General features: G+C 71.6%; 52 protein-coding genes and 1 pseudogene (2 of these 53 only partly in view). 28 read left to right on the forward strand and 25 right to left on the reverse strand.

Annotated elements, in window-relative coordinates; translation table 11 throughout:
- The 3 genes from CC117_RS17800 to CC117_RS17810 form a co-directional block, all read right to left on the reverse strand.
- Nucleotides 1-921, reverse strand: partial view of a glycosyltransferase gene (locus CC117_RS17800; protein WP_071085587.1) — the 5' portion only. Its footprint begins 3 nt before the window's first position; 921 of the gene's 924 nt are visible here — the first part of the coding sequence; its start codon is at nucleotides 919-921; its stop codon lies off the left edge, out of view.
- Nucleotides 921-2075 carry a DegT/DnrJ/EryC1/StrS family aminotransferase gene (locus CC117_RS17805; RefSeq protein WP_084132311.1) on the reverse strand — a complete coding sequence of 385 codons (1155 nt, stop codon included), beginning with the start codon at nucleotides 2073-2075 and terminating at the stop codon, nucleotides 921-923. The genes CC117_RS17800 and CC117_RS17805 overlap by 1 nt, the downstream gene beginning before the upstream one ends.
- A gap of 488 nt (nucleotides 2076-2563) precedes the next feature.
- A complete protein-coding gene (locus CC117_RS17810) occupies nucleotides 2564-3703 on the reverse strand; it encodes a glycoside hydrolase family 6 protein (RefSeq protein WP_071085591.1) in 1140 nt (379 codons plus the stop codon).
- Between the two features lie 586 nt (nucleotides 3704-4289).
- On the opposite strand from CC117_RS17810, the gene CC117_RS37060 reads away from it, so the two are divergent.
- The 6 genes from CC117_RS37060 to CC117_RS39175 all read left to right on the forward strand — a co-directional run bounded on the left by CC117_RS37060 (nucleotide 4290) and on the right by CC117_RS39175 (nucleotide 11616).
- Nucleotides 4290-4622, forward strand: coding sequence for a hypothetical protein (locus CC117_RS37060; protein ID WP_131803088.1), 333 nt, complete (start codon nucleotides 4290-4292; stop codon nucleotides 4620-4622).
- 1 nt (nucleotide 4623) lies between these two features.
- On the forward strand, nucleotides 4624-6906 hold the full coding sequence (locus CC117_RS17820; protein WP_071085595.1) for a glycosyltransferase family 2 protein: 2283 nt from the start codon (nucleotides 4624-4626) through the stop codon (nucleotides 6904-6906).
- Nucleotides 6906-8498, forward strand: a complete 1593-nt coding sequence (locus tag CC117_RS17825; RefSeq protein ID WP_198541895.1) for a galactose oxidase-like domain-containing protein — start codon at nucleotides 6906-6908, stop codon at nucleotides 8496-8498. The genes CC117_RS17820 and CC117_RS17825 overlap by 1 nt, the downstream gene beginning before the upstream one ends.
- A 41-nt stretch (nucleotides 8499-8539) precedes the next feature.
- Nucleotides 8540-9658 (forward strand): glycoside hydrolase family 6 protein, encoded by a 1119-nt coding sequence (locus CC117_RS17830; RefSeq protein WP_071085597.1) that lies wholly within the window; start codon nucleotides 8540-8542, stop codon nucleotides 9656-9658.
- A 1-nt stretch (nucleotide 9659) separates the two neighbouring features.
- Nucleotides 9660-10964 (forward strand): glycoside hydrolase family 6 protein, encoded by a 1305-nt coding sequence (locus CC117_RS39170; protein ID WP_198541896.1) that lies wholly within the window; start codon nucleotides 9660-9662, stop codon nucleotides 10962-10964.
- Nucleotides 10965-11121: 157 nt separating this feature from the next.
- The gene (locus CC117_RS39175) at nucleotides 11122-11616 is read left to right on the forward strand and encodes an SCO family protein (protein ID WP_241830211.1); all 495 of its coding nucleotides are present in this window, start codon (nucleotides 11122-11124) and stop codon (nucleotides 11614-11616) included.
- Nucleotides 11617-11652: 36 nt separating this feature from the next.
- On the opposite strand, the gene CC117_RS17845 is transcribed toward CC117_RS39175, so the two are convergent.
- Nucleotides 11653-13281: a helix-turn-helix domain-containing protein gene (locus tag CC117_RS17845; RefSeq protein ID WP_071085599.1), complete on the reverse strand. Its 1629-nt coding sequence runs from the start codon at nucleotides 13279-13281 to the stop codon at nucleotides 11653-11655.
- Nucleotides 13282-13668: 387 nt separating this feature from the next.
- Between CC117_RS17845 and CC117_RS17850 the strand changes: the two genes are divergently transcribed.
- Nucleotides 13669-14205 carry a hypothetical protein gene (locus CC117_RS17850; RefSeq protein WP_131803089.1) on the forward strand — a complete coding sequence of 179 codons (537 nt, stop codon included), beginning with the start codon at nucleotides 13669-13671 and terminating at the stop codon, nucleotides 14203-14205.
- Between the two features lie 247 nt (nucleotides 14206-14452).
- On the opposite strand, the gene CC117_RS17855 is transcribed toward CC117_RS17850, so the two are convergent.
- Nucleotides 14453-14890, reverse strand: coding sequence for a BlaI/MecI/CopY family transcriptional regulator (locus CC117_RS17855; RefSeq protein ID WP_084132315.1), 438 nt, complete (start codon nucleotides 14888-14890; stop codon nucleotides 14453-14455).
- 276 nt (nucleotides 14891-15166) lie between these two features.
- The gene (locus CC117_RS17860) at nucleotides 15167-15880 is read right to left on the reverse strand and encodes a hypothetical protein (RefSeq protein ID WP_071085603.1); all 714 of its coding nucleotides are present in this window, start codon (nucleotides 15878-15880) and stop codon (nucleotides 15167-15169) included.
- Nucleotides 15881-16425: 545 nt separating this feature from the next.
- On the opposite strand from CC117_RS17860, the gene CC117_RS17865 reads away from it, so the two are divergent.
- Entirely contained in the window at nucleotides 16426-17586 is a 1161-nt protein-coding gene (locus CC117_RS17865) for a cytochrome P450 (RefSeq protein WP_071085605.1), read from the forward strand.
- A gap of 174 nt (nucleotides 17587-17760) precedes the next feature.
- The gene (locus CC117_RS17870) at nucleotides 17761-19431 is read left to right on the forward strand and encodes a serine/threonine-protein kinase (RefSeq protein WP_071085607.1); all 1671 of its coding nucleotides are present in this window, start codon (nucleotides 17761-17763) and stop codon (nucleotides 19429-19431) included.
- Nucleotides 19432-19473: 42 nt separating this feature from the next.
- Here the strand turns inward: CC117_RS17870 and galK are convergent, their stop codons facing one another.
- Nucleotides 19474-20604: a galactokinase gene (gene galK, locus CC117_RS17875; RefSeq protein WP_071085690.1), complete on the reverse strand. Its 1131-nt coding sequence runs from the start codon at nucleotides 20602-20604 to the stop codon at nucleotides 19474-19476.
- A 113-nt stretch (nucleotides 20605-20717) separates the two neighbouring features.
- Between galK and CC117_RS17880 the strand changes: the two genes are divergently transcribed.
- Nucleotides 20718-21275 carry a type 1 glutamine amidotransferase domain-containing protein gene (locus CC117_RS17880; protein WP_071085692.1) on the forward strand — a complete coding sequence of 186 codons (558 nt, stop codon included), beginning with the start codon at nucleotides 20718-20720 and terminating at the stop codon, nucleotides 21273-21275.
- Nucleotides 21276-21347: 72 nt separating this feature from the next.
- Here the strand turns inward: CC117_RS17880 and CC117_RS17885 are convergent, their stop codons facing one another.
- Nucleotides 21348-21848, reverse strand: a complete 501-nt coding sequence (locus tag CC117_RS17885) for an anthrone oxygenase family protein (RefSeq protein WP_071085609.1) — start codon at nucleotides 21846-21848, stop codon at nucleotides 21348-21350.
- Nucleotides 21849-21979: 131 nt separating this feature from the next.
- On the opposite strand from CC117_RS17885, the gene CC117_RS17890 reads away from it, so the two are divergent.
- Both CC117_RS17890 and CC117_RS17895 read left to right on the forward strand, forming a co-directional pair.
- Nucleotides 21980-22921 carry an AraC family transcriptional regulator gene (locus CC117_RS17890; protein WP_071085611.1) on the forward strand — a complete coding sequence of 314 codons (942 nt, stop codon included), beginning with the start codon at nucleotides 21980-21982 and terminating at the stop codon, nucleotides 22919-22921.
- Between the two features lie 189 nt (nucleotides 22922-23110).
- Complete coding sequence (locus CC117_RS17895) at nucleotides 23111-23674, forward strand: dihydrofolate reductase family protein (RefSeq protein ID WP_071085613.1); 564 nt, start codon at nucleotides 23111-23113, stop codon at nucleotides 23672-23674.
- 5 nt (nucleotides 23675-23679) lie between these two features.
- On the opposite strand, the gene CC117_RS17900 is transcribed toward CC117_RS17895, so the two are convergent.
- Nucleotides 23680-24420: a hypothetical protein gene (locus tag CC117_RS17900; RefSeq protein WP_071085615.1), complete on the reverse strand. Its 741-nt coding sequence runs from the start codon at nucleotides 24418-24420 to the stop codon at nucleotides 23680-23682.
- A 77-nt stretch (nucleotides 24421-24497) separates the two neighbouring features.
- Nucleotides 24498-25361, reverse strand: coding sequence for an alpha/beta fold hydrolase (locus CC117_RS17905; RefSeq protein WP_071085617.1), 864 nt, complete (start codon nucleotides 25359-25361; stop codon nucleotides 24498-24500).
- 188 nt (nucleotides 25362-25549) lie between these two features.
- Here CC117_RS17905 and CC117_RS17910 point away from each other — a divergent pair, with 188 nt between their 5' ends.
- The 3 genes from CC117_RS17910 (at nucleotide 25550) to CC117_RS17920 (ending at nucleotide 27406) form a co-directional block, all read left to right on the forward strand.
- Nucleotides 25550-26125, forward strand: coding sequence for a TetR/AcrR family transcriptional regulator (locus CC117_RS17910; RefSeq protein ID WP_241830213.1), 576 nt, complete (start codon nucleotides 25550-25552; stop codon nucleotides 26123-26125).
- Between the two features lie 148 nt (nucleotides 26126-26273).
- A complete protein-coding gene (locus tag CC117_RS17915) occupies nucleotides 26274-26543 on the forward strand; it encodes a hypothetical protein (RefSeq protein WP_071085620.1) in 270 nt (89 codons plus the stop codon).
- Between the two features lie 20 nt (nucleotides 26544-26563).
- Entirely contained in the window at nucleotides 26564-27406 is an 843-nt protein-coding gene (locus tag CC117_RS17920; RefSeq protein ID WP_071085694.1) for a class I SAM-dependent methyltransferase, read from the forward strand.
- A gap of 30 nt (nucleotides 27407-27436) precedes the next feature.
- Here CC117_RS17920 and CC117_RS17925 read toward each other — a convergent pair whose 3' ends face one another.
- Nucleotides 27437-28342: an acyl-CoA thioesterase gene (locus CC117_RS17925; protein WP_071085622.1), complete on the reverse strand. Its 906-nt coding sequence runs from the start codon at nucleotides 28340-28342 to the stop codon at nucleotides 27437-27439.
- A gap of 237 nt (nucleotides 28343-28579) precedes the next feature.
- Nucleotides 28580-29092 carry a PH domain-containing protein gene (locus CC117_RS17930; protein ID WP_071085624.1) on the reverse strand — a complete coding sequence of 171 codons (513 nt, stop codon included), beginning with the start codon at nucleotides 29090-29092 and terminating at the stop codon, nucleotides 28580-28582.
- 1012 nt (nucleotides 29093-30104) lie between these two features.
- Between CC117_RS17930 and CC117_RS17935 the strand changes: the two genes are divergently transcribed.
- Nucleotides 30105-30308, forward strand: coding sequence for a cold-shock protein (locus CC117_RS17935; RefSeq protein WP_018636128.1), 204 nt, complete (start codon nucleotides 30105-30107; stop codon nucleotides 30306-30308).
- 114 nt (nucleotides 30309-30422) lie between these two features.
- On the opposite strand, the gene CC117_RS17940 is transcribed toward CC117_RS17935, so the two are convergent.
- Complete coding sequence (locus tag CC117_RS17940) at nucleotides 30423-31355, reverse strand: TIGR03564 family F420-dependent LLM class oxidoreductase (protein ID WP_071085626.1); 933 nt, start codon at nucleotides 31353-31355, stop codon at nucleotides 30423-30425.
- Between the two features lie 320 nt (nucleotides 31356-31675).
- On the opposite strand from CC117_RS17940, the gene CC117_RS17945 reads away from it, so the two are divergent.
- Complete coding sequence (locus CC117_RS17945; protein WP_071085628.1) at nucleotides 31676-33631, forward strand: M13 family metallopeptidase; 1956 nt, start codon at nucleotides 31676-31678, stop codon at nucleotides 33629-33631.
- 46 nt (nucleotides 33632-33677) lie between these two features.
- Here CC117_RS17945 and CC117_RS17950 read toward each other — a convergent pair whose 3' ends face one another.
- The gene (locus CC117_RS17950; protein ID WP_071085629.1) at nucleotides 33678-34421 is read right to left on the reverse strand and encodes an SDR family oxidoreductase; all 744 of its coding nucleotides are present in this window, start codon (nucleotides 34419-34421) and stop codon (nucleotides 33678-33680) included.
- Nucleotides 34422-34684: 263 nt separating this feature from the next.
- On the opposite strand from CC117_RS17950, the gene CC117_RS17955 reads away from it, so the two are divergent.
- On the forward strand, nucleotides 34685-35290 hold the full coding sequence (locus tag CC117_RS17955; protein WP_071085631.1) for a hypothetical protein: 606 nt from the start codon (nucleotides 34685-34687) through the stop codon (nucleotides 35288-35290).
- A 106-nt stretch (nucleotides 35291-35396) separates the two neighbouring features.
- On the opposite strand, the gene CC117_RS17960 is transcribed toward CC117_RS17955, so the two are convergent.
- Nucleotides 35397-35777, reverse strand: a complete 381-nt coding sequence (locus CC117_RS17960; protein WP_071085634.1) for a GatB/YqeY domain-containing protein — start codon at nucleotides 35775-35777, stop codon at nucleotides 35397-35399.
- A gap of 21 nt (nucleotides 35778-35798) precedes the next feature.
- A complete protein-coding gene (locus CC117_RS17965) occupies nucleotides 35799-36077 on the reverse strand; it encodes an SDR family oxidoreductase (protein ID WP_456320349.1) in 279 nt (92 codons plus the stop codon).
- A gap of 40 nt (nucleotides 36078-36117) precedes the next feature.
- On the opposite strand from CC117_RS17965, the pseudogene CC117_RS40900 reads away from it, so the two are divergent.
- From CC117_RS40900 to ypfJ, 4 genes and pseudogenes are all read left to right on the forward strand, one after another.
- Nucleotides 36118-36213, forward strand: a pseudogene (locus tag CC117_RS40900) (IS200/IS605 family transposase); the annotation flags it as partial.
- Nucleotides 36214-36605: 392 nt separating this feature from the next.
- Nucleotides 36606-37268, forward strand: coding sequence for an RNA polymerase sigma factor (locus CC117_RS17970; RefSeq protein WP_241830215.1), 663 nt, complete (start codon nucleotides 36606-36608; stop codon nucleotides 37266-37268).
- The gene (locus tag CC117_RS17975; protein ID WP_241830216.1) at nucleotides 37265-38494 is read left to right on the forward strand and encodes a maleylpyruvate isomerase family mycothiol-dependent enzyme; all 1230 of its coding nucleotides are present in this window, start codon (nucleotides 37265-37267) and stop codon (nucleotides 38492-38494) included. Before CC117_RS17970 ends, CC117_RS17975 begins: the two co-directional genes overlap by 4 nt.
- A gap of 386 nt (nucleotides 38495-38880) precedes the next feature.
- Complete coding sequence (ypfJ, locus tag CC117_RS17980) at nucleotides 38881-39789, forward strand: KPN_02809 family neutral zinc metallopeptidase (protein WP_071085639.1); 909 nt, start codon at nucleotides 38881-38883, stop codon at nucleotides 39787-39789.
- 54 nt (nucleotides 39790-39843) lie between these two features.
- Here the strand turns inward: ypfJ and CC117_RS17985 are convergent, their stop codons facing one another.
- The 4 genes from CC117_RS17985 to CC117_RS18000 form a co-directional block, all read right to left on the reverse strand.
- Entirely contained in the window at nucleotides 39844-40614 is a 771-nt protein-coding gene (locus tag CC117_RS17985) for an SDR family NAD(P)-dependent oxidoreductase (protein WP_071085700.1), read from the reverse strand.
- A gap of 127 nt (nucleotides 40615-40741) precedes the next feature.
- Nucleotides 40742-41584 carry an NAD(P)-dependent oxidoreductase gene (locus tag CC117_RS17990; protein ID WP_084132319.1) on the reverse strand — a complete coding sequence of 281 codons (843 nt, stop codon included), beginning with the start codon at nucleotides 41582-41584 and terminating at the stop codon, nucleotides 40742-40744.
- Between the two features lie 44 nt (nucleotides 41585-41628).
- Nucleotides 41629-42153, reverse strand: a complete 525-nt coding sequence (locus tag CC117_RS17995) for a nuclear transport factor 2 family protein (protein WP_071085644.1) — start codon at nucleotides 42151-42153, stop codon at nucleotides 41629-41631.
- A 14-nt stretch (nucleotides 42154-42167) separates the two neighbouring features.
- Nucleotides 42168-43223, reverse strand: a complete 1056-nt coding sequence (locus tag CC117_RS18000; RefSeq protein ID WP_071085646.1) for a zinc-binding dehydrogenase — start codon at nucleotides 43221-43223, stop codon at nucleotides 42168-42170.
- Nucleotides 43224-43385: 162 nt separating this feature from the next.
- Between CC117_RS18000 and CC117_RS18005 the strand changes: the two genes are divergently transcribed.
- The 3 genes from CC117_RS18005 to efeB all read left to right on the forward strand — a co-directional run bounded on the left by CC117_RS18005 (nucleotide 43386) and on the right by efeB (nucleotide 48733).
- Nucleotides 43386-44021, forward strand: a complete 636-nt coding sequence (locus CC117_RS18005; protein ID WP_071085647.1) for a TetR/AcrR family transcriptional regulator — start codon at nucleotides 43386-43388, stop codon at nucleotides 44019-44021.
- A gap of 1215 nt (nucleotides 44022-45236) precedes the next feature.
- The gene (efeO, locus tag CC117_RS36435; RefSeq protein ID WP_241830217.1) at nucleotides 45237-47363 is read left to right on the forward strand and encodes an iron uptake system protein EfeO; all 2127 of its coding nucleotides are present in this window, start codon (nucleotides 45237-45239) and stop codon (nucleotides 47361-47363) included.
- 71 nt (nucleotides 47364-47434) lie between these two features.
- A complete protein-coding gene (gene efeB / locus CC117_RS18015; RefSeq protein ID WP_071085649.1) occupies nucleotides 47435-48733 on the forward strand; it encodes an iron uptake transporter deferrochelatase/peroxidase subunit in 1299 nt (432 codons plus the stop codon).
- 23 nt (nucleotides 48734-48756) lie between these two features.
- On the opposite strand, the gene CC117_RS18020 is transcribed toward efeB, so the two are convergent.
- Nucleotides 48757-50241, reverse strand: a complete 1485-nt coding sequence (locus tag CC117_RS18020) for an MDR family MFS transporter (protein WP_071085651.1) — start codon at nucleotides 50239-50241, stop codon at nucleotides 48757-48759.
- Nucleotides 50242-50345: 104 nt separating this feature from the next.
- On the opposite strand from CC117_RS18020, the gene CC117_RS18025 reads away from it, so the two are divergent.
- Nucleotides 50346-50921: a TetR/AcrR family transcriptional regulator gene (locus CC117_RS18025; RefSeq protein WP_071085653.1), complete on the forward strand. Its 576-nt coding sequence runs from the start codon at nucleotides 50346-50348 to the stop codon at nucleotides 50919-50921.
- Nucleotides 50922-51205: 284 nt separating this feature from the next.
- Nucleotides 51206-51814: a hypothetical protein gene (locus CC117_RS18030; protein WP_241830218.1), complete on the forward strand. Its 609-nt coding sequence runs from the start codon at nucleotides 51206-51208 to the stop codon at nucleotides 51812-51814.
- Nucleotides 51815-51864: 50 nt separating this feature from the next.
- On the opposite strand, the gene CC117_RS18035 is transcribed toward CC117_RS18030, so the two are convergent.
- From CC117_RS18035 to CC117_RS18050, 4 genes are all read right to left on the reverse strand, one after another.
- Complete coding sequence (locus CC117_RS18035; protein WP_071085657.1) at nucleotides 51865-52293, reverse strand: nuclear transport factor 2 family protein; 429 nt, start codon at nucleotides 52291-52293, stop codon at nucleotides 51865-51867.
- A gap of 157 nt (nucleotides 52294-52450) precedes the next feature.
- Nucleotides 52451-53239: a helix-turn-helix domain-containing protein gene (locus CC117_RS18040; RefSeq protein ID WP_071085659.1), complete on the reverse strand. Its 789-nt coding sequence runs from the start codon at nucleotides 53237-53239 to the stop codon at nucleotides 52451-52453.
- Nucleotides 53236-54795, reverse strand: coding sequence for an MFS transporter (locus CC117_RS18045; protein WP_241830219.1), 1560 nt, complete (start codon nucleotides 54793-54795; stop codon nucleotides 53236-53238). Before CC117_RS18045 ends, CC117_RS18040 begins: the two co-directional genes overlap by 4 nt.
- Nucleotides 54796-54951: 156 nt before the next feature.
- A complete protein-coding gene (locus CC117_RS18050; RefSeq protein WP_071085660.1) occupies nucleotides 54952-56601 on the reverse strand; it encodes a GMC oxidoreductase in 1650 nt (549 codons plus the stop codon).
- Nucleotides 56602-56952: 351 nt separating this feature from the next.
- Between CC117_RS18050 and CC117_RS18055 the strand changes: the two genes are divergently transcribed.
- On the forward strand, nucleotides 56953-57406 hold the start of the coding sequence (locus CC117_RS18055) for a hypothetical protein (RefSeq protein ID WP_198541897.1). It continues 698 nt past the right edge of the window; the window shows 454 of its 1152 coding nt (coding positions 1-454); its start codon is at nucleotides 56953-56955; its stop codon lies beyond the right edge, outside the window.

Here is a 57406-nt window from a genome sequence, read left to right on the forward strand (position 1 = left end):
GAGGTAGAGCTGCCGGTAGCTGATGCTGCCCTCGATCCGGCCCAGGAGCATGCCCGCCATCGTGGCGACCCGGGCCCGGCCCTGCGCCGTCCGGATGCCGGGCAGGGCCAGGGCCAGCCGGGCCAGGAAGGCCACGAACTGCGGGAGGGAGCGCCCGGGCATCCCGTCCGCCCGGAACTTGCGGTAGAGCGCGACCTCACCGAAGCCGTAGCCGCGCTCCTGCCTGAAGATGTCACGCGCGGTGACACGGTAGCGGTAGTGCAACACTGCGTCAGGCACGAACACGGTCGGATAGCCCTTCGCCGCCATCCGCCAGGAGACGTCCAGGTCGTGCTGGGTGGGCAGCTCCGGATCCATCCCGCCGACAGCGTCGATCGCGTCGCGACGGCCGCCCATCGCGGCGCCGATCGCAGCCGGCAGGAACCCGCAGTAGGTGTCGATTCCGGCGCCCTGCAGCATGCGGCGCCGGGCGCGGACCGCGGGCGGGTTGAGCCGGTCGACGTCCACCCGGGCGCCGACGAAGCCGTGCTTCGTCATGGCACGCGCCATGTGGATCAGGTAGTCGGGCCCGACGATGTCGTCGCTGTCCAGGAAGACGATCACCGCACCGGAGCTGTGCGCGATGCCGTGGTTGACACCATGAGCCTGGTGGCCCGGATCCGGCGGCCGCACCACCTGCAGGTTGGGCAGGCGCCCGGTGAATCCGCGGGCGACGTCCGCGGTGCGGTCGGTCGAGCCGTTGTCGACGACGACCACCTCCCACCAGCCCAGATAGGCCTGCGCCGCGATCGACTCGAGGGTCTGGGCCAGCGTGGTGGCGCTGTTGCGACAGCTGATGATGACGCTCAGACGTGGCAGCGCCGCGGCATCGTCGGTCACGGTGTCGGCAGCGGTCACGGTGTCGGCAGCGGTCGTGGTCATCACGCCTCCCAGAACGCGTGCACGGCCCGGATCACCCGGTCGACCACGCCGTCATCCATGTAGGGGTGCAGCGGGAGCGTGAGCACCTGCTGCGTCACGGCCTCGGTCACCGGCAGCGGCCCACGGCGCGAGCCGGCGTAGAAGCTGAACTCGTGCGCGCCGAGGAAGTGGATGCCCGTGGCGATGCCCTGGTCGGCGAGATGCCGGATGAGGGCGGGGCGCTGGGATCCGTCCCGCAGCCGCAGCACGTAGATGTACGGCGCGACGTCCTTCCAGTCGGTGTCGAAGAACGTCAGGTGCTCACCGAGGTCGCGCAGGCCGTCGTCGTAGCGACGGCAGTAGTCCTGCCGGTTGCGGATGAACTCGTCGACGAGGTCCAGCTGGGCGATACCGATCGCGGCCGGGACGGAGCCCAGGTGGCAGCGGTATCCCTGGCGCACGACGTCGAACTCCCAGTTGCGCTGGCTGCGGTAGCGCGCGTCGGTGTCCGCGTTGATGCCGAGGTGGCGCAGCTCGTGCAGGGCCTGGACGTCCGCCGGATCGGGGGTGATGATCGCACCGCCCTCCAGCGTGGTGATCATCTTGACGGGGCCGAAGCTGAAGCAGGTGATGTCGCCGAAGGAGCCGATCGGCCGGCCATCGCTGCGGGAGCCGAACGCGTGCGCCGCGTCCTCGATGACGCGCAGGTCGTGGCGGCGGGCGAGCTCGACGAGCTCGTCGAGCCGGCAGGGCAGGCCCAGGTAGTCCACCGCGAGGATGGCCCGGGTGCGTTCCGTGACGAGCTCGGCGACCCGGGCCGGATCGATGCCGAGCCCGGTGTCGTCGACGTCGCAGAGCACGACGTCGGCGCCGGTGCGGCTGATGGCCTGGTGACCGGCGACATAGGTGAAGGCCGGGCAGATCACCTCGTCGCCGGGGCCGAGCCCGATCAGCTGCCCGGCGAGGTGCAGCGCCTCGGTACAGGAGTTCGTCGACACCGCCCGGCGCCCCGACAGCCCGAGAAAGCTCTCGATGCCCTCCTCGAACTGCCGAGTGAGCGGGCCCATGCCCAGCCATCCGGCCGCGAGCGCCCGATGGGCGGCCTGCTGGACCTCCGCCCCGAGGTACGGGCGGTACACCGGCACGCGCTCGTGCGGTGCTATCGAACTCAGCACAACGGCCCACCCTGCCCTGTCGTATCCACGAAAGCCTTATGGCGCGGAAAGCTACCACCGGCCGCGGCGAATGAATGCCAAAGGGCCGCCAGAGTCGAACCCTTACGAAAGGGATACATCGCGATGTGCACACGACCGGCGGCTCTGCAGATCCGGCGACGTCGCCCACCGAGCGCCCGCGGACGCAACTTCCACCCCACCATCGAATTACGGCGACCACATCCGAGCGAGGGCTACAACCCGGCCGTTTCGTAAGGGCGGGAAACCCACCCTTCCGTAAGAGCCGCCAACTCACCCTTCCGTGAGAGATGGGCAATCCACCCTGTTCACTGGAGTGGAAAACCTGCCCTTCAGTAAGGGTCGGCGCCAACCCTCACGTACGGGCCGTGTTTCCGCGCCTCCCGACCGAAACGACAGCGATCACCCCGGCAGTCTTAGGTCGGCAGCATGCTTCTCGGCGGGATCGGCGGAATCGGCGAGCTGAAACGTCACCAGCCCGCCCGGCGGGCCAGCCCGACCGCATAGTCGACCCAGAAGGTTCCGGCCTGCGGCCCGCCGTTACACGTGCCGTCAGACTCTCCGGGCATCTTGATCCACAACAGTGCGTCCGCGGCCGCCCGGCCCGTGTTGGTGGTCGGCAGCGGCCCGAGCGCACGCCCGGCCGGGTTGCACACGTCGCCCCCGGCAGCCCCGCCGAGACCGTTGCGGCTGGTGTCGACGACGAAGCCGGTGTTGGTCCCGAGCTGGCGGACCACCGCCTCGCCGTAGTCGAGCATCGTCTCGGTGGGGGCGAAGCGGGAGGTGTTCAGCGCGAAGCCGCGGACGTCGGCCACACCGGCGAGGCGCAGCCGCCGTGCCGCCTCCACCGTGGAGAGCGTGGCCCCGCTGCCGATGTCGAGGTACACGGCCGTCCCGGCCCGGGTCAGTACCCCGGCCGCCTCCCTGATCAGCTGGTAGGACATCTCCACGTCCGGCTGGCGCAGACAGTTCAGGTTGGCGAGCACACCGGGCTCGAGGATGACGGCGGCGGGCCCGGGCGCCAAACCCGCAGCGACCTGCGCTATCCACGCTCGATAGGCGTCCGGCGAGCCCTCGCCGGTGGTCGGGTACGTCGTGCAGTCGTGGGCCGGGAGCCGGTAGACGGCCAGGACCGGAGTCGCGCCGGCGAACCGGCCGCCAGCGACGATGCCCCGGACGTTGGCGCTCACCTCGGCGGTGGCGTTCCAGGTCCCCAGCCAGATCGCGGTCGGCGTCCTGGAGATCCGGTCCAGCAGCGCGGCGTCGGCCGGCCGTTCGGCACGGATGCCGTCCGCCGAGACCTGGGCCTGCACGCCCGGCACGGCGTGGAGGGCACGGCCGGCCAGCGGGCTTCCCCCGTTGGTGGTGGCACTTCCGGGCACCGGCGCCGCGGCCGGCGGGGCAGCCGACACCGTCGCCGTCGGCGGAGCGGGGACGCTCGGGCTGGCGGACCCACCGGAGCATCCCGGCAGCAGTGCGAGCAGTGAGCCGGTACACACCACTGCCAGACGCCGCCGCCGACGCCCGCGCCGCGTCGCCGTCGCCGTGGGCGTGGGCGTGGGCGTGGCTGTGGGCGCCGCGCCCGCGACGGCATGGGCCAGCTGCTTCATCAGACACATTCTCCCGTCGGGCCGCACCGAATCCACAACGCCCGGAGGACGCCAGAAAGCAACACCAGAACCCTCACGTGAATGCCGAGATGACCTGTTCCTGGCAGGCCACAGGTACGGCCGGGAYAGCGACGACCGCGCTCGACACTAGACCATGACCTGAACAGAGAGATTCTTCCCGTCTGCCGGTCCACCGTCGTTCTTTCAGATAGAAAAACCATCGTGGGGCCTGCCTCGAGCCAGCTGCCGCCCCTGTGGCATCGTGTCACGGCAACACCCGACCTGCGGAAAGGATGGCGTGTTCGCGGACCGAGCGGAGAGCTCACCAGACCTTCGGCCAGATACCCGGGCACCGAATCGGGCGCGGTGGCGTACCGCGCCGGTGCCAGGGCAGCGCGTCGTCACAGCGGCGGTATGGGCGTGCGGTTTCGGCGGCGTCGCCGCGGTCTTCGGATCATTCGATCACTGGGTTCAGGCGACTCTTTCCGACCGGGGTGCGCACCTGCTGGTCGTCACCCGGTCCGGGTGGGATCTTCCACCCAGCGGACAGGTGGTTTTCGCCTTCGCGCTGACGAGCTTGATCAGTATGCTGACGGCAGATCCCGGCGGCAGCCGGCGCTGGGTGAGCCTCGCACCGACGGCCGCCGGGGCGGTGATCATCGGTGTGACCGCCACCCGGGCCCACGCCGCCGACCCCATCGGCCGGACGCTGGAACGGCTGCGCATCGGCACGTTCCAGACGGACAGTCCCACGGTCACCACCGGTACCGCGACAGGTCTGTGGATCTGCCTCGGCGCGGGCGTCCTCCTGCTGGTCGCCGGGATCGTCTGGCTGGCGTTCGACCGGCCGGCCGGCGGACGGACCAGGCAGACCCTGCAGACCCTGCAGACCGGGCAGACCAGCGCCGAGGCCCAGTGACGTGGCGTACGACTACGCGACCTTCTCGACGCTCGCCGGCCCGCTGCAGGAGCCCGCGCCGGGCAGGACCCATCACGTCGCCTACCGGCGCGTCATGGCCGGCCCCGCGCTGCGYCAGGTGCTCCCGCTGCTCGTGGTCACGCTGGTGCTGTCGTCGTTCTTCTTCGTCTGGCTGATCCAGCCACAGCACTTCCCCAAAACGCGCTACCTCCCGACCGCGGTGGCCGTCGGGAACCACATCATGTTCTGGCTGATCGTCGTGACCGAGGGCATCCGCCTGCTGAACTCGGTGATCCTGTGCTGGTCGGCGACACTCATGCGGGACCCGATCCCGGTCACGCCTCCCCCCGGGCTGCGGGTCGCGTTCACCACCACGATCGTCCCGTCGAAGGAGCCGCTGGACGTCGTCCGGGACACGCTGATCGCAGCCCGGAACATCCGCTACGGCAGCCCGATCGATGTCTGGCTGCTCGACGAGGGCAACGACCCGGCGGTGCGCGCGATGTGCCGGGAGATCGGGGTCCGGCACTTCACCCGCAACGGCGTCGACCACTGGAACACCCGCAAGGGGCGGTTCCGCGCGAAGACCAAGCACGGCAACCACAACTCCTGGCTCGATCTCCACGGCGACCGCTACGACGTCGTCCTGTCCGTCGACCCCGACCACATCCCGCTGCCGAACTACGCCGAGCGCATGCTCGGGTACTTCCGGGACCCGAACGTCGCCTTCGTGGTCGGCCCGCAGGTCTACGGGAACTTCCGGCACTACCTGACCCGCGGCGCCGAGGCGCAGAACTACATGTTCCACTCGGTGATCCAACGCGCCGCGAACCGGTTCGCCTGCGGCATGTTCGTCGGCACCAACCACGCCTACCGGGTGAGCACCTGGCGCCAGATCGGCGGCTTCCAGGACTCGATCACCGAGGACCTCGCCACCTCGTTCGCCGTCCACGGCGCCCGCAACCCGGCGACCGGCCACCGCTGGACGTCCGTCTACACCCCGGACGTCGTCGCGGTCGGCGAAGGACCGACCTCCTGGACGGACTTCTTCAGCCAGCAGCTGCGCTGGGCCCGCGGCGCGAACGAGGTGATGGTCACCGAGGCGCCGCGGCGACTGAAGGCTCTCGACTGGGGCCCGCGCCTGCACTACTCGACGCTGATGCTGCACTACCCGACGGTCGCGATGACCTGGATCCTCGGCACGATCCTGACCATCTGCTACATGGCGCTCGGCTCCACCGGTGTCACCGTGAACGTCAACTACTGGCTGGCGCTGTACATCGACGTCTTCGTGGCCCGGCTGCTGCTCTACTTCTGGCTGCGCCGCTTCAACGTCAGCCCGCACGAGGAGCCCGGCAGCGCCGGGATGAACGGGATCTTCGTCTCGGTGCTGTGCATGCCCTTCTACTCGACCGCCCTGGTCGGCGCGGTGCTCCGCCGCAAGCTCGGCTTCGTGGTCACCCCGAAGGGCGACGCGGCCAGCCCCGACCGGCTGATGACCTTCCGCAAGCACCTGTTCTGGGCGGCGGTCTCGGTGGCGGCGATCGCCGTGGCGGCGAGCCTCGGCCGCGTCTACCCGGCGAACATGATCTGGGCGTCGCTCTCGCTGGTCACCTGCCTCATCCCGATCGGGCTGTGGATGATCGAGCCGGTCCTCGCGCCGCGCCGCGCGACCGCGCCGAACCCGTTGCCGGCAACGCACATCCCGCCGCAGCGCGTCGGCCGGGACGCCACCGCCCCGACTTCAGGCAGCACGGCCAGCCGGCCGCCCCCCGTGCCCGCAGGGGCGTGGCCGGGAACCGGCTCGCCCCCGTACCCCGACCACCACGGGGACGACGAGACGCTGTCCGGTCTGGTGGCGCTTGGCGCCGCAGCCGGCCGGGCAGACAGGCCCGGCGGCTACGACCCGGATGACGAGGCCACGGACCGGCTGGAGCTCGCCGGGGTCGGCACGGCGTCCAGGGCGGATGCCGACGACGTGGACAGCGACACCGTGCTGATCGCGCCACCGCTGCTGGCAGCCGTTCGCCGCCACGGACCGGACCGCCCCGGCGGCCGGACCGGTGCGGGCGGCGGCGGCGCCGAGGCCGGAGACGGCCCGGAGCCGTCCACGACGGTGACCCTGCGCCGCCCCGCCCCCGCCCCCGGCAGGTCCGCCAAGGCCACCAAGGCCACCAAGGCCGCCGAGGCCGCCACTCCGGTCTACACCGAGGACGTCACCCTGCGTCTGCACCCGCGGCGCCGCCGCGTCTCACCCGACGGTCTACTGGAGGAACTCGGCTGATGGTGACGGAAAGGATCACCGGTACCCGCCGTCGCCGCATCATCCAGATCTGCTGCCTCGCAGCCGTGCTCATCGCCGGCAACGGGCCGTTCGTGGGGAGCTGGGCGTCGGCGCGTTACCAGCAGTGGCGCTGGCATCAGCAGTCCTACATGAGCGAGTTCGGCCGGTGGGACATCATCGCGGACTCGGGCTCCCGGTCGGTGCACGCAGCGCTGCTGCGCACCGGCAAGGTGCTGCTGATCGCCGGCTCCGGCAACGACCAGGCCGCGTTCGACGCCAGGCGCTTCGAGACGCTGCTGTGGGACCYGGCCGCGAACACGTTCGAGAAGGTCCACACCCCGTGGGACGTCTTCTGCGCGGGCCAGGCGTTCCTGCCGAACGGCAACCTGCTGATCGCCGGCGGCACCAAGGCCTACGAGGTGCTCGCGCAGGACTCGCCGGACGGCGAGAAGAAGGAGTACCAGGGTCTCCGGGACTCCTACGTCTTCAACCCGCGGACCGAGCGCTACGAGAAGACCGGTGACCTGAACCACGCCCGCTGGTACCCGACGCTGGTCACCCTCGCCAACGGCGCGGTCGTCGCGGTCTCCGGGCTGGACGAGAACGGCGCGATCGACCCGGGGAACACCGAGTCGTTCGACCAGGCGACCCAGAGCTGGATCAACCATCCGAACCTGTACAAGGAGTTCCCGACCTACCCGTCACTGCTGCTCGCCGCGGACGGGCGGCTGTTCTTCTCCGGAGCCAACGGGGGCTACGGGCCGACGTCCCTGGAGGCACGTCAGCCCGGGCTGTGGAGCCTGGCCGACAACAGCTTCCAGCCGGTGGACGGACTACCCTCCCCGGAGATCAACGAGACCGCCGGGACCGTGCTCCTGCCTCCCGCCCAGGACCAGCGGGTCATGTTCCTCGGCGGCGGCGGCGTGGGAGACACACAGGTCGCGACCGACCGAACCGCCATCGCCGACCTCGACGCCCCGAACCCGGCCTGGGAACGGGGGCCGGACCTGGAGGTCGCCAAACGCTACCCGGGAGTGGTGATCCTGCCGGACGACACGGTGCTCGTCTCCGGTGGCTCGACGGCCTACCGCGGCAAGGACTCGCGGACGGCGCAGCTCTACCACCCGGACACCAACACCTTCACCCCGGCGGCCGATCCACTGGTCGGCCGCGACTACCACACCAGCTACCTGCTGCTGGCGGACGGGCGGGTCGCGGTGTTCGGGTCCAACCCGCTCAGCGACGACAACTTCTTCGAGACCAGGATCGAGATCTACACGCCGCCCTACCTGTACCGGGGCGAGCGGCCCGTCATCCGGTCCGCGCCGTCCGCCGTCACCCGCGGCTCGACGATCAGTCTGTCGGTCTCGCAGGATGTCGCCAAGGTCCGGCTGATCCGGCCCGGCGCCTACACCCACGTCACCGACACCGAGCAACGATCGGTGGCGCTGCCCGTGACCGGCCAGGCGAACGGCACCGTCACAGTCGGCGTGCCGGACAACCCGAACCTGCTGCCACCGGACTGGTACATGCTTTTTGTCGACAACGGTGCCGGTGTCCCGTCAGTGGCGACCTGGGTGCAGGTCGGATGAGGTCACGGGATGAATCGCCGGACGAACGTCGGAGGGCGGCTGTGAAGGTGGCAGGGCCGGCGGGCCGAGCCATGCGGGTCCGGTTCCTGACGGCGCTGCTCCTGCTCTCCGTCCTCGCCGCCGCCTGCGGGTCGGGCGGGCCGGGTGGGTCCGGTGGGTCGGGTACCCCGGCGCGGCCGACCGTGGCGGTTCTCAACGCCGCCGGTGCCCCCTCAGCCGCGTGTGCCGGCGGCGCCGGCGCGGTCGGCGCCGCCGCACCACCGGCGGCGGTGGCCGGCGGTTCCACCGCCCCGGCCCCGCGGGAGCCGTTCCTCACCGACCCGGCGAGCCAGGCCGCGGGCGAGGCCGGGGCGAACCCGGCACACGCCGGCCTGATCCAGCCGCTCGTGCGGACCCCCACAGCCTTCCCGGTCGGGGACTGGCTGACCGACGTCACCGCGGCGGTGCGCCAGCGTGGCGAAGCCGCGAGGGCCGCGGGTGCCACCGCGGTCTTCATGGTCTACGCGATCCCGCACCGTGACGCCGGGGCGGGCTTCTCCGCGGGCGGTGCCGCCGACGCCGCCGCCTACCGGGCGTTCACCCGCCAGGTGGCCGCCGGCATCGGCGCGGGCCACGCCGTCGTCATCCTGGAGCCGGACTCACTCGGCCAGCTGGACAACCTCGACCCGGCCCTGCAGGAGGAGCGATACCAGCTCCTGAACGACGCGGTGGACGTCTACGCCGGTCTGGGGGGCACCAGCGTCTACCTGGACGGGGCGAACTGCGGCTGGACCGCCCCCGCCACCATCGCCGAACGGCTCCTGCGGGCCGGGGTCGCCCGCGCCCGCGGATTCGCGGTCAACGTGTCCAACTACTACCGCACCGAGGACGAGGTGGCCCGCGGAACCGCCATCTCCGGTCTGACCGGCAACTCCCACTTCGTCGTCGACACCTCCCGCAACGGCCGGGGGCCGGCGGACGGCCTGGCGAACGCCTGGTGCAACCCGCCGGGCCGGGGCCTGGGCCAGGCCCCGACGACCGCAACCGGAAACCCGCTGGCGGACGCCTTTCTGTGGATCAAGACGCCGGGCGCCAGTGACGGCGAGTGCGGCCGGGGCAACCCGCCGGCCGGCACCTGGTGGCCGGCGCAGGCGGAAGAACTCGTCCGCAACGCGGCCTGACATGTCCTTCGACCCGATGAGCTCCCCGGCCCCGCCGGGCCAGCGGCGCCCGCGCCGCCACGGCGCTGGCCGGCGGCATCCACGGCCGCGGCGGTGGGTGGCGCTCGCCGCGGTGGTGGCGGTCATCGCCGGCTTCTCCCTGTGGACCGGTGCCGGGCCGCTGTCCCGTCACGGCGGAGCGGATGCCTACCTCACGGCTGACGGGCCGGCCGAGCGCCGGGGCACTCTCCGCGCGGACTCCTCGCCAGACCAGCCCGAGCGCAGCCCCGAGCGCGCCGCCGTACCGTCCGACAGCCCGCCGGCGGCAGTGGCACCGGCCTCCTCCGCCGCGGCACCGGCACCGGCAACCGCTGCCGCCTCGTCCCCCGGCACTCCCCGGGAGACAGCCCCCGGCACCATCCCCGCCGGCGGGCGGCCGGGCGCAGGGGGCAACCCCGTCGCCGGCGCACGGTTCCACGTCGATCCGACCAGCGACGCGGCCACCGCCGCCCGCAACCTGCGCGCCACCGCCCCCGCGGACGCGGCCCTGATGGCCCGGGTGGCCGGCGGATCGGCCGCACGCTGGTTCGGTGACGCGGAGCCGGCGGTCCTGACGGCCCGGGTGAGGGCTCACGTATCGCTGATCCGCGCGGCCGGTGCCCTGCCCGTTCTCGTCGCCTACGGAATCCCGGACCGCGACTGCGGCAGCTACTCTGCCGGCGGCGCGTCCGGACCGGAGGGGTACCGGGCGTGGATCGCCGCCTTCGCGGCCGGCGTCCGGGGCAGCCCGGCCATCGTCATCCTGGAACCCGACGGCATCTCCCTGGTCGACTGCCTGACCCCCACCGGGCGGCAGGCGCGTTTCGACCTGCTCCGCCACGCGGCCGGCACGCTCACCGACGCCGGGGCGACCGTCTACCTCGACGCCGGCAACGCCGGCTGGCACAGCGCCACCGAAACGGCCGCCCGGCTGCGCGCGGCCGGTGTCGACCAGACCCGGGGGTTCGCACTGAACGTGTCGAACTTCGACGACACGGCGAGCGAGGTCGCCTACGGCCGGCAGATCTCGGCGGCCCTCGGCGGCGGCGTTCACTTCGTCGTCGACACCTCCCGCAACGGCCGGGACCGGGCACCGGACGGCGCCTGGTGCAATCCGCCCGGGAGGGGCCTCGGGGTGCTCCCGACCACCCAGACCGGAGATGCGAGTGTCGATGCGTTCCTGTGGATCAAGGTACCGGGGGAATCCGACGGGACCTGCAACGGCGGGCCGCCGGCCGGGCAGTGGTGGCCCGAGTACGCGCTCGAGCTCGCCCGCCGGGCGGCCTGACCCGCACCGGCGTGCGGCGGCGGTCCTGGTCCTGGTCCTGGCGCTTGTCGCCCTGGCCGGGTGCGGCTCGGGGCCAGGCACCCCGACCGCCGCGCCCGTCGACCTGAGCCAGGTCGACGGCGCCGCCGGCGTCCGCGGCATCGTGCTGACCACGCCGGTGCCCAAGCCGACGACCACGCTGACCGACGCTGCGGGCAACCCCTTCGACCTGCGTGCCGCCACCGCCGGCAAGGTGACCATGGTGTTCTTCGGCTTCACCAGCTGTCCGGACATCTGCCCGACCACGATGGCCGACCTGGCCGCCGCGCGTTCCCTGCTCACCCCGGCGCAGCGGGAGGACCTGAAGGTCGTCTTCGTGGCGACCGACCCCGAGCGGGACACCCCGGCAGCCGTGCGGCGGTGGCTCGGCCAGTTCGACGCGTCCTTCATCGGCGTCACCGGCACATGGGACGACGTCGTCGGGCTGGCGGGCCAGCTGGGCGTACCGCTCGCGCCGCCGCGGCAGGACCCCGACGGCGCCCGGGTCGTGCCGCACGGCTCCCAGGTCACCGCGTTCGGCCCGGACGGCGTGGCCCGGGTCGCCTACCAGGCCGGCACCACCGTCGTCGACTACGCGCACGACATTCCGCTGCTCATCCGCGGCGAGCACTGAGCCCGGCGCGGGCGGCGCGGGACGAGACACGGCCGCTCAGGGCGTCGACCACAACCGGACGGTCCGGTCGGCGCCGGCGCTGGCCAGCAGATCACTGTCCGGGGCGAACCGCACCGACAGCACCCACCCGCCGTGGCCCTCCAGCGGCCTTCCGCGCGGCGCCGGCCGGGCGGGATCGGCGACGTCCCACAGCCGGACCGTGCGGTCGAAGCTGCCGCTGGCCAGAGTGCGGCCGTCCGGCGCGAAGGCCACCGTCCAGACACGGTTGGTGTGCCCGGTCAGCGGCCGGCCGAGCAGACGGGGCGCCTTCGGATCGGTGAGGTCCAGCAGCTGCACGGCGCCGTCGCCGTCGCCGACAGCCAGCGTGCGCCCCTCCGGGGAGAACGCCACGGCGTACCCGGGAGCGGGCAGGCTCACCTCCGGACGCAGCCGGCGCGGCGCCGTGCGGTCGGTGACCTCCCAGAGCAGCAGGACCCGGCTGTTGCCACCGGCGGCGAGGATCCGGTCGTCGGCCGAGAACGCCACCGAGGTGATGTAGGCGGTGTCGCCGGTGAGCTGCGCAAGCTGCGTCGGCTCGGCGCTGGCGATATCCCACAACCGCACCGTCCGGTCGTCGCTGCCACTGGCGAGCGTCAACCCGTCGGCGGAGAACGCGACGGACCACACCGGGCCGGTGTGCCCGGCCAGTGACCGCCCGGCCACTGCCGGTCTGCTGCGGTCCGTGACGTCCCACAGCCACACGGTGCCCCGCCAGTCGCCGCCAGCCAGCATCCGACCGTCGGGCGAGAAGACGATCGACGTCACGCCGTCGAGCGGACCGGTGAGCACCAGCGGCAGCCGCCTGGGCACCCCGCGGTCCGAGACGTCCCACAGCCGTACCTCGCCGGTCCGGTTACTGGTGGCCATGAGCTGCTCGTCCGGGGAGAACACCGCTGACAGCGCCCAGTTCGCCCCGCTGGCCAGGGGCGGCCCGAGTGGCCCGGCGCGGGCCTCGTCGCCCGGTGCGACTGCCAGGGCGATGCCGACGGCGCCGAGGAGCAGCGCCACGACGGCACCAAGCACGACCACCCGCCTACCGCGGCGCCGCGCGAGCCGGAACACAGCCGCGACCGCGGGGCTCCGGAGCGCCGGCAGAAGCTCTGCGGGGGGCGAGGGCTCGGGATCCGGCTCGGGATCCGGCTCCGTGCCTGGCGCTGGCGCTGGCGCGGCCAGCTCGCCGCCGTTTCCCGCGATCTCGGCGGGCCGGCGGATCTGGGCGCTCCCGAGATCCTCACCGCTCTCCTGGTCCGCGGGTGCGGGTGCGGGTGCGGGTGCCCCGGCGCCCGCGTCGCTCCCAGGATCCCTGGAACTCTCCGCGGTCCTGGAACCACCAGCCTGCTCCCGGGAGGAAGCCCGCGTCGGTGCAGCACCGTCCGCGCCCGGCAACGCTGCGGTGGCGCGCTCCCACGCCCGAAAAAGCTGTGCTATCTCGACGCTGTCGGCGCCACACGTCCTGGCGATGCGCTCCAGCGGACCGAATTCCGACGGCACCGAACGGCCGGTGCAGTAGCGGTGCACGGTGGATTTGCTGGCGTTGACTTTTCGGCCAAGCCATTCGTAGTTGTGACCGCTACGTTTCTTCAGCGCTGCGAGGAGTTCACCCAGCTCCTCGGAGGGCGATGCCATCCGCGCAGGCCTCCACCTGATATGCACCCCGTGTCGGACCGCGAACCGCTTGTTACCACCAGTTCACGCCGGCCCGATCCGCGTCCCGGCGGGCCATGTTACAGCAGGTCAGGGCCGATCATTTGTCCCACCGTCCCAGACTGCGCCGGAGCTGTTGCCCGCCAACCGGCAGGCTGCCAGGCTGGCGAAAGATGCTGCCGGGCCGCCGGCGCCCGCAATTCCCGGCAGCTGCCCCGAAATCTTCTGGCAGGAAYCGGAAGGAATTTTACCGGTGTTGTCCCGGGCGCCGACCCGAAACAGGACCCCGCCGGCTCCGGGAGTCGACGGCCCGGCACCTCTCGCCATATGCGCCTGCGGATCAGACGCTTCCACGACAACGAGGAAAAGATGCCAAGGACACGCCGGAGCCCGAGTGACGTGGCCACCGCGACGCTGAGCCTCGCGGCCGTGGGTACCGTGCCGCCGGATCCCGCCGCGGCAGCGGTCGCCGACCTGCCTCAGGATGCGCATCCTGCCCGGCGGTGGCCGACCCGGGCGGGAGTGGCCCACGTCAGTGCAGCCCACGTCAGTGCAGCCCACGTCAGTGCAGCCCACGTCAGTGCAGCCCATGCCAGTGCAGCCCACACCAGTACGGCCCACGCCTGCGGATCTCGCGACGACGCGGACCGGATGGCGCCGGTGCATCTCCTCGCCCATCAGCTGGCCGAGGAGATCAGAACCCTGGCCGCCGACGCCCGGGCCGGGCGCGCCGAGGTGCCCCTGGCCGTCCATCCAGCGCTGCTGGCGAGCTTCGCGCTGGAGGCCCTGACCGGGCCGGACGTCACGGCGCAGGCCACGGACCTCCGCGCCCTGCGGTTGCGCCAGGTCGCCCGGAGCCTGCGCGGCGCCGCGGATCTGCTGGACGAACTCGCCACGTTCGACTGACGGCCGGTTGAGCTGTCCCGCCGCCACACACCGGCCATGGCACGGTCGCCAGCCATTCCCGGGCGCCGCACGGCGAGGTGAGGAGCCGCCGCTGCGCCCGGAATCAGGCCCGTGGGTGGGACGTCAGGTCGGGGGGCCTGACGTCCCACCCACGCCAGGCAGCGGGCAGCCGTCGGCGCTCGATCGGCCCGCTCCCCGCGGAGGGGCGTCGCTGCGCCCAGGACGTGCCGCGCGGGCTGCCCCCCGGTCAGCCGGAGACGGTCAGCGCCTCGCGGAGCACCCGCTGGTAGCCCGCGGGCAGCTGGCTGGCGAAGCAGCGCAGGACGTCATCCGGATTCTCGCCCCGGCGGACCAGCGCGACCATCTGTACCGCCGCGTGGTCCTCGGCGCGCCGCAGCGCCCGGTAGCCGAAGCCCTTTCCTCGTGGGGCGCGGTCGGCGAGCCCCTTGTCCATCAGCCGCAGCAGGGTGGTGGCGACCGTGCTCTGCGCGAGTCCGCCGCCGAGGCGCTGCTGCACCTGGAACGGCATGAGTGGCTCGTCCGCGGACCAGAGCAGGTTGAGGACCTCCCGCTCGAGCTCGCCGGAGGCACGCCGGTTCGGCGCGCCCCCAGCCGCTACCGCCGGGTGTGCCGGCGCGGGACGCGAACCGACGGAATGACCAGTGTGATGCGTTTCCTGGCTCATGGTGGCTCCCAAACGCCATGGTCCATCAGAGGTGGACCGGGTCGGGCGGCGGCCGGCCGCCGGCAGGGGACGGGGTGCCCGGACACGGCACGGCTGGCCGCAGTTGCCGACAGGGTGGATGCGGAGGCGGGCCATGCCGCCCCCGCTCGCGCTCGATGCAGTCACGCCGGCCACGCAGCCGACACGCAGCGGCGCGACGGCCCGGTGGACCAGCTGGCGAGATGTGCGAGGTGGGCCAGATAGGCCGGAGGCCTCTGACGGCCGACAACCTCGGGGTCAGTGCCCCGGTACCGCGACCGGCGGGTTCACCCTGAGAACACCGGGGCGACCCGCACGACCTGGCACCAGGCCGGCGCGGTGCCGGGGCGGCCCGCGGCGCGGCATCACATGGCGCAGCGGCAGCAGCCGCGCCGCCCCCGAGCAGGGTGGCAGTCTGAGCAGCAGCCGAACGGCCGGTGGCACCAGGCGCGCGCGACGACGCCGCAGCCGACCGGCCGCCCGCCTCACGGCCGTGGCGGCCCGGCTCGCGACCCGCCACACCAACCGCTCGCCCGCAGCCAGCCACACCGCCAGGCAGAGAGTCGCGAGACTGTGCCCTGCCAGGGCGGACACGCCGCCCGCCAGCAGGTGCACTCCTTCGCCGGTGACCGGGCCGGGAGGCGTGTGCCCGACAGCCAACGGGCCGCCGTGCTGACCGCCGGGTGCGCTCATCGCGAAAGCGAGGTGCAGGCCCGCCTGCACTCCGAACACGAGGGCGACCAGCCGTGCCAACGAGACCCGGGTGGCGGCGACACCCCAGCCGACCCGGCAGGTCAGCAGCAGGCCCATGACACTGACGGGCAGCGAAGGCGCCATGCCACCGGACGCCCGGTGCGCGGCAACCGAGAGACCGACTGTCAGGCAGGCGAACACAGCGGCACGGGCCGCACGGCCGGACCGCCCGCCGGCCCATACCGGGGGTTCCGCGGTGCCCGCAGCGGCCAGTGCCACGCCGGAGCCTCCTGGCGCGGCGGCGGCTGCTGCCGCATGCATGCGCGCTGCAGCGGCCGGGGGCGGCGTCGACGGGCCGCGCGGAGAGACGATCTCCGCCGACGGTCCATCGATCACACTGTCCAAGTGTAGTGCCGCGATCGCCCTACTCCCCGCAGCGCCGGGTCCGGGTGACTGGCGGCACGGTGCGGCGACCTGCGGTTCCGTTTCGCCCCCCGTGCATGCCGGCCCATTGACCAGCGGTTTCGTCGCAGGGTCCCGGCCACGCAATCATCCACACGATTTGGCGGATCAATCCCGCCGGGACGAACACCCCGACACGTGGCCGAGCCCCCGTTTCCCGGTGGTACCGCGCGTGGTTCCGCAGAGCCGGGCTTCGGTGGAGATGCCCGACCGACGCGGGGAACCCACCTGGAGGTCGGAGTCAGGGGTTGTCTCAATTTTGAACTTAGTATAATTTTTGGGGCCTTGTAGGCAGTGACAGGGAGGCCACCATGTCCATGGGCAGCGCGTCGTCCGACGCGGCATCGCAGGGATCGAATCCGATGGAGAACCCGGCGTTCCTGACCGCCCCGCAGGCGATCTTTCCCGCGTTACGCGCCAAGGGGGCGCTCCCGCTGGGCACCCGTGGCGTGCTGCTCACCCGCAGCGCCGACATCGCGGCCCTGCTCACCAACCCCGCGGTCTTCTCCTCGGGTGTCGCCACGACGCAGACCGGCACCGAGCGGCCGCTGATCCCGCTGCAGATCGACCCGCCGAGGCATCGCGACTACCGCAAGATCCTCGACCCGTTGTTCTCGCCGCAGCGCATGAAGCAGATGGAAGGGCCGATCACCGAGCTGGCCCGCGGACTCGTCGACACGATCGCCGCCGAGCGGGAGGTCGACTTCGTCGATCGTTTCTCGGTGCGCTTCCCGTCCCAGGTCTTCCTCTCGTTGCTCGGGCTGCCCCTCGACCAGCTCCCCACCTTCCTGGAGTTCAAGGACGGTTTCATCCGCCCCGAGGCGATCACCGGCCAGCCCCGCGGGCACGAGGACTCGGTCGCCCTGCTCAAGAAGACCGCCACAGCCATCTACGAGTACTTCGACGCCGTGATCGCGGACCGGCGTGCCAGCCCGGGCGACGACATTGTCAGCCGGTTCCTGGAGACCGAGGTCGACGGCGCCCGGCTGTCCCACGAGGACATCCTCGATATCTGTTTCCTGTTCCTGGTCGCCGGTCTCGACACCGTCTCCGCCTCGCTGGACTGCATGATGCTGCACCTCGCGCTGCACCCCGAGCGGCGGCAGTCCCTGGTGGACAACCCCGCGCTGATCCCCGGTGCCGTCGAGGAGCTGCTCCGCTGGGAGTCGCCCGTGATGATGGTGGCGCGTTTCGCCACCCAGGACACCGAGATCGCCGGCTGCCCGGTGAGCAAGGGGCAGGTCGTCACCGGCCTTCTCGGTTCCGCGAACACCGACGAGGAGGAGATCCCCGACCCGGATGTCGTCCGGTTCGACCGCGAGCCGAACCGGCACATCGCGTTCGGGCGGGGCCCGCACCGCTGCCTGGGCTCGCACCTGGCTCGTCTGGAGCTGCGCATCGCACTGCGTGAATGGCTCGCGCGCATCCCCGACTACCGTGTGCCGGAGGGTTTCGAGCCCACCTTCACGACCACGATCCGCTCGCTCGTCGCCCTGCCACTTCAGCTCGGCCAGTCCGCCTGAGCCTGGCGGCTTCGACCAGCTTCTTTCCTGGCGCCGCCGGGGGGTTGCGGGACCCGCCGATCGTCGGCAGTGTTGCCTGAACATGTCTGGTGCCCGAGTCCAGCGCGCACTCCTGGAGCCGGGCACCAGACAATGCCGCGACACGGTCTGTAACCAGGGGGAGTTCGAACGAGCGTGGACACGACCGACGCACGGATCCAGCCGCCACGGCCCGGTGAGCCGACCACACTCGGGCGGCACCGGGTCATCGGCCGCCTCGGCAGCGGCGGCATGGGGGTCGTTTACCTCGCCGACGGGCCGTTCGGCAAGGTGGCCGTCAAGCTCGTCCGCGAGGAGCTCGCTGACGATCCCGATTTCCGGCGCCGGTTCCAGCGTGAGGTCCAGGCGTGTTTCCGGGTCGGCGGAACCCGCACCGTCCGCCTGGTCGACTTCGAGCTGGACGCCGACCGGCCCTGGCTGGCCACCGAGTTCGTCGACGCACCGAACCTGGCCACGCACATCCGCACCATCGGCAGGCTCGGCGAGGACGACCAGATCACCCTCGCCACCGGCCTCGCGGAGGCACTGCTCTCCATTCATGCGAGCGGGCTGATCCACCGGGATCTCAAACCGTCGAACGTGCTGTGGACGCCGCACGGGCCCAAGGTCATCGACTTCGGCATCGCGGCGGCTGCCGACGCCGCCGCGCTGACCGTCAGCGGCCAGTTCGTCGGCACCCCCGGCTGGCACTCGCCGGAGCAGGTCTCCGGTCAGGACGCGACACCGGCGACGGACGTGTTCGCCTGGGGCGCCATCCTGTGCTTCGCCGCCACCGGTGAGCCGCCGTTCGGCTCCGGCCCCGCTCCGGCCGTCCTGCACCGCGTCCTCCTCGCCGAACCCACCATCGACCTTGACGCCCTCGCCGCACCTCTGCACGGACCGGTGACGAGCTCACTGGCCCGTGATCCCGCCGAGCGGCCGACGGCTGTCGATCTGCTCACCGCCCTGGTCGGCGCCCTCCCCGAGGGTGAGCCCGGCCTGGCCACGCGCCAGCTGCAGACCTCGTCCGCGCTGCCGCCGACCCCGCCCTGGTCCGCGACGGTCGCACCGGCCGGCGCCGGTCAGGGCCCCGGGAGCGCCGCGGGGACGGGTAAGTCCCCCGGCAGTGCGAACGCCGGCCCGCCTCCCGCCGACGGCGACGGCAGCGGGGGGCGCGGGAAACGCGGCCGGAGAAGCAGGGCACGGATCGCGGCGCTCGCGGGTGTGGCCAGCATCGTCGCCGGGGCCGCCGTCATCGCGGCCGTGGTGCTGTCGCTGCAGGGTGGCGACGACGACGGAGGCTCGTCTGCCTCCTCCTCGTCCGACCTCGACGCCGGTACCTTCAGCGCCGACGCCCCATGGCGGCTGCGCATCGACAACCGGATCGACAGCAGCGGCGACGGGTCGAGCGGCTGCACGATCGTCGTCTCGGACGTCACCACCGGGGAGAGCCGGACGCTGTCCGGTCTGTGGGGCACCAAGACCTACCAGGTCGCCCAGACCGGCGAGTTCCGTTTCGACGTCAACAACGAACAGTGCGAGGTCCAGGGCCTGCGGACGACGGGCGACACCGGGCTCCCGTTCGCGCAGGAGTCGTCCGTGGGCGACACCGAGGCGTTCCACACCGAGGGCACCGTTCAGGTCGAGGTCGTCGACTTCAACGGCGGTGACAAGTGCGAGCTCGCGCTGCACGCGCTGAGCGACGGCCGCATGCTCGACTTCACGACCGCCTCGATCAACGAGAACCAGGTCTCGCTGAACGCCGGTCAGCCCGACCAGGTCTACCTCGCGGAGCCGTCATGTGGCATCCGCGTCCTCTCCGGCTGAGCCCGGGCCGGGGCCGCCACGGTGGGTCGCGCCCCGGCACGATCATCTGATCCGGGCGGCTCCTCCCGAGGGGACGGCGTGGAGCGGCAGAGGGCGGCGGAAACCACGCCGCGCGAACGCGGCCGCCACCGCCGCGGCGACGGACGGAGCGGCCTGCGCGTCGACGAGAACGAGGACGCAGCCGCCGAAGCCACCGCCGACCATCCGGGCTCCGTGCGCGCCGGACGCCAGCGCCACCTCCACAGCAACGTCGAGCTCGGGAACCGTCACCTCGAAGTCGTCCCGCAGCGAGGCATGCGAGGCGGTCAGCAGGGGGCCGATGCGGTGGACGGCGCCACGCCGGAGCAGACCGGCCGCCTCGGTGACACGGGCGTTCTCGGTGACGACGTGGCGGGCCCTTCTGCGCAGGAGCGGATCACCGAGCCGCAGGACCCCGTCCAGCGTCGCGTCCCGCAGCGCCGGCACGCCGAGCACCTGCGCGGCCCGTCGGCAGGCGTCCTGGCGGGCGGCGTAGCGCCCGTCGACCAGCGCGTGGCGGGAACGGGTGTCGATCAGGAGCAGGGCCAGCCCGGCGGCGGCCGGGTCGAACGGGATCTGCTCGTAGGCCAGCGAGCGGGTGTCGAGGAGAAGCGCGTGTCGCTCCGTGGCCAGCAGAGATGCCGACTGGTCGAGGATCCCGCAGGGCACCCCGACGAACTCGTTCTCGGCCTGCCGGCCGAGGTGGGCCAGTTCCATCCGGCCGAGGCCCAGGCCGAACAGGTCGTTCAGGGCCAGCGCCGTCGCGCACTCCAGGGCGGCCGAGGAGGAGAGCCCGGCCCCGACCGGTACATCGCTGTCGACCACGATGTCGACGCCGCCGATGTCGTGGCCCGCCTCCCGCAGCGCCCAGGCGACCCCCGCGACGTAGCCGCTCCAGCCGGCGGCCGCGCCGGGTGCCAACTGCTCCAGCGCCCGGGCATACGGTTCGTGCGGCTGCTGCGCCGAGCGGGCGACGAGCTGCCCGTCGCCCCGGCGGCCGGCGGCGACGACCACCCGCTGCGCGAGCGCGATCGGCAGTACGAAGCCATCGCTGTGATCGGTGTGCTCCCCGATGACGGTGACGCGACCCGGAGCCGCCCAGAGCCCGTCGGGGCGTCGCCCGACGCTTGTCAGGAACAGGTCCGCCGCCCCCATGATCACTTCTCGAACGGTACCCGAGAAGTCCACCCCGGCGGATGTTTGGGGCGCGGGTGCGAGGTCACGTCCAGGGCAGGACCTTTTGTCTGCCGCCAGCGGAGGTGACCACCATGACGCACAGCCTCGAGAACCGGAGGATCGCGATCCTCGCCGCCGATGGTGTCGAGCGGGTCGAGCTTGACCAGCCCCGCGGGGCGCTGCTGGGCGCCGGCGCGAGCACGGAGGTCATCTCGGTCCACCCGGGTGAGATCCAGACCCGGCAGTTCGACACGGACCCCGCCGGGACCGTCCCCGTCGACCGGCTGGTGTCCGATGCCTCGCCGGACGACTACGACGCTCTGCTCCTGCCAGGCGGGACGACCAATCCCGATCATCTGCGGATGAACCGGTACGCGGTCAGCTTCGTCAGGTCGTTCGCCGAGGCCGGCAAGCCCGTCGCCGCGATCTGCCATGGGCCCTGGCTGCTCGTCGAGGCCGACGTCGTACGCGGGCGTCGGCTCACCTCGTGGCCGAGCATCCGCACCGACCTGCGCAATGCCGGGGCGGAGGTCGTCGACGAGGAGGTCGTCGTGGACGACAACCTCATCACCAGCCGGTCGCCGGCTGACCTGCCGGCGTTCTGCCGGACGATCGTGGAGCGCTTCGCGCTGTCCCGGGTGCCGGGCTGACGGGCTGACGGGCCGACGGGCCGACGGGCCGACGGGCTCGCAGGGCTGACCGCCCGGGTCCGACCCGGGCGGTCAGCTCCCACCGCGGCCCTCGAGGACCAGCGCCCAGGTCAGGCAGCCGAACGCGGCCAGGGACCCCGCTGTCCGGACCAGGTTCCACCGGACCCAGGTCGCCTCGAAACGGGCCCGCACCGCCGCCAGATCGACAGCCCGGTCCGGGTCGCCGGCGGCCACGAGCCCGTCGTTGAGGGGCACGTTGACCGCGCCGGTAACGACGATCGTGAGGCCGTACAGGAGGAACGCGGCGATGATCCAGGGCAGGGCCGGGCGCGCGCCCGCGCCGAACTGCGCGGCGACCGCCAGTCCGGTCAGCAGCAGCGCGCCGATGAAGACCAGAAAGAACCAGCCGTTGAGGATCGCCCGGTTGATCGACTGCATCGAGGCGACGAAGGTGCGGTCGTCGGTGGCCCGCAGGCCCGGCATGACCGAGCACGCATAGGCGTAGTACAGGCCGGCCATCAGGCCCGTGGTCACGGTGGCGGCGATCAGCGAGCTGTTCCGGAGCAGGTCCATGCGCATCCTCGTCCTGTCGTGCGGCGCTGGCGTCATCTCCATCCAGTGAAGGACGGTGGGCGCGACGGAACCATCGTCGAGGAGCTTGGAAGCATGTCCGTGCGTCCAGACCGGGCGACTAGACTCCGATCATGGACGCTGTCGTCGGCCTGCTGGACGGGCCGCGGGCGCACGGTGCCTTCCTGCAACGCTCGATCCTCACACCGCCCTGGTCGCTGCGCATCCAGGACGAGGCTCCGCTCGCGGTCGCGGCGGTGGTGCGCGGCGACGCCTGGGTACTGCCCGACGGCGGCGCGCCGGTGCGACTCGGCCCCGGCGACGTCGCGATCATCCGCGGGCCAGCCCCCTACACCGTGGCGGACGCCCCGTCCACCGCGCCCCGGATCGTGATCCACCCGGGTCAGCGCTGCACCGATCTGGCCGGGAACAGCCTGGCCGCGGCGATGGACCTCGGCGTACGCACCTGGGGTGACAGCCCGGACGGCCCCACGGTGATCCTCACCGGCGCCTACCTGCTGGACGGGGAGGTCAGCCAACGGCTGCTGCGGGCGCTGCCACCACTACTGACGGTGACGCACCGCAGCTGGAACTCCCCACTGATCCCGCTTCTCGCCGACGAGATCGTGCGGGACGAACCAGGCCAGGAGGCGGTGCTCGACCGGCTGCTCGACCTTCTGCTCATCGCCGCGCTGCGCACCTGGTTCGCCCGGCAGGGGGCGGCGGCGCCGGGCTGGTACCGCGCGTACGCCGACCCGGTGGTCGGCCGGGCGCTACGGCTGATGCAGAGCCATCCGGCGCAGCCGTGGACGGTCGCCGCCCTGGCGACCGAGGCCGGGGTCTCCCGGGCCTCGTTGGCCCGCCGGTTCACCGACCTGGTCGGCGAGCCGCCGATGGCCTTCCTGACCGGCTGGCGCCTCGACCTCGCCGCCGACCTGCTCCGTGCGCCCGACGCGACGGTCGGCGCGGTCGCCAGGCAGGTCGGCTACGGCAGCGCCTTCGCGCTGAGCACTGCCTTCAAACGGGTCCGCGGCGTCACCCCCCGCGAGCACCGGACGGCGCTGCGGGCAGGCTGACCCCGCTTCGCACCCGGAAGGAAGGGACATCCGGGCCTGACGGCGTCGGCGACCGATGAGTTTCCGCCGCCGGAGGAGTCCGAACCGGTGACGCGCCGGCCACCCACGGGCCCGCAGGCCCGGTGGGCTGCTCGCGACCGCGAGGATGGCGAGGCGGAAAATCCGCGACCCAGCAGAGGAGAATGCAGGATGCGCACACTGATCGTCACCGCTTTCGTGTCCGTCGACGGTGTCATGGAGGCTCCCGGCGGGGAATCGGGATACCGGAACACCGGCTGGACGTTCAAGGACATCGACTTCGACCCCGCCGCCTACGAGATCAAGGGCCGCGAGCAGGAGGAGACGACGGCGCTGCTGCTGGGGCGGGCCAGCTACCAGGCGTTCGCGCCGGTCTGGCCGACGATGGACGACTTCGCGGGCTACAACGCGATGCCGCGGTACGTCGTGTCCAGCACGCTGGCCGAGGCCGACCCGCGATGGCCGGCGACGATCCTGCGCTCCGTCGACGACGTCGCGGCGCTGAAGGAGACCGAGGGCGGCCCGATCGCAGTGCACGGCAGCGCGACCCTGGGGAAGAGCCTCGCCGACGCCGGCCTGGTGGATCGCTACCACCTGCTGGTCTTCCCCGTCCTGCTCGGCGCCGGGAAGCGGCTGTTCAGCGAGGCGGACAAGGACAGGACGCTGCTGAAGCTGACAGAGTGCGACGCCTACCCCAACGGCGTCCAGAAGCAGGTGTTCGATGTCGTTCGCTGACCGCGTCAGGCGACGGTGACGTCGTCGATGTCGATGGCGATGGCCGAGCCGTCCGGTCCGGGGAGGGAGCGGTCGGCGGTTCCGTCCGGCCTGCGCGGGTAGACGCGACGGCGGGTCGGGAAGACCAGCCCGTCAAAGGTCCGGTGACCGTCGGTGTAGTGGGCGACGGTCGCGTTCGCGTTGACGTCGACCGTGTAGTCGAGGCGGCGCAGCAGTCCGTCGGCGTCGAAGTAGAAGACCTGTTCGGCCGTGTGGGTGGGAATCGTCGCGGGAATGCTGACCTGCAGCCTGCGCCAGGTCTGTCCGCCCTCGTCCCAGGGATCAGTCTCGTGGGCGGTCACTCCGGGATCGGCCAGCAGGTACGGCGTCGTGAGGTAGTTCCACATGGCGTAGCCGAGGAAGTAGCCGACCTGGAGCCGGTCCCACGCCGAGTAGAGGTCGTATCCGGCGTAGGAGGGACGGGGCCTGTCGCGGCTCTCGATGACGGAGCCGTCGGCAGCGTGCAGGGCCACCCCGTCACGGGCGAGATCCGCGACCAGGCTGTGGTCCGCGGCGACCCAGGGGGAGAGAACAGCTCTCCGGTCGGCGACGTCGATGTGYAGCGTCTCCTCGAGGAACGCGTCGGGGAACCCGCGCATCGCCCAGAACGGGCCGCCGACCGACAGGTGCGCGGTGAGTTCGGAGACCTTCGACCAGCGTTCCCGACCACCATGCGCCTCGAGCACCGTCTCCAGCAGGTGATCCATTTTATTTCCCTTTCTCCATCGTCGTTGTTTCATCGTTCCGGGCAGCATGACCGTGGTTCTCACCGGCGGGAGCGCCCTCAGCCGAAGGGGTGCTCCGCGTCGAGGAAGCGCGTTGCCTGGCTGACGAAGAGATCGGGGTACTGGAAGATTGATCCGTGGCCGGAGTCCGGGTAGATGACCAGCTGCGCGCCGGGAATGTGCTGAGCCAGGATGTAGGAGTTCACGGTCGGAATCATGATGTCGCGTCGGCCGTTGACGACCAGAGTCGGCGCCGCGATCCGGGCGAGCTCCGAGTAGCGTTCGCCGTGCGGCTCCGCCCACTCACCCGCCGCGGCGAGCTGCGCCATCATGGTCTGCCGGGAGGTCGGGGGGTCGACGTCGACGGTGCGCGCGTGGCGCCTCTCCCAGAATGCCCGGCCGGCGGCCTGGCTTGTTTCGGATGGCTCGAAGAAGAGATAGAGGAAGTCCTCCAGGGTCGGCACCTCGTGGCGGGTCGCGACATCGATCATGTCAGGGGCGGTTCCCTCGACCTCGCCCGCCCGGGGCCGGAACCCGGCGATGATCAGCCGTCGGACGAGCCGCGGGTTCCGCAGCGCGAGCTCCTGCGCGACCGCCCCACCCATCGAGAGCCCCAGCACGTCGACCTGCTCCAGACCCAGCGCGCCGACGAACTCGGCGGCGCGGTCCGCCATCGCGGCGAACGTCTCGGGGGTCTCGCCGGACGAGCTGGCGACGCCCGCGTTGTTGAAGAGGATCACCTCGYGGTTCGCGGCCAGCCCGTCGGTCACCGCCGGGTCCCAGTGGTCCAGCCCGCCGCGGAAGTGCTGCAGGAACARCAGGGGCGTCCCCCCACCCGCACCGAACCGGCGGTAGGCGTAACGGATTCCGTTTACCTCGAGATAGCGGGTGGGAGCGGTCACATGGGTCAGAACGTCGGCCACGACTTCTCCTTCGTCAGATCGGGTACCGATCGGTACCACACAGACACTAACGGACCCAAAAACCGATCGGTACCCGATGTTGAAGTGACGCCCGTCACAGCCGAAGAGGAAGGCGGGGCTCCGTTTTGCCAGCACAGATACCGATCGTTACCCTGACTGATGTGACGATCAATCGAGCAGCGTCCGGAGTGCCCCCCGACAGGCGCGGTCCCCGGGAGCGCATCCTGGCCACGGCGTGCACCCTGTTCTACCGGCAGGGCATCCACGCGACCGGTGTGGAGCAGCTCGCCGAGGTTGCCGGGGTTTCCAAGCGCACGCTGTACAAGCTGTTCGGCAGCAAGGACGACCTCGTCGCGGCCTACCTGACCTGGATGAGCGAGCACGCCCCGACCAACGAGCAGTACCTGCGCCGCACCGATCTGGCGCCGGGCGAACGCCTGCTGGCTCTCTTCGGTCGTCCCTCCTCGGCGGTGGCCGTGCGGGGCTGCTCGATCCACAACGCCGCCGTCGAGATCACGGATCCGCGGCACCCGGGAAGTGCGGTGATACACGCGCACAAGGAGGGATTTCTGCGCCAGCTTGTCGACACCGCGGCGCAGGCCGGCGCCGGCGACCCCGAGACCCTGGGCCACCAGCTGTTCGTCCTGTTCGAGGGCGCAACCGCGCTGGGCACCTCGATCGGCGAGCTCGCGTCCTACGACTACGCGCGGCCGATCGCGCACGCTCTGGTCAGCGAGGCGCTGCCGGCGTCACCCGAGCTCTGACCCATGACCGCCGGCCGCGGCGTGCAGGGAACGTGCAGGGAACGTGCAGGGAACGTGCAGTACCTGGTGCGGTACGTGCAGCACCGCCCACGGCCCACAGCCCTCCGTGACCTGCGCCCGAATCCCGGGCCGCCGTATTCTTCTCCCCATGAAAGGCACCCGGGCCGGCCTCTGGGCGCTGGCCGTCGTGGCGCTGGGAGTTCTGTTGCTCGGCGGCTGCGCCCAGGACGACAAAATCTACGTCTCGAACATCACTGACGGTCATGGCCGGGCCTGCACCTTTGTCTACACGGCTCGGGACGGCTCTGTCGGTGGCGGGGAAGGGCGCGACATCGATGTCAGCCAGCTCGACTGCGAGTACCCACCCGCCGGGCGGATGCCCGGACGACCGACGACCCAGCCGCTGAGCGCGCCGTGAAGCCCGCCGGGAACGAGGGAATGCGGCAGGACTGGGCCGACAAGGCAGCCGGCTGGGTGGCCAACGAGGCGATCTTCGACGCGGTGTTCGCCCCGGTGACCGCCGCGATCCTCACGGCCGCCGCGGTCGGGCCCGGGCAGCGGCTCCTCGACGTCGGCTGCGGCTCCGGTGCCCTGCTGGCCGCCGCTGCCGCCGCGGGTGCCAGCGCAGTCGGCGTCGACATCTCACCGGGGATGGCCGAAGCGGCGCGCCGCCGGGTGCCCGAGGCCACGGTGGTCGTGGGCGACGCACAGGTCGTCGACCTGACCGCGGCGGCCCCCGGCCCGTCGTTCGACCGGGTGCTCTCCCGCTTCGGCGTGATGTTCTTCGACGACCCGACCGCCGCGTTCGCCAACATCCGCCGGGCCGCGGCACCGGGGGGCCGGCTGGTGTTCGCCTGCTGGCGCGGCCGCAGCGAGAACCCGATGTTCACGCTCGGTTCGGACATCCTCGCCGACCGCCTGGATCCGAAGCCCGCGGATCCGGCTCCGGGCACACCTGGCCCCACCGCCTTCGCCGACTCCGGCCGGCTCGCCGCCCTGCTCGGCGACGCCGGCTGGGCCGACATCACCATCAGCCCCTTCGATTTCAGCTGTGACTACGGCACCGCTGGCGGCGACGGGGTGGAGGAGCGCCTCGCCACCGTGCTCAGCACCTCCACCGGTCGTCTGGCACAGCAGCAGCTCGAACCGCGGCTGGGGCCCGAAGGCTGGTCGGCGCTGCTCGACGACGTCCGGGCGGTGCTGCGTCGCCATCTGGTGAACGACGCGGTCCGGTTCCCCGGCGCGACCTGGCTGGTCACGGCGACCAATCCCCTCGGGTAATGATCACCAGCCGCCGCCACCCGGGCGGGCTCAGCGGCGGAACAGGCCGGCTTCCTGGATGGCGGAGGCGACGGCCTGACCGTCCTGGTTGAAGAACACGCCGCGGGACAGCCCCCGCCCGCCTCCCGCACTCGGGCTGTCCTGGGCGAACAGCAGCCAGTCGTCCGCGCGGAACGGCCGGTGGAACCACATCGCGTGGTCGAGGGAGACGATGTCGAGCCGCCCCGGCAGCCCCGCGTAGGGCAGGTACGCGGTGCTGGACAGGGTCAGATCCGACAGGTAGGTCAGCGCGCAGACGTGCAGCAGCGGATCGTCCGGCAGCGTCTGGTCGACCCGTACCCAGACGTTCTGCCGCGGCATCCCGTCACCCGCCGTCGACTCCGGTGCCGCGGACGCCGCTTCCGGCGATCCCGTTGCCCGCCCGGTCCCGTCGGTGGCCCGCGAGCCGTCGGTGCGCCCGGCGGGGCTTCTCGATGAACGGATGTCGATCAGCAGGAACGGCCGGAACTCGGGGGCTTCGTCGATCGGCTCCCACCAGCGGGGCAGATTCTCCGGTCCGGGTACGTCCGGGGCACGGAGCTGGTGTGTCTCCTCGGCGTCGCGCGGCAGCTGGAAGGAGGCCGACATCGAGAAGATGGTCTCGCCGTCCTGCACGGCGCTGACGCGGCGCGTGGTGAACGACCGGCCGTCACGGATACGTTCGACGAGGTACACGATCGGGCTGTCGGTGCGGCCGGGGCGGAGAAAGTAGCCGTGCAGCGAGTGCATCCGCCGGTCGGGATCCACGGTGCGGCCCGCGGCCACCTGGGCCTGTGCCGCGACCTGCCCGCCGAAGGCACGCATCGGCGCACCGGCATGGCACAGGCCGCGGAAGATGTCCCGGTCCACGGAATCCAGCGTCAGCAGGTCCGCGAAGTCGGGCTTGTGCCCTGTCATGGCCGCCCGCCGCCGGGCAGGCAGGTGGACGTGGCACTCCCCCGCGACGCGGGACCCACGGGACCCGCTGGCTTCGCGGCAGCGCCCGGTTGGGCGGCCGGATCCGCGGGCAGGGCTGCCAACAGCCAAAACGGGCACATGAGGATCACGGTGCGAGGCTACGCCGTACGCACCGTCCCCGACACCAGACGCAGGCGCGGCCCAGGCCCAGGCCCAGGCCCCTGAGTGTCTCCGCGACTAATCGTCCACGGCCGGTTCGGGGGAACCACCGAAGATGCTGTCGCAGAGCAGCAGGTAGAACCGGTCCGGGTGCGGCACGTGCTGGAGCTTCTCGAGGTCACTCGTGTGGTCTCCTTCGGTCTCCAGCTCGAATGCGCCGTAACCGAGTACCCGACCGTTGGGGTCCAGGTTGTACGAGAGATCCGTGATCTTGCTCAGCGGGATGCTCTGGACCCTCGTGGAGATGATGCCGGACACCTTGATCAGCCGCGAACTGGTGATCAGCAGGCAGGTGCGGTGCCAGTCGAGCAGGCGCCACAGCAGCCGCACGACGGCGGCCAGYGCCACCCACCAGAGAAGTGTGACCACGACTCGCGCGTTCACGTCACGACCCGCGGAATAGACCGCGATCGCCACGACGCCGACGAGGACCGCCGCGGTCTCGAGAACCACCCGGGCGAGCACCACCCAGTGCAGTCGAATCTGGACGACGGTCTGCTCGTTCGCAGCCAGATATCTGGAATTGTACATAGTGAACCTGCCCCCCGGCTTAGGTCACCACATAGTCGCATGTTCGGCGGTACGCCGACCACCCTGGAAGGCCAGTACTTTTCAGTCCGGAGCAGGACGCCGACAATTCGCGGGAACGAGCCVCCGCCTGGCGTAGGGAGCACAGCTCAGGCCAACCGCCAACCGCCGGCTCACCCGRCCGCCCGCCGCGGGGATCAGCGGCGCATCGTCCATGCGCCTCAGCGCTCGAGCGGTGTCCGAAGGTCCGCGCGGCCGCCGCACCCCGGCCGGCCCGAGCCTGGTCCGGCGCGATTCCCCTTCGGCCAGGACGAGGCGAGCCGGCAGCCAGGCCGCGGCGGAGCTCACCGGACGCAGGTTCCGCAGGCGGCCCGGCACGTTGAATCGCCCCCGGCCCGGTCGTTGTTTCACGGCCGCACCGCATCGCATTCGAACTGCCGCTGCGACGTCCGTGACCAGAATCAGTCGCACCGACCTCCCGTGGTTCTTTGGCCCAGCCCCCCGGCGCGAACCACCGTCCTCCCGGAAACCATCCCGCGCGGGTGCGCCGCTGCGGCGTACGGAAAGGGGACGACCAGAAGTTAGGGAAGGAACTGGGAATATGTGGCGACAAGGTCGGGATTCGATGGTCAGGTCCACTCGCGCGGTATGTCCGTGCCGGCGGGCTGCCCGTGTCCCCGGCCGGCCACCGGCGTCCTCAGCGGAAACGTGAGCCGATCCACGTCGGCGCGTATCGCAGCCGCACGGTGACTCGTCTCGGCTACCGGCGGGTACAGCGGGCGCTCCGGGGCCGCCGGACACCGAGGACGGTGACGTCGCTTGTCAACCGCCCGGCCATCCTGGACTGACCGCCCGGAGCGGGCCCTCAGCCGGTAGAGTCGAGGCGTTACCTGTTCTCCGTTGTGTGAGCGTCATGCATCGTCGAACCGGAACGGCTGGGCGCGGGGCCATCCGCGACCGGTGCGAGGCCGGGAGACGAGAGACGTCTACCGGGAAAGCAGCAGGGAGAACGCTGGTGGCTCAGGGTACGGTCAAGTGGTTCAACGCGGAGAAGGGCTTCGGGTTCATCTCCGTAGACGGCGGCGGTCCGGATGTGTTCGTGCACTTCTCGGCGATCATCGCGGACGGCTACAAGTCGCTTGACGAGGGGCAGAGCGTCCAGTTCGAGATCGTGCAGGGCCAGAAGGGCCCGCAGGCGGACAACGTCCAGCCGGTCTGACACGGCACCCCGCCCTACCCCGAACAGCGCGCGACCGATGCGGCCGCGCGCTGTTCTCTTTTCCGGCGGCGCCCGTCTGCCAGCAGCGCCTGTCTGCCGGCAGCGCCCGCCCGGTCAGGCCAGCCGGGCCGGGGCGAGCTCCCGTAGCAGGGCTCGGGTGCGGGCCGCGTCCGGTGCGGAGAACTCGGCGGCGACGAAGTCGGTGACACCGGCGCCGGCAAGCTCGGCGATCCGGTCCCGCACCGACTCCTCGCTGCCGATCAGCGCGACGTCCGCCGGCCCCGCAGCCCCTTCCCGGTCCAGCATCGCCCGATAGGACGGCAGCCCGCCGTACATCCTGAACTCGCGGGCGGCCCGTTCGCGGGCGGCGTCCGGTTCGTCGGTGACCGCCACGGGCAGCATCGCGACCACCCGCGCGGGCGGGCGGGCGGCGGTCGACGCCGCGGCCTGGATCGTGGGAACGATGTACTCGCGGATCGTACGCGGGCCGGTCATCCACAGCACGGTGCCGTCGACCCGCGCGCCGGCCAGCTCCAGCATCTTCGGGCCGAGGGCCGCGACCAGCACCGGGAGCCTTCCCACCCGCGGGGTGCCCAGGGCGGCCGCGGCCCGCACCGTCTCCCGCCGGACGTCGACCGGATCACCGTCGAGCAACGGCAGCAGGACGTCCAGATAGTCGGAGAGATGCCGTAGCGGCCGGTCGAAGCTGTAGCCGAGCATGTCCTCGATGACCACCCGGTGGGACAGGCCGATGCCCAGCGTGAACCGCCCGCCGACGGCGAGGGCCGTCGTCAGCGCCTGCTGGGCGAGCGCGACCGGATGGCGGGGGTAGGTCGGCACGACCGCCGACCCCACCTCGATGCCGGTGTCCCGCTCGCCGGGAAGCGGGCTGCCGGCCACGGCCAGGGCGGTGAGCGCGTCCAGGCCGAAGATGTTCGACAACCACGCCGAGTGGAGCCCGTCGTCGGCCGCCCGGGCGATGTCGTCGCGCAGGCGCGTGAGCGCGTCCGGTCCGCCGCCGTCCGACAGGGTGATGCCGATGCGCATGATCGCTCCATCCGTTGCTGGCTGTCCGTCGCCGACCGTCGCGGATCACTGACCGTACCGCGATCGTCCCGCGGCGGATCGGCCAGCGGCGGGCGGCTCGTCCGGACAGGTGGCAGCCACACCACCGGGTTCGGCCTCGTCACCGACGGCGGTGTGGTGGAACTCCAGGGCCGGTCACCGCGCTGGCGAGGCTCCGGCCCAACCGCCGCGCGCGGTGTGCCGCGACGCCGCACCGGGACGCGAGTCGGGACGTACTGTCGGTCCACAGGTTCCTGACGGATCCTTCCCTCGACGCCGGATCGATTGGAGACTTCCGTTCTGTGAGCATTCTCGACGATGCACGCGACGGCATGGACCTCGACGTACGACCGCAGGACGACCTCTTCGGCCACGTGAACGGCCGGTGGCTCGCCGAGGCGGAGATCCCGTCCGACCGCTCGAGCTGGGGTCCGTTCGTGCAGCTCGCCGACACCGCCGAGCAGCAGGTCCGCGACATCATCACCGACCTCGCCGCGCAGGACCCGGCCACCCAGGACGACGAGGCGCGCAAGATCGCCGACCTGTACAACTCCTTCCTGGACGTCGAGACGATCCAGGCGCTCGGCCTGGGCCCGGTGCGACCGCTGCTGGATGCCGTGGAGGGCGTGGGCGACATCCGTGCTCTCGCCACGTTCCTGGGTGAGTTCGAGCGGGTCGGTGGCCGTGGGCTGTTCGGTTCCTACGTCGACACCGATGACCGCAACTCCGACCGCTACCTGTTCCACCTGCTCCAGGGCGGCCTCGGTCTGCCGGACGAGTCGTACTACCGCGACGACCGGTTCGCCGAGATCCGCGAGAAGTACGTCGCCCACCTGACCCGCATCCTCGGGCTGGCCGGGCACCCCGGTCCGGAGGGCGCCGCGCAGCGGATCCTCGCGCTGGACACCCTGCTCGCGAAGGGCCACTGGGAGCGGGCCGACACCCGTGACGTGCAGAAGACCTACAACCTGCTGACAGCCCAGGAGCTGGCGACGCTCTGCCCGGCCTTCGCCTGGGACGCCTACATCACCGGTCTCGGTGGTCAGCTCACCGGCACGCAGGCGACCCTGGCCGAGGTGTGCGTACGCCAGCCGTCGTACTTCGAGCACCTGTCAGCCGTGCTGACCGAGACGCCGATCGAGGTGTGGCGCGACTGGCTGCTGAGCCACGTGCTGCGCGCCGCCGCGCCCTACCTGCCCGAGGAGTTCGTCGAGACGAACTTCGACTTCTACGGTCGTACGCTCAGCGGCACCCCGGAGCTGCGGGCCCGGTGGAAGCGCGCGGTCGGCTTCGTCGAGGGCGCGATCGGGGAGGCCGTCGGCCGGGAGTACGTCGCCCGCCACTTCCCGCCGCGCGCCAAGGCGCAGATGGACGACCTCGTCGCGAACCTGCTCGCGGCCTACCGCGCGTCGATCTCGCGTCTCGACTGGATGACGGAGGAGACCAAGCAGCGGGCCTACGAGAAGCTCGAGACGTTCCGACCGAAGATCGGCTACCCCGACCGGTTCCGGGACTACTCGGGCCTGAAGGTCCGCGCCGGCGACCTGATCGGCAACACCCAGGCGGCTGCCGCGTTCGAGACCGACCGGCAGCTTGCCAAGATCGGCGCTCCGGTCGACCGCGACGAGTGGTTCATGCTGCCGCAGACCGTGAACGCCTACTACAACCCCGGCACCAACGAGATCTGCTTCCCGGCCGGCATCCTGCAGAAGCCGTTCTTCAGCCCCGACGCCCATCCGGCCGAGAACTACGGTGGTATCGGCGCGGTGATCGGCCACGAGGTCGGCCACGGCTTCGACGACCAGGGCGCGCAGTACGACGGCGCGGGCAATCTCAACGACTGGTGGACCCCCGCCGACAAGGCCGCCTTCGAGGTCAAGTCGAAGACCCTCGTCGAGCAGTACAACGCGCTCGAACCACGCAACCTGCCCGGCGAGAAGGTAAACGGTGCGCTCACCGTCGGCGAGAACATCGGTGATCTCGGCGGCCTGACCATCGCGCACACGGCCTACGTCATCTCCCAGGGCGGCGAGGCGTCCCGGGATGACCGGCGGCGGCTTTTCATGAACTGGGCCTACGTGTGGCGTACCAASCGCCGACTCGAACTCGAGCGCCAGTTCCTCACCACCGACCCGCACAGCCCGCCGGAGCTGCGCGCCAACATCGTGCGCAACCTCGACGAGTTCCACGACGTCTTCGGCACCACCCCCGGCGACGGTCTGTGGCTGGACCCGTCCGACCGCGTCCGCATCTGGTAGTCGCTGCCTGTTCAGCCGCGTTGACTGTTCAGCTGCGTTGGCCCGTTCAGCTGCGTTGGCCCGCGAGCCACTCGCGGTACGACGTCCCGGCGAGGACGGCGCCGTCCCCGGCGATGAGAGCGTCGCCGGGGACGGCGGCGAACATGCCGGCGCTGTCGTCGGTGACGACCGTGCGGTGGTCGCCGCGCGCCGCCAGGGTGATCCGGCCGAGTTCGTCGAGCGTGAAGACCTCGGGGCCGGCGACATCACGGGTGCCCCGCAGCGGGTCACCCGCGCTGACGTCGGCCACCGCCCGGGCGACGTCGGCGGCGGCGATGGGCTGGACGGGCGTGGCGGGCAGGCGAACGCTGTTCTCGTCGGCGGTCCAGGAGAGCACCGCGTCGACGAACTCGAAGAACTGTGTCGCGCGGACGATCGAGTACGGGATCGGGCCGGCCCTGAGAATGTCCTCCTGCAGCATCTTTGCGCGGTAGTAGTCCAGGCCGGGCACCTTTTCCACTCCCACGATCGAGAGGATGACGGCATGGCCGGCGCCGCCGGCCTCAGCGGCCGTCAGCATCGTGTCCATGGTCTTCCGGAAGAACGCGGACGAAGCCTCGTCGAACGTCGGCGAGTTCGTCAGGTTCACGACGACGTCGATCCCTTTCAGGGCTTCGGGAAGGCCGTGCCCGGTCAGCAGGTCCACGCCGGTTGACGGCGAGAGCGGGACGACTTCGTGCCCACCCGCCTTCAGGATCCTGACCACCCGGGAGCCGATGAGCCCGGTGCCGCCGATGACAGCGATCTCCATGTTCGTGGCCTCTCCTCTTCCCGGACGGTGACGCCCGTTCACCGGCGCCCCGGGGGGACGCGGAACAGACGCCGGCCTGGATCCCAGGCGGCGGTCGCGCGCTGATTCTGCCTGCCCCGGGCGCCGTCGTCCTGCCGGCGCCAGCGCCGCCTGCACTCGACACAACCAGTCCGGAGAAGGGCCGCGGAAACCCCGGGGCCCGACCCCTCCGATGGCCGGAATCACCTTGTTTTGCAAGGCGAATCCAGGAAACAAGCTGATCCATGACCCAGACGGCATACCGCGTCACGCAGGAACGGACCGTGCGCCCGTCCCCTCGCCGCCTTCTCGTTCTCTTCGCCGCCGGCGCTGCGACGGCGACCGCCGCCGCGCTCCGCCAGGCCGACGACGGGTGGGTGGAATACCTCGTCGCCGCGGCCTGCGGGCTGGCGGTGATGGCCGTCATCGGGGTGCTCCGCTGGAAGGTCGAGCGCCTGGTCGTCCGGGAGGACATCCTGGAGCGGGTGAACATGCTCGGACGTCCGACGCGGTTCCCGTTACGGGACCTCACCCGGGCGACCATCGTCACGGTGAGGTATCTGGGCCGGCCCGCCACCTGGGTCCTTCTGGAACGGACGGCGAGCGCAGTACCGGTGCGGTTCGACGGCAACGTCTGGAACCCCGCCGAGCTGCGTGACCTCCTCGAACCGCACGGCGTGGAGGTACGCAAGCTGGACGAACCCGTTTCGGCGAAGGAATTCCAGTCGATGTTCCCCGGCTTCCGCCCGCCTGTCTGGGAACGCCGGCCGATCCTGTTCGCCCTGGTACTTACCGCGGTGATTGTGGCGGTCGTGATCGCGGCCTTCGGCCTCGCCAGCCTCTTCTCCTGATCGGGCCGCTGCTGATCGGGCCCCCACCGCGCCGTGCCGCCGCCGTGCTCGCGGCCTGCGCCATCCTCAGCCTCGTGGGCGAGGCCTTCACCCGACCGCGGAGCCGCTATTCCTGCACGTACTTCCTGAGTGCGTCGGCCTCCCGGCGGAGGCGATCGCCGGCGGCGGCCTGCCCGAGCGCGTCGTACCGGTCGGCCTCGTCAACGCGTTCGGAGAGCTGCGAGCGCAGGATGGCGCGCACGGTGTCCGCGGACAGCTCGCGGCGTTCCGCCTCGGTCACGCCGAGCCCCTCGCGCCCACCCGCGATGCGGCCACTGGCCGGTGGCTGCTCCTGACCCGGCACCTCCACCGCTACCGCCTCCGCGTTGTCGAGGGCGGCGATGGTCGTGCGCAGTGCCGTGACCGCATCGCGGTTCCGGGCCTTCATCGCGGCGACGAGGTCGTCCCGCAGCGCCGCTCGCAGCACCCGCACGTCAGGGGTGGCCATCGGGACGCTTCCTCCTCATGGTCAGAGACCAGCGAGCATACCGCCGTCGACCACGACCGACGTTCCGGTCACGAAGCTCATTTCCGGGGAGGCCACGGCGAGCGCCGCGGCGGCGATCTCCTCGGGCCGCGCCATACGCCGCAGGGCGTCGACGTTGTCCGCTCCGTACTGGGCCTTCCCCGCCGCCCACTGTTCGTCGGTGATGTTCGGGGGACGTCGGCTGTCGAGCAACGGTGTGTCCGTCGTTCCCGGGGAAATCGCGGCGACCCGGATGTTGTCGTCCCGTTCCTCGACCGTCATCTCGTGCAGCGGCTTCACGATCTGGATCCCCGCGTTGTTGCGACTGTGGTCGGGCTCCTGCTTCGCCGGGTCCGTCGGTGGCGCTCCGCCGACCGTGCTCCGCCAGTACATCGAGCAGCAGACCCGTCCGTTTTAGAGCATGCTCGGGCCTGACGGCCCTCCCGCGCGGGCCTTCACCCCCGGCCTGAAGGCCGGAGCACTGGCCCGCATTTGGTAGCTCATGCGCAACCGCTCCCCCACATCGGGCGACGGTCGATCTCCACCTGGCCGTTCGGCGCACCAGCGCCCTGGGCCCAGGTCCGGCTGGCCGCTGACCGCAGGTGCACCGCGGATCGGAGTCTTACGGCATCAGAACGGATGTCGGCCGTATGACGTGCTACCGCGCCGCCGCCGGCAGTCCGATTCCTGCCTCAGTGCCAGGTCAGACGCTTTTCGCCGCCCGACCCCGCACAGTGGGGGAAGGGGGAGGGCGGAACGGGGCAGGATCGCCGACCGGCGGGGCGGAACGTCCATGGCACAATACCTAGCGTGCACGGACAGGACGGTGCGGCACCCGTGGCGCGCCGGCTGCCACCGGCCGGGGCCGGTGCCGCCGGCGCCGCGGCGGGCGCGGGCGCCGCCCGCCAGCCGCCCTCACGGCACGAGATCGCGGAGCTGCACGGCCGCCTGGTCGCCGGTGATCCCACCGCGCTCGCCGTCGTGCACGAGCGGTACGCCCGCTACCTGCTCGCCGTCGCCGCCCGGGTGACCCGCGACGCCGACGCGGCCCGCGACGTCCTTCAGGAGGTGCTGGTCGCCTTCTGGCAGCATCCGCTCAGGTTCGATCCGGAGCGCGGGGAGCTGCGTACCTGGCTCGCGGTGCTCGCCCACCGGCGCGCCGTCGACTGGGTTCGCCGGGAGACCGCCCGGCGCCCGAACGACCTGGTCGCCCGGCAGCTCACCGAGCATCTGGACGAGCCTGCGGCCGACCGTGACTTCCTCGCCCGCGAGGACGCCGACGCCGTACGCGCCGCCGTCGCCGCGCTGCCCGCGAAGCTGCGCGAGGTCGTGGAATTGGCGTACTTCACGGAGTTGACCTACCGTGAGGTGGCCACTCGGCTCGCCATCCCTGAGGGGACGGCGAAATCGCGCATGCGAGCCGCTCTGTCAGCTCTTGCGCTCACCCTCACCCGCCTGGGAGCCGCCCCGTGACGGTCGACCCCACGATCGTGCCCAGCCCGGACGCATGCGTGTCCGGGCTGCTCGGCGCGTATGTCCTGGGTGCCTGCACAGCCGCCGAGGCGGATGCCGTCGAGACACATCTCGGCCGGTGCGTGGCCTGTTCCACCGACGCCGCGGAGCTCGCGCTGGCCGTTCCGCCCCCGGTCCGGTCCGCCACCGGGGAGGCCGGCGACGCACCGCCACCGGTCGGGGCCGCGTCGCTGGACGCTGTCCTCGCGGCGGCGCTCGCCGTCCGGCCCGCCGCACCGGGCACGCCTGTTCGGGCGGAGGCCGGCCCCGTCCGGGCGCACGGGTGGCAGACCCCGACCTACGGGAGCCGTGTGGCCGCGCTGGACCGGTTGCTGGTCGAGCTGGCCCCGGCGGACTGGACCCGGCCGTCCGCGGCCGGCTGGTCGGTACGCGACCTTGTCCTGCACCTGTACGCCGTCGACGGTCTGCTGCTGGCCGCGCTCGGCGAGGCCGCCGGCACCGGCGACGCGGGGCATGATCTGGAACGGCCGGACGAGGACCCCGTGACGCGTACCGAGGCCGTTCTGGCCGCCACCCGGGAGTGGCCGGCGGAGCAGGCCCAGCGCCGCTGGTACGAACGCGCCACGCTCCTCTGCACGGCTGTGGCCGATGCGTCCTCAGCCGCCGGCGCCGGCGCTGCCGGCGGCCCTGAGCCACCGGTCGTGACGGCGGGTGGCTGGCCGACCATCCCGGTCGATCATCTGACCGCCCGCGGTTTCGAGACGTGGATCCACACCCGCGACATCGCCGCGGCCGCGGGGGTCACCGTGCCGGATCCGGGTGAGGACGAGCTGCACACCATGGCGGATCTCGCGCTGCGCGTGCTGGCCGGGCAGTGGGCGGCCGCCGTCGCGCCGGCCGGGCCGGCGGTGCTGACGGTGACGTTGACCGGGCCGGGCGGCGGCACCTGGTCACTCGACCCGTCAGGCGTGGCGGAGCGGCAGCCCGGCCACGCCCCGGTGGAACCCTCCTGGGCCGCGGGACTGCTGCGCGCCGCCGGCCCGGCCACGGCGGCGGGCCCGACGGCAGTTCCGGCGGCGGCGAACGCCGTGACCCTGGGAATCGTGCCGTTCTGCCTGCTGGCCGGCGGTCGTGCGACGGTGCCGACCGTGGCCGCCCAGGTGGAGGGCGACGAACGGCTGGCCGCCGAGCTCCTCGCCCTCGCACCCAGCCTGGCCGGCCCCTGACGGTCAGCCTGCGGGGCGATGCCAGCACGGGCGACAAGAGGTGTTACTGGCGGCAGGTCGGGCATGTCGTGTTCAGGCCGGTGACCGGACGACAAGGCCCGGACACACACGCAGGCACGACGAAGCTCGAGGAGGAAACAATGAAGTTGCTACGGAGGCTCCGTAATGAGGCCCGACGTGACGTGAACGCGGCCGATCGGTCGGCGGCGCGCGGTCTGCGCCGGCTCCGTCGCCGTCCGCGGAACCGCTCGACGGCGAGCACCCGCTACTGACAGACCAGGCACCGGCCCAGGTAGTGCTGCCCGCCCCCCGCGTGTGAAGCGCGGGGGCGGGCAGCGGTCGTTCTGTCCAGTGCAGCGTGCTCCTCGGAGAGGCAGGCCCAGACGATGCGGTTCGACGACTCGCCGGTCGACACGTCCCAGCTGGAGGACCGGCGCGGCGGATCGGGCGCCGGCCGGGGGCTCGCGATCGGCGGCGGCGGGGCGGGGATCATCGGCGTGGTCGTCTACCTGCTCGTCACGCTCATCGGTGGCGGCGGAGGCGACGCCGGGACCGACGGAACTGGCGGAACTGGCGAGGGCACGGGGCGGGAAGCCCTGCCGGCCAGTGAGATCGCCAGCCGCTGTGCCACGGCCGGCGCGGTCGACCAGTACGACGACTGCCTCGTCCTCAAGGTCTTCAACGAGGTCAACGAGGTCTGGACGGCCGAGTTCCAGCGAACCGGCCAGACTCGAACCGGCCAGACTTATGCCCCGCCCACCCTCGTCTACTTCGATGACGCCGTCTCCACCGGCTGCGGAACCGCGTCCGCCGAGGTCGGGCCGTTCTACTGCCCCCCGGATCAGCGCGTCTTCATCGACCTCGGCTTCCTGAGCGAGCTCCAGGAGCGGTACGGCGCGCAGGGCCGCTACGCGCAGGCCTACATCGTCGCGCATGAGGTCGGGCACCATCTGCAGACGATCACCGGCACCGAGGAGCGGCTGCGCCAGGCGCAGCAGGCGGATCCGTCGCGGGAGAACGAGCTGTCAGTGCAGCTGGAGCTGCAGGCGGACTGCTATGCCGGGGTGTGGAGCACGCTGGCGAACCGCGGCGGCAACGTGACGATCACGGAGACCGACCTCGACGAGGCGCTCGGTGCGGCCGAGGCGGTGGGCGACGACCGCATCCAGGCCAGCGCCGGAGCCGGGGTCGACCCGGAGTCGTGGACCCATGGCTCCGCGGAGCAACGACGCACGTCGTTCCTCACCGGCTACCGGGGCGCCACGATGGAGGCCTGCGGCACCGTCCCAGCCTGACGCAGCAGCAGCCCGGCAGCCTGCCGCCGGCCCCGGCGGCAGGCCCGGAGAGGCTCAGCGAGCTCGGCTCATCACGAGCACGGCGTCGCGGCGGGACAGCGCACCGAGTGGCGAGGCGCCGGTCGGGTCGGGGCTGCCGAAGATCCAGGTCGGGCCGTCGCCAAGATGGTCGAGTGCCTCGCGGGCGACATCGGCCGGGTCGGCGACCTCGCCGTACGGCTCACCCTTGGCGTCGAACACCCGCCGCATCGACGGCGTGTCGGTCTTGCCCAGCACGAGGCTCAGGACGTCGACCCCGCTCGCGTGCCACTCCGCCCACAGTGCCTCGGCCAGGATGAGATCAAACGCCTTGGTCGCTCCGTAGGTGGCAAGGGTGGCGCCGCCGGCCCAGGCCGCGCCCGAGGTCACGAGTACCACGCCGCCCCGCCCGCGGGTCACCATCGGCCCGCCGAACCGGTAGGCCGCCTCGAGCACGCTGTCGCAGTTGCGATGCACCAGCAACAGATGYGTGGCGAGGTCCTTGTCGAGGAACGGTGTGCTGAAGTCGTCACCGCCGGCGTTGTAGACGAAAAGTCCGACCTCGATGTCGGAGGTCACGCTCGCCAGTTCCGCCAGCGCGCCCGAGGCACTGAGATCGAGTGCGACCGTGCGGACCTCGACACCGTGTTTCGCACGGATCTCCTCGGCGAACGCCTCCAGCACAGGAATCCGCCGCGCCACCAGCACGACGTTCAGACCCCTGGCGGCCATCTCGTGGGCGAACGCGGCCCCGATTCCGTCGGAACCGCCGGCCACGATGCCCCATGGGCCGTACTTGCTCGTCACGGTTGTCACCCTGTTCTCCTCGTGGTGGCTCTCGACGTCCCGCCGTCTCCGCCTGATTCACCTCGTCGTCGCACCGCGTGCCGGCGAGACGGCGAAAGGCGAAACGGTGGGGTTGTTCCGTCAGTGGTCAGTGCGTCAGGTCCGGCGCGTTCGCCCGGCGGAGCACCTTGCGCTCAACCGCGTCCGACGACAGGACCGTGCCGATGATTCCGAGGTCCGCGCCGGCGCTGCGGGCCACCTCACGCACCACGGTGACGTCCTTGTGCATCAGGTCGCCGATCCGGCCGGCGACGGCATCGACCGAGCCACCGCTCGCGACGACGCCGAGGCCCCGGCTGGCGCCGCTGCCGTGCTGCAGCGCCGCCAGGATCGCCGCCTCCTCGATCCCGAGTGAGCCCGCGAGACGTACCGCGTCGATCGCGAGCCCCACCTGCGCCACGAACAGCGCGTTGTTCACGAGCTTCACCCGCTGGCCGTCGCCCGGCCCCCCGACGAACATGACGGATGACGCGTACGTGCCGAGCACCGGGCGCATCCGGTCCAGCAGGGCCTCGTCCCCGCCCACCCACAGCGTCAGCCGGCCCGCGGCGACATCATGCGGGCCGCCGGAGAGCGCGGCGTCAAGCACACCGACGCCGCGGCCGGCTCCCGCCTCGGCGAGCAGCTGTGCGGTCCGCGGGTCGGACGTCGTGTGCTGGACGAGCGTCGCTCCCCGCCTCATGGCCGCGACAGCGCCGTCCGGACCCAGGCACACCGAGCGGACCTGATCGTCACGCAGCACGGCAACGAAGACCGCGTCGGCCTCACGGACCGTCGCCGACACCGTCCCGGCCCAGGTCAGCCCGTCGCTTTCCGCTGCCATCCGCGACTGGGGACGACGCGCCAGAACGGTCACGTCATGGCCCGCCGCCCTCAGCCGGTCGACCATCGGACGGCCCATGCGACCCGCCCCGACAAATCCGATCTTCACTGATCCTCCTTAGGGCGCGCCGCGTCCACCGGACCGGTCACAACTCAGACCGGCGGTGGCGGTGGCGGTGGCGGTGGCGGTGGCGGTGGCGCGAGCATCTCGCGGTGTTCGGGGGTGCCGTCGAGGTTGGCGTTGATCCGCTCGCGGATGCGCCAGCCCTGCGCGGTACGCACCCAGCGCCAGGTGTTCGCGGAGACCCTGGCCACCCAGAACCGGTCGGCGTCGGCGTCCCAGCGGATGTTGAGCGCATAGCTGCGGCCGGTCGCCTCGTCACCGTCGACCACGATGTGCGGCACCGTCAGGACATGGCCGCAGCCGTTGCGGATCAGGCTCTGGTGGCCGCCGTTGACCATGTCGGCGATGTCGCCCCGCCCCCGCATCCGCAGCGTGGGGACGGCGTCGAAGGCGCCGTCCTCGGTCCAGAGCGCCGCTGTGGCCTGCGCCGACCCGCTGTCGACAGCGGGCCCGTACTGGGCGACGAGCTGCATGATCTCGATCTGATCCTCGAGGGTGCGGATCCTTGTCGCCAGTCCTTCGACCACGGCACGAAGCTCGTCGATCTCACTCATACGCGGACCTCGTCTCAGGGGACGACAACGATGCGGACCGGCCCGTTGGCGTCACGCGACGCGGCGAGAGCGTCGGCGACGCCGTCCAGCCCGACGGTCCGGCCGAGCATCGGCGTGACGTCGAGGCTGCCAGAACAGACCGCCTCGAAGGCCTCGTCCCAGTGGTGCATCAACGGGCCGCCGCCGAACTGGATGTTCAGGCCCTTCCGTTTGGCGGTCAGGGTGTGCAGGTGCTCGCCCTCCGGTGGGCCGCCCACGGAGAAGATCCGGGTGCCACGCTCGCATCCCCTGATGATCGAGTCGAGGACGCCGGGGATACCGACACATTCGAAGACGACGCAGCCCGGCAGGCCGGCCGCCGTCAGCATCTCCTTCATCGGCTCGGGAGGGCCGTAGGCGACATCCCGCCATGCCTGGTACGGCGAGATCTCGGCGGGGTCGATGACCACGTCGGCGCCCATGGCCAGCGCGGTCTCCCGCCGCGAGGCGACGAAGTCGACCGCCATGATCGGGCCGACCCCGAGGCGCCGCAGCTGCGCGATGGCCGACAGCGCGATCGCGCCGCAGCCGATGACCAGTGGCACCTCCTTCGCCGTCACCTGGGCACGCGAGGCAGCCGACCAGCCGACCGAGATCGCGTCGGCGATGCACACGATCTCGCTCGGGAGCTCCGAGACCGCGACGCGGGTGAGGGACTCGTCCAGCAGGAAGTACTCGCCGAACCCTCCGGGCGACTCGGGGTTCTGCCCGATGATCCTTCGCCCGGTGGCGGTGGCCAGCACCGGCAGGGAGCTCACCCGGGTGCCGACAGGGATACGGCGCTCGGTACCGGGGCCGTAGTCGACGACCTCGGCGCAGTACTCGTGACCCATGACGATCTCGGCGTCCCGGTCATAGGTCGACATCCCGCTTTCGTCGTCCATGCCGGCTTCCAGGTGATCCATGAAGTGGATGTCCGACGCGCAGATCCCGCACGCCAGTGACCGGACGAGAAGCTGACCCCGCTCCGGCACCGGATCACCGATGACGCGTGTCTCGACCGTCCCACCCTGCAGCACAGCAGCTCGCATCAGCTTCTCTCTCCGTTGCCGCCAGCGCATGTCCCCGGCACCGGACTGTAGTGACGGCCGGCGAGTTATAGAAGACTCCGTCCTGAAATTTTATAGAAGATCTTGTCCTGAAACTCGACGGAGCCGGCGTGGGTCCGAGTCGTCGCCCATACGATCGCCGGCATGGCCGAGCCTCCCCGCCGCCGCCCGGGGCGCCCCCGGGACACGAGCATCGACGAACGGGCCCTCGTGGCAACGCGCGAACTGCTCGTGGAGCGCGGCTTCGAAGCGACGACGATCCACGCCGTCGCCGGGCACTCCGGCGTCCACGCCTCCGCCATCTACCGCCGCTGGGGGTCTCGGATCGAGCTGATCGAGGAAGCCACGTTCCCCGGCCTCAGTCCGCTCAGCGTCCAGCCGACGGGGGACCTCCGCAGCGACCTCCGCCGCTTCGTCCGCGCCTACGTCGCCGCCTTCGACGCGCCCGCGGCGCGCGCGGCCGCGGCCGGGCTGCTCGCCCACCACCAGACCGCGAGCCGGCAGCGCCCACCGGAGTTCTATCTGCGCGTGTCGGCGCGACCACAGTTCCAGGACATCCTGCACGCCGCGCCGCCCGGGAGCATCGACCCCGCCGTGGACCCGGACGACGTCTTCGACATGCTCCTCGGCGCCATCCTGACCCGCACGCTGCTGTCCACGGTCACCGCCCGGCGCCGTCCACTGGACCGCACCGTCGAGATGATCATGCGACTTCTGCAGCCCACGGCCAGCCCCACGCCCAGCCCCAGCCCCAGCGAACCCGGCAGCCAGCCGGCCTGACCGACCTCGGCTGCCGAAGCGGCGAGGGCGGGATTCGCGCGCGTGCGCGGGTGCCGACCGCGAGAAGCCTGATGCGGCGCGTGCCCGGAGAGACACACCCGGGATCGACCGTCGCCCCTGCGCCGCCGATGCGCTTCGGCCGCAGTCGGAAAATCCACGGCCGAACGGTCTGCCGCCGCCTCCGCGGGAATGCCCTCGCGGAGGCGGTGCCGAATGCTGGCGCGCCAGACTTCCTGCACTTCCGCGGGCGGCATTGCCCCGCCGCAGCCCTCGGCGGATCAAACGAGATCGATACTGCTCACCGCCGCCAGTTGCTGCCGCTCGGAAATGATGCGCGATCGAGGTGATCTCCGCTCACCCGGTGGGTGCATGGACCGGAAGGCCGCCCACACGTCATATCGGACGTGTGCAGATGATCAAAGCAGACCCTGCGGAACGGCGAAGGTGCGAAGCCGCCCGGCGGCATGTTCGTCGGCTACGCGGGCCGATTGGAGGCAGCCGCACCACACGTTGGCGTCGAGTACATCCGGGGCGTTCGACCGCCGCGCTCGGCCGGGCGCGCGACGGTGCCAGTCCACAGCCCGGTGCCGTGACATCGCAGGTCCTGCGCCGACTGCCTTCCCGGACAAAGATGCAGGTCACAAGCATGAAACGACGGGTGCGAGCAGACACGACGACGGTCGGCCGACCGGGAGTGCCCGCTCGCGTGGGACCACTCGACCACCGGGACCGAACTCCTACAACATTGTCGTAGCACCTCGATGCTGTCAAGAGACCGGAGCGGCCGAGGAGGGAATGCGCGACCTCGGATCGCGATCGCAGGCCCCTGGGCCCCCGGCGCCCGACGCCTGGCGCCGCCGCCAAAGGAAATGGGGATAACCGCTTCTCTTTCGAGGCCTCGACCTCAGGGCGCGCCACCGGAGAACCGCGTACCGCGCCCGCCACGGCTGAGGGCCCACGATGAGGCACAGCGACAGCAGCACCCGGACGAGGCCTCCCGAGCGATTCCTTCCCGCCCCGGCGCGTGCGACGGACCGGCGGCCGGCAGGTGAGCGAAAGTGGGGCCGGTCACGGCGACGGCGGTTGCGCGGTCCGACATCCAGGGTTTAGGTTAAGCCACCTTTACAAGCGTTGTGGCTTCTTGGTGGTGGAGTGGAAAACTTCGTTCCGAACTTGCTGATCGGACTACGAGAAGGGCTTGAAGCCACTCTGATCGTGAGCATCCTGGCCGCCTATCTGGTCAGGATTGACCGACGGGACCGGCTGGTACAGCTCGGGATCGGGGTCGCGGCGGCGATCGCGCTGAGCCTCGTCTTCGGTGCTGCCCTGACGTTCACGTCGGCGAGCCTGTCGACCCGGGCCCAGGAGGGGCTCGGCGGCATCCTGTCGCTGATCGCCGTACTCCTGGTGACCTGGATGGTCTTCTGGATGCGGCGGACCGCCCGCTCGCTGGGGAGCGAACTTCGCCACCGGATGGATGAGGCGCTGACGATGGGCGCCGGCGCGGTCGCCTTCACGGCCTTCCTCGCGGTCGCCCGGGAGGGCCTGGAGACGGCGCTCTTCCTGTGGGCGACGATCGACTCGACGAGCGGCTCGACCGCGGGGCCCGCCCTCGGCGCGCTGATCGGCATCCTCGCCGCGGTCCTGATCGGCTACCTGCTCTACACGCGGGCGATCACCGTCAACCTCGGCCGGTTCTTCGCCTGGACCGGTGGCGCGCTCATCGTCGTCGCCGCCGGTGTCGCCGCCTACGGCATCGGTGACCTGCAGGAGGCCGACCTGCTCCCGGGCCGGGACGCGCTCGCCTTCGACTTCTCCGCGCACCTGTCGGAGGGGAGCTGGCTCGGTGCCCTGCTCAAGGGCATCTTCAACATCAGTCCGGTCTGGTCGTGGGCCCAGCTCGGAGTCTGGCTCGCCTACCTGATCCCGGTCATGGCGCTCTACGTCAGCCGCCGGCCGGCCCGGTCCGCGCGGCCGGCGGCGGCAACGGCATCCGTTGCAGCGGCATCCGTTGCAGCGGCATCCGTTGCAGCGGCATCCGTTGCAGCGGCATCCGTTGCAGCGGCACCCGCGGCAGACGCACCCGCGGCAGACGCAGCTGCACCGACCGCGGACGGCGGCGGAGACGGAGACGGCGGAGACGGCGACAACGACGACGAAGCGAAGGAGGACGAGGTCATGGGGTGGCGCAGGACACTCACGACGGTCCCGGTCCTGAGTGTCTCGGTGGTGGGGCTGCTCGTGGCCGGCGGTGCGATCGGCTTCGCGATGAACAGTTCCGACGGCGGCGGGGACGGTTCCGGCGGCCGCCGGCTGATCAGCGCCGACGACAGCACCTGCGCCTACTCGGGACCGGCGGTCGGCGCGGGAACGCACACCTTCTCGGTGTCGAACGGCGGTGACAAGGCGATCGAGGTGTACATCATCGGCACCGGCGACCGGTCGGTCGGCGAGGTGGAGAACGTCTCCCCCGGCACCGCCCGGGATCTGACCGTCGACCTTGCCACCGGCGACTACACGCTGCGCTGCCGACCCAACCGGACCACCGGCGACGGCATCACCTCGACCCTGACGGTTTCCGGCGACGTGGGTGACGGTGCCGGCCAGGGCGGCACCGACCCGCGTCTGTTCGAGGCGGTCGGCGCCTATCGCGTCTACGTCCAGGAGCAGGTCGGCGCGCTGGTCACGGCGACGGAGGAGTTCGCCGCGGCGGTGCGGCGCGGTGACGTCGAGGAGGCGAAGCGGCTCTACCCGGCCGCGCGGGTGCCCTACGAGCGGATCGAGCCGGTGGCCGAGAGCTTCGGCGATCTCGACCCGGCGATCGACGCCCGCGAGGGCGACGTCCCGGCCGAGGAGTGGACCGGCTACCACGTCATCGAGAAGGATCTCTGGGTCGACAACGTGACGTCCGACCCGGCCGTCGCCGACCAGCTCGTCACCGACGTGAAGAGGCTCCAGACCCTGGTCACCGACGTCGAGCTGACCCCGAGCCAGCTCGGCAACGGTGCCGCCGAGCTCCTCAACGAGGTCGCGACGAGCAAGGTCACCGGTGAGGAGGAACGCTACTCGCGCACCGACCTGGTCGACTTCGCCGCGAACGTCGAGGGCGCACGGGCGGCCTACGAGCCGCTGCGACCGGTGCTGGCGGACACCGACCCCGACCTCGCGAGGATCATCGACGGTCGTCTCGTCGACGTCGAGAAGGCGCTCGACCCGTACCGCTCCGGTGACGGCTTCGTCCCGTACACGGACCTGGACACGACCGAGGTGCGAACACTGTCGGACAAGGTGGACGGGCTCGCCGAGCCGCTGTCCCGCCTGACGGGCGCCGTCGCGGCCTGACCGGGACAGCACCGATCGGGACAGCACTGACCGGCACAGCATCGGAACACGGCGACCCGAAGGGAGTGCGCATGGCGGGGCGGGCACGGGTGTCGCGGCGGCGGCTGTTCGGACTGACCGCGGCCGCGGCCACAGCGGGCGCGGCTGGTGTGGGCGGGCTGGCCGCCTGCTCCGACGATGACGGCAGCGGCGGGAGCGGCCGCGGAGACGGAGCCGGCCCTGCCGACCAGATCGTCGCGTTCCACGGCGACCACCAGGCCGGCATCGCCACCCCGGCCCAGGACCGGCTGCACTTCGCCGCGTTCGACATCGTCACGGACACCCGCGCCGACCTCGTCGCCCTGCTGCGCGAATGGACGGCGGCGGCCGCCGCCATGACGTCCGGGCTGGCGGTCGGCGCCGGTGTCGCCGGCCGCCAGCAGGCGCCCCCTGACGACACCGGCGAGGCCGAGGGGCTCGCGGCCGGCCGGCTGACCCTCACGTTCGCGGTGGGCCCCTCTCTGTTCACCACGGCGGACGGCGTCGACCGGTTCGGGCTTGCCGGGCGCCGGCCGCGGGCGCTGGTGGACCTGCCCCCGTTCCCCGGCGAGGCGCTCGAACCCGCGCGCTGCGGCGGCGACCTGGCCGTCCAGGCCTGCTCGGACGACCCGCAGGTGGCCGTGCACGCCATCCGCAACCTGGCACGTATCGGCCGGGGGACGGTCGCCGTCCGCTGGTCACAGCTCGGGTTCGGCCGCACCGCGTCGACCAGCAGCACCCAGATCACGCCGCGCAACCTGCTCGGTTTCAAGGACGGCACCAACAACCTGCACGTCGAGCAGCCCGCACGCCTCGACGAGCATGTCTGGGTCGCTGCCGCGGACGACGGCCCGGCGGCGTCCTGGATGGTCGGCGGCTCGTACCTTGTCGCCCGGCGCATCCGCATGCTCACCGAGCAGTGGGATCGCACTCCGCTCGCCGAGCAGGAGGCGACCTTCGGCCGGACCAAGGTCAGTGGCGCGCCGCTCGGCCGCACCGGCGAGTTCGAGCCGGTCGACCTCGCCCGCCGCGACGCCGACGGCGAGCCGGTCATCCCGGCCAACGCGCACATCAGACTCGCCGCCCCGGAGACGAACGGCGGCCAGGCGCTGCTGCGCCGCGGCTACTCGTTCACCGACGGCAGCGACGGCCTCGGTCACCTCGACGCCGGCCTGTTCTTCCTCGCCTACCAGCGTGATCCGCGCACCCAGTTCATCCCCATCCAACGCCGCCTCGCCGGCGCGGACGCGCTCAACGAGTACATCCGGCACACCGGCAGCGCGATCTTCGCTGTCCCGCCGGGAGTCACCACCTCCGCCGGCGACCACTGGGCCCGGCTCCTGTTCGCCTGACCCGGACAGGCATCAGACGGGCATCAGACCGGCATCGCCTCCTCGAGCTCGGCTTCGGCCGCGTGCGGGGCGCGGCGCAGGGCGCCGCCGCCCGGCAGGAACAGGCAGAGGGGAACCGCGACTGCGGTGAAGGCGACGGACCACCAGAAGGCTGCGCCGAACGCGTCGGCGAGCGCGTCCGGAGTCCCGGCGCCGTCCACGGAGTGCTGGAGGATCACCGCGAGGACAGCGGTGCCCAGGGAGCCACCGATCTGCTGGGCGATCCGGGTGATCACGCTGGCGTGCGGAATCTCCTCGTGGCCGAGACCGACATAGGCGGCGCTGGCCAGGGGAATGGTGGCGGCGCCGAGACCGACACCGCGCACGAGAAGCGCGACCATCAGCGGGACGTCGCTGGTGTCGGCGGTGACGAACGCGAACGGCACCGTGGCCGCACAGGCGATGGCGAAGCCGGTCACGGCGACCCAGCGCGGCCCGTAGCGGTCGGTGCACCGACCGGCCACGCCCCGGGAAAGCAGGGTGCCGACGCCCTGCGGGATGAGCAGGAGACCGGCACCGAGCGCGTCCTCGCCGCGGACCTGCTGCCAGTAGAGAGGCAGGAGGAGCATGGAGCCGTAGAGCGTGGCGCCGAGCACGAAACCGACGGCCGCGGCGGACGTCAGCGCGCGGTGGCGGAACAGGCGCAGGTCCACGAGCGCGCCGGCGGACCGCGGCAGCGCCCAGCCGACGAACGCTCCGATCAGCGCAAGGCCGCCGAGCAGCGGCAGCAGAACCTCGACGCTCGCGAACCCCGCGCTGCCCTCGACCCGGGAGAGACCGAAGATCACGGCGGCGACACCGGGTGAGAGCAGCAGCATCCCGACGATGTCGAGGCGGGTGCGGTCCGCCGGCGCGGGCCGGTCCTCGGGCAGGTTCCGCGCGGCGAGCAGCAGACCGAGGAGACAGATCGGGACGTTGACCAGGAACAGCCAGCGCCAGTTGCCCAGATGCAGGATGACCCCGCCCAGCACGGGCCCGAGGATGGGACCGAGCGCTATGGGCAGCGAGATGGCCGCCAGCACCCTGCCGATGGTGTTCCCGCGCGCCGCCTGGATGATCAATGTGATCATGAGCGGCATCATGATGCCGCCACCGAGGCCCTGGATGACACGGAAGACGATGAGACTGTGGACGTCCCAGGCGGTCGCGCACAGTACCGACCCGAGCAGGAACACGCCCTGGGCGTACATCCACAGCCGTTTGCCACCGAGCACGGACTGGGCCCAGCCGGCGACGGGGATCGCGACGAACATGGCCAGCAGGTAGCCGGTGCTGACCCACTGGATGGTGGAGAGCGAGGCGTCGAGCCGGTCGGCGAGATCGTTGATCGCGACGCTGACGATCGTCGTGTCGAAGACGACCGCGAGGACACCGACGATGACCGCGATGGCCATGCGCCACACTGCCGGGTCGATCCGGTCGTGATCCGCCCGGGAAGGCAGACTGTCGGTTCCGCCGGGGGTTCGCATGGGCACCCACCTGAGATACAGAGACGTTTCTAATCGGCTCCGAGCCTAGGCAGCGACGATAAGATACGCAAGCGCATCCAAGACTCTGTGGGAGGTCCAGGCAGATGTCCGAGCGGCGTCGCGGCGCGGTGCTGGAGGCAGCGCTGCTCGACGCGGCCTGGGAGGAACTGGAGCAGAACGGCTACGCCAGCTTCACCATGGACGCCGTCGCCCACCGCGCCGGCACCAGCCGACCGGTCCTCTACCGGCGCTGGCCCGACCGGCACGAACTCGTCCGGGCCACCATCGCCCACGTCCTCGGACGTGACCGCCGCGTGATCCCCGACACCGGGAGCCTTCGGGGCGACATCCTCGCCCTCATGCGCGAGGTCAACGCCACCCGCGCCCAGCTCGCCACCGTCATGAGCGTCCACCTCGCCGGCTACTACCAGGAGACCGGCACCAGCCCCGCCGACCTCCGCAGAATCGTCGCGGCGGGCCGCGAGAACCCCCTCGACGTCCTGTTCGCCCGCGCCGCCGACCGGGGGGAGATCAGGCTGGAGCGTCTTTCCGACCGCGTGCGGTCACTCCCCTTCGACCTCCTGCGACACGAGTTCGTCATGAACCTCGCACCCGTCACCGACGAGGTCCTGACAGAGATCGTCGATACGATCTTCCTGCCGCTGGTGCAGCACACCTGACAGACCGCGCACCCGCCCTTACGAAAGGACCGCGGTGGCCGGCCGAACGGGCTCGCCACCCCGGCGCCGCGACGACCGAAACCCTCGATCATGGGATCATCCCCTAGAATCCCGGACGTCGTCCGAACCCTTTTCTCGTGCAGTCACCTCGAGACGAAGGGCGGACTTCTCTGCTGACAGGAGACAGCCCGCACATAGATCATGCGGCTGGGTTTCGGGGGGAATCTGTGCGGGTCGAGAAAACAAGGTCGCGGTCGCTCACCGTGGGCTTCGGGGTGGGCCTGATGCTGCTGGCCACCGCGTGCGGCGGTAGCGGTTCGACTGTCACCTCCCAGTCACCGAGCGCGCAGGATGCGGCCGGGCCGTCCGGCCAGGCCGCCACTCCGCTGGCTGGATGGGTGACTGACCTGCCCACAGCCCTGGCGGGCGGCTCGGCGGCTCTGCTTCCGACCCCGGCGGCAACAGCCGACCTCGCCACCCCGGCACCCGCCCTCGCACCCGCACCCGCACCCGCACCGACTCCGGTCGCCGGCGCGGGCCCACTGGCGAACTCCATCGTCCCGGAGCATTTTCCGTTTCCGCCCGGAGTGACGTTCACCGTCTCCAAGAACAAGCCCACGGACGCGACGCTCACCCTTGACGGCATCACTCCGGCCGCGGCCGTCGACTATTATCGCCAGGCTTTGCCCGGCGCCGGTTACAAGTTCTTCCAGGAAGCCGGCTCCGACGGCAGAACGAAAATCACCTACACGGGCAACAGCCAGAGTCTCCAGCTCGTCGTAGGCGGATCCAGAACGCCTGAAATGGTGCTGCTCATCTTTGTGCAGTGCACCAGCGAGGTGGYGGGGGAAGAGATCCCGGGTCGACGCAGCGACCGGGTGGCGTGCGTGTGACGACGACCCCGGCTGCCTGATCCAGGCTGTTCGATCCGGGCTGCCGACGATCAGCTGACAGGTGTCTCGCCGGACGTCAGCAGGCGCGCGATCCGCGTGGTGCGGCGGCTGATCCGCCAGCCTGCCGGAGTCCGGACGAGCTCGTCGGTGTAGTTGCCGATCACGTCGATCCAGCGGCCGGGGTCGTCCGGCGACAGCATCAGGACCGCATGGACGTAGGAACGCGCCGAGGCCCGGTCCCCCTCGACGTCGACGACGACGTTCGACAGGCGGTGGTGGGTCGGGCCCATGTTCTCGTGTGCCCTGGTCATGTACTCGGTGATCGCCTCGACACCGGCGTGCTGCACGGTGCCGTAGTCAGCCTCGACGTCTGCGGTCCAGCACGTGCGGAACAGGGCCCAGTCCCGCTGGTCGATACCTGTCGCGTACCGGATCAGCAGCTCGGCGATCTGCGCCTTGTCCTCCCGAAGATCCGCCACGGCAGTTCCCCTCCCGCATGGTCGCGGCCCAGGCCCCGAAGGTCAGGGCCCGGAACGTCGGGAACGCTACTTCTGCGCCGGCGACCCGTCCACCCGAGAACCTGGAGCGTCAGACGGAGATCCAGGCGCGGACGAGACGCCTGACGGAGGGCCTGCGTCAGGGCTGGGGCGGTTCGGTTATCCCCAGCGCGGCGAGGAGAGCGGCGGTCAGCGGCTCGCGCAGGTCGTCAGCGGAAGCCTTGGCGAGTCGGGTGAGGGTTCCGGCGTCCCGGGCGACACCCACCCCGAAGAGCAGGGCGACGGCGAGCTCGGCTGCCAGCTCCGGGTCGGGCGCCGCCGCCGTCTCGCCCAGCGGTAGGCGAACGGTGTCGAGCCGTTCGCGGGTCGCTGCCCGTGCGGCGGCGTCCACCTCGCGGCGGAAGACGTTCTGGGCCGCGGCGCTGACACCGCTCGCTGTCCACCTGTCCAGCGCCCGGCCCACCAGGGCGCGCACCGCCGCTGCCGGGTCGGCCGGCGTCTCGCTCGCCGCGGCCGGCCCGCGGTCCGCGGCCGACGCGGCGCCGGCCGCGGACCGCGCCGGGGGTTCCGCCTGCCCGTCGCCGGCGGAGCCGCCGCTGCCCGCGGCGTCAGTGGTCGGGCCGCCGCTGCCCGCGCCGCCGCGGTTCGGGCCATCGTGGTTCGGGTCGCCGTCGTTCTCATCGCCACTGTGCGGGCCGCCGGAAGCCGGAACGGTCTGTTCGATGAGCGGATCTGCGGCGAGGACCGCCTGGTACAGCCCTTCCTTACCGCCGAAGTACCGGGCGATGAGGGCCGGGTCGACGCCGGCACGGTCGCCGACCGACCGGATGGCGGTGCCGGCGTAGCCGCGCTCGGCGAACAGGTCGGCCGCTGCGGCGAGCAGCGCCTGACGGCTCCGCGCCGCGTCGCGCCGGCGGGTGGTGTTCATGGCTCGACATCATCCGCCATGGTGGGTCGGGAGGCGGCGGTGCCCACCGGCTCCTCCCGCGGTGTCGCCAGCTCGGCCGGCCGGGCAGCGGGGATGGTGGCGGGGCCCGTGGCGCGCGCGCCGTCGCGCGGCGAGGCCGGCAGAGCCAGCGCCGCGAGCACGGCCAGCGCGCAGACCCCGCCGGCCAGGCCGAACGCCAGTGTGTAGCCGCTCTCGCCGGGCTGGGACGAGCCGGCCGGGGTGTGCGCGGCGAGCATGGCCGCTCCGAGCGCGCTGCCCACCGAGCCGCCAGCCGTCCGCAGGACCTGGTTGAAGCTCGTGGCGCTGCCCGTCTCCTGCGGTGGGACGGATCCGATGATGAGCGCGGGCATCGCCGCGAAGGCAAGCCCGATGCCGACCCCGAACAGGAACGTGGCCGCGCCCAGCTCGACGAGGTGGTCGTGGCGGACGGCAAGGCCGAACTGGGCGAGGGCCACCGCGAGCAGACCGGTCACCAGCAGTCCCCGGCCACCTCCGGTGCGTGGCCCCAGCCAGCGCGACCAGCGGCTGGCCAGCACTGTTCCCGCGGACAGGGGCAGGATCACCAGGCCGAGCACCGCGGGCGACGCCCCGAAGCCGTAGCCGGTCGACGTCGGGGCCTGCGCGAGCCGGTTGATCAGGGTCATCGCGTTGAACATGCCGAAGCCGGCGAGCGCCGCGCACACGTCGGCCACGAGCACCGGCCGGGCCCTGAGGTACCTCAGCTCGACCAGCGGGTTCGCCGTCCGCAGCTCGACCAGGGCCCAGCCGACCCCGCAGGCGGCGCCGACCACGAGGAGCGAAACCACCCTCGGCGACGTCCAGCCCCAGGCCCGTCCCTCGCTCAACGCGAGCAGCAGCGGGCTGAGCGCGGCGGCGAACAGCAACGCGCCGCGCAGGTCGACCCGCCCGGGTGCGGGCCGGGCGCTCGCCCGCCCCGGCACGACGGCGACCACCGACGCCATCGCCGCGCCCGCCAGTCCGGCCGCCATCCAGAACCCCGCGTGGTAGTCGAACGTGTCCGCGATCAGACCGGTGAGGGGGTAGCCGAGCCCGGCCCCGGTCGCGACCGTGATGGACAGGGCCGCGATCCCCGGGCCGACCCGGCTCGGCGGCAGCAGGTCGCGGGCGATCGCCAGCGCCAGCGGCATCAGGCCCATGCCGATGCCCATCAGGCCCCGCCCGACGAGCAGCTGCACGAAGCTCGCCGCGGTGGCCGCGAGGACGGAGCCCGCTCCCACAGCCCCCAGGCCGGCCAGCAGCACGGTGCGCCGGTGTGGCCCGTCGCCGAGCCGCCCGATCAGCGGGGTGGTGGCGGCCCCGATCAGCAGCGTCAGGGTGAGCAGCCACTGGGCGTCCGCGAGCGAGACGTGCAGGTCGGTCGCGATCGTCGGGATCAGCGGCGTGCCGAGCGTCCCGATGACCGCGATCACGAGTCCGCAGTAGACGAGGACGCCGAGCAGGAGGCCCGGGCTCGCCTGGTCCGGTAGGCCTGACCTGGCCGGCGCCGCCTGGACGATGCCCCGTCTCCCACGCACCGCGCCTCCCGATCTTTGTCGTCAAGCAATGTCAGCATACGATGACATCACTTGAAGACAAAGCGGGAGCCCGCGGGTGCCCGGGCCAGCCGGCCAGCCGGCGATGCGGCTGGCCGGCCAGCCCCGGCGTCGCACGAGCGGCCGGTCAGGGGCTCGTCAGAAGACGGTGCCCACGTCCTGGGGAACGATTCTGGCCATGCTGTGCTCGGCCAGCGCGGCGATGGTCATGGACGGGTTGCAGGCGCCGGTCGAGCCGGGGATGCGCGCACCGTCGAGCACGTACAGTCCGCGGTGGCCGCRCACGCGCCCGTAGAGGTCGGTGGCTGATCCCATGGGGACGCCACCGAGGGCATGCCAGGTCGAGTTCTCGGTCAGGTTCGTGTCGATCATGATTCCACCGCCGGCCAGGGCCAGCCCGGCCATCCGCGCCGCGATCAGGGCCTGGAGGGCGGCGTCGGCGCCGATCGGCCAGTTCAGGACGGCGTCGTCCTTGGCCGCGTCGTAGGTCCRGGTGCCGACAGGGGGAACGATGCCGAAGCCGACGACGGTCATCAGTCGCTGGATGCCGGCGATCAGGGGTGGCGCACCGGCGTGGATGATCCGGAGCGGAATCGGGCTGACGGGGTCGGTGGCGCCGACGCAGGCTGGGCCGCCCTGGGTGGCGCCCGGGTTGCGCAGCATCCCGATCCACTCGTAGATGCGGTCACCGTTGTTGCCCCACTGGGTGCCGATGGAGTCCGGCAGGTTCGGGATGAGGTTCTTGGCTTTCGCCTTGACGAGCAGCCGGGTCGWTCCGGGCGAGCCGGCGTTCAGGAAGACCGCGTCGGTGGTGATGGTCTTGTGTTCCTGGACGTTGCCGGCAGTGTCGATACGGTCGACGGACAGGACCCATTTGCCGTTGGCGCCGAGGGAGACGTCCCGCACGATGTGCAGCGTCTGTACGGTCACCTTGCCGGTGGCCTCCGCGGCGGYGAGATAGGTGACGTCGATCGAGTGCTTTCCTCCGTTGTTCACGCCGAAGGCGATGTCGCTGTTGGTGTAGGCCTTCTTGTAGGTGCCGTCGAGCTCGCCGCGGACGAAGTTCCAGTCGACGGGCAGCGGCACCTYGAACGTCCGCAGGCCGGTCCGGGGCGCGACGTCCAGGAAGATTCTGGAGGAGGTGTACGGGTCCGCGTTGAGGATGTCGTCGGGAACGGTGGAGATTCCGAGCATCGACGCCACGGTGGGGTACCACGTGGCGTTGAGCTCGTCGTACATGCCGGCTGCCAGCGGCATCGACCGGTTGAAGTCGGACCTGGTGGGCTGCAGGGTCATGCCGTGGTACATGACCGAACCGCCACCGACGCAGGCGCCGCAGTTGACGGTCATGTTGTTGCCCTCGATGACCTCGATGACCCCGGTGTAGAGGGGCCAGGTCTGGTCTGCGCCCGGAACGAGGCTCGCCAGGCTCGGCAGCGGTGGTTTCGGGGAGAGCCAGGCCGACCGGTTGTCGAGGTTCGCGACCGTGGCGAAGGTGTTCGCGTTCGGCCCGGTGGGCCAGCGCAGCCCCCGCTCGAGAACGAGGGTCGGCACCCCGGCCCTGGCGAGGCGCAGCGCGGTCACGCCACCGCCGAAGCCGGTGCCGACGACCACGGCCCGGGCGTTCACCTCGGTGTTCGTCACCGCACGCGCCGGTGAGGCACCGGCCACGAGGCCGCCGAACGCGGCCGCGCCGGCGCCCGCGGCGCCGATGAACGTCCGTCGGCTCAACCCGGCGGAGGATTTCTGGCCGGCGGTCCCGGATAAGTCTGACGACACCTCGGACATGCCACTCTCCAGTTTTCGGTGATCCTGCTCCGGCGACACCAGGACATGTCTGGCGGTCGCCCAATGTCATCTCGCGTGCTTTTTAGCACGCACACCGACGACTCAACCAGTAGCTTTGTTTTGCGGGTCGACCGTTGACGCCGTCGACCTACGGAAATATCCTCACCCACTAAGGACGACGCAAAGCGGTGACCGAGACAGGAGAATTTCCCCAACAAATAGCGACGGTGCCACAGCCGGGCGGTGATGAAACGGCCGGGCCGGGGGCGCCCGTAGTATCCACGCCGACGAGGGGTCACCAGGCCGATGCCTGCAGCACCGTCGCCCGTGTCGATCCGCCGTCGGATCCGCGTGGCCGTTTCCTTTCTCGCCGCCGCCACGGTGGTTCTGCTCGCCGCACCGACCGAGGCCGCCGGCGGCCCACCGGCCGTCCCCCTGACCGCGCGGGATCTCACCCCGCAGTGGGCCGGCGGCAGCCGTGTGGTCGCTGTCAACGACGTCGGCCAGGCACTCGTCTCGACCGGCCCGGATTCCCCCTCGTATCTGTGGGCCCGCGGCCGTCTCACGCCGCTGACCTATGACGGACGACCGATCGAGCCGATCGGCCTGAACAACCGCGGCCAGGTCATCGGGCATGGGCAGTCCGCCTCCGGAGCACCGGTCGCCGTCCGCTGGGAACGCGGAACAGCGACCCTGCTGCCCGTTCCCGGGGACACGGTCATCCCGGCCGACATCAACGACCGTGGGCAGGTGGTGGCCATCTCCGCCGAGCTCGACGGACCGGAGCCGGTCGTCCGGGCCTACC

The sequence above is a fragment of the Parafrankia colletiae genome (genome assembly GCF_001854655.1).
GTDB lineage: Bacteria > Actinomycetota > Actinomycetes > Frankiales > Frankiaceae > Parafrankia > Parafrankia colletiae.

What these genes read in the sequence shown, in the direction of transcription:
- CC117_RS17810 (WP_071085591.1), bottom strand. Translation starts at nt 3,703, where the DNA reads ATGAAGCAGCTGGCCCATGCCGTCGCGGGCGCGGCGCCCACAGCCACG.
- CC117_RS37060 (WP_131803088.1), top strand. Translation starts at nt 4,290, where the DNA reads ATGCTGACGGCAGATCCCGGCGGCAGCCGGCGCTGGGTGAGCCTCGCA.
- CC117_RS39170 (WP_198541896.1), top strand. Translation starts at nt 9,660, where the DNA reads ATGTCCTTCGACCCGATGAGCTCCCCGGCCCCGCCGGGCCAGCGGCGC.
- CC117_RS17845 (WP_071085599.1), bottom strand. Translation starts at nt 13,281, where the DNA reads ATGGCATCGCCCTCCGAGGAGCTGGGTGAACTCCTCGCAGCGCTGAAG.
- CC117_RS17850 (WP_131803089.1), top strand. Translation starts at nt 13,669, where the DNA reads ATGCCAAGGACACGCCGGAGCCCGAGTGACGTGGCCACCGCGACGCTG.
- CC117_RS17855 (WP_084132315.1), bottom strand. Translation starts at nt 14,890, where the DNA reads ATGAGCCAGGAAACGCATCACACTGGTCATTCCGTCGGTTCGCGTCCC.
- CC117_RS17865 (WP_071085605.1), top strand. Translation starts at nt 16,426, where the DNA reads ATGGAGAACCCGGCGTTCCTGACCGCCCCGCAGGCGATCTTTCCCGCG.
- galK (WP_071085690.1), bottom strand. Translation starts at nt 20,604, where the DNA reads ATGGGGGCGGCGGACCTGTTCCTGACAAGCGTCGGGCGACGCCCCGAC.
- CC117_RS17880 (WP_071085692.1), top strand. Translation starts at nt 20,718, where the DNA reads ATGACGCACAGCCTCGAGAACCGGAGGATCGCGATCCTCGCCGCCGAT.
- CC117_RS17885 (WP_071085609.1), bottom strand. Translation starts at nt 21,848, where the DNA reads ATGGACCTGCTCCGGAACAGCTCGCTGATCGCCGCCACCGTGACCACG.
- CC117_RS17890 (WP_071085611.1), top strand. Translation starts at nt 21,980, where the DNA reads ATGGACGCTGTCGTCGGCCTGCTGGACGGGCCGCGGGCGCACGGTGCC.
- CC117_RS17895 (WP_071085613.1), top strand. Translation starts at nt 23,111, where the DNA reads ATGCGCACACTGATCGTCACCGCTTTCGTGTCCGTCGACGGTGTCATG.
- CC117_RS17915 (WP_071085620.1), top strand. Translation starts at nt 26,274, where the DNA reads ATGAAAGGCACCCGGGCCGGCCTCTGGGCGCTGGCCGTCGTGGCGCTG.
- CC117_RS17920 (WP_071085694.1), top strand. Translation starts at nt 26,564, where the DNA reads ATGCGGCAGGACTGGGCCGACAAGGCAGCCGGCTGGGTGGCCAACGAG.
- CC117_RS17925 (WP_071085622.1), bottom strand. Translation starts at nt 28,342, where the DNA reads ATGACAGGGCACAAGCCCGACTTCGCGGACCTGCTGACGCTGGATTCC.
- CC117_RS17940 (WP_071085626.1), bottom strand. Translation starts at nt 31,355, where the DNA reads ATGCGCATCGGCATCACCCTGTCGGACGGCGGCGGACCGGACGCGCTC.
- CC117_RS17950 (WP_071085629.1), bottom strand. Translation starts at nt 34,421, where the DNA reads ATGGAGATCGCTGTCATCGGCGGCACCGGGCTCATCGGCTCCCGGGTG.
- CC117_RS17955 (WP_071085631.1), top strand. Translation starts at nt 34,685, where the DNA reads ATGACCCAGACGGCATACCGCGTCACGCAGGAACGGACCGTGCGCCCG.
- CC117_RS17960 (WP_071085634.1), bottom strand. Translation starts at nt 35,777, where the DNA reads ATGGCCACCCCTGACGTGCGGGTGCTGCGAGCGGCGCTGCGGGACGAC.
- CC117_RS17965 (WP_456320349.1), bottom strand. Translation starts at nt 36,077, where the DNA reads ATGACGGTCGAGGAACGGGACGACAACATCCGGGTCGCCGCGATTTCC.
- ypfJ (WP_071085639.1), top strand. Translation starts at nt 38,881, where the DNA reads ATGCGGTTCGACGACTCGCCGGTCGACACGTCCCAGCTGGAGGACCGG.
- CC117_RS17995 (WP_071085644.1), bottom strand. Translation starts at nt 42,153, where the DNA reads ATGAGTGAGATCGACGAGCTTCGTGCCGTGGTCGAAGGACTGGCGACA.
- CC117_RS18000 (WP_071085646.1), bottom strand. Translation starts at nt 43,223, where the DNA reads ATGCGAGCTGCTGTGCTGCAGGGTGGGACGGTCGAGACACGCGTCATC.
- CC117_RS18005 (WP_071085647.1), top strand. Translation starts at nt 43,386, where the DNA reads ATGGCCGAGCCTCCCCGCCGCCGCCCGGGGCGCCCCCGGGACACGAGC.
- efeB (WP_071085649.1), top strand. Translation starts at nt 47,435, where the DNA reads ATGGCGGGGCGGGCACGGGTGTCGCGGCGGCGGCTGTTCGGACTGACC.
- CC117_RS18020 (WP_071085651.1), bottom strand. Translation starts at nt 50,241, where the DNA reads ATGCGAACCCCCGGCGGAACCGACAGTCTGCCTTCCCGGGCGGATCAC.
- CC117_RS18025 (WP_071085653.1), top strand. Translation starts at nt 50,346, where the DNA reads ATGTCCGAGCGGCGTCGCGGCGCGGTGCTGGAGGCAGCGCTGCTCGAC.
- CC117_RS18040 (WP_071085659.1), bottom strand. Translation starts at nt 53,239, where the DNA reads ATGAACACCACCCGCCGGCGCGACGCGGCGCGGAGCCGTCAGGCGCTG.